Origin of the sequence: Staphylococcus capitis subsp. capitis (genome assembly GCF_040739495.1) — a bacterium.
Classification (GTDB): domain Bacteria; phylum Bacillota; class Bacilli; order Staphylococcales; family Staphylococcaceae; genus Staphylococcus; species Staphylococcus capitis.
Window position 1 is genome coordinate 346,029 of record NZ_CP145263.1, and the last position, 57,671, is coordinate 403,699.

Sequence of the window (57,671 nt, forward strand, 5' to 3'; positions counted from 1 at the left end):
AGCACATATGAACCTGCAAGCTCAGGTTATGTATTACATTTAGGGGTAGACAAATCCTATTCTCAACTTGCTCATCATAATTTCTTTTTCTCAAAGGACTCTAAGAAGAACTATGATGAAATATTCCATCAAAAGGTATTACCTCAAGATCCGACAATCTATTTAGTGAATGTTAATAAAACGGATGAACAACAAGCGTCACAAGGATATGAAAATATTAAAGTCTTACCACATATACCCTATATTCAAGATAAACCATTTAAAAAAGAAGAATATGCAGCGTTTAAAGAACGTGTGCTAACGAAATTAGAACGAATGGGACTGACTGATTTGAGAGCGCATATTATATTTGAAGATATTTGGACGCCTGAGGATATCCGACATAATTATCGTTCAAATAGAGGAGCTATATATGGTATAGTCGCAGATAAGAAGAAAAATAAAGGGTTTAAATTTCCTAAGCAAAGTGAGTACTTTGACAATCTCTTCTTTGTGGGAGGCTCTGTAAATCCAGGTGGAGGTATGCCAATGGTAACGTTAAGTGGCATGCAAGTTGCAGACAAAATTAATGCTATTGAAGCGGGAAGGAGTTAGAAAGAATTGAAACTTATACAACTCCTTTTATCATTAGCATCTGTTATTTCATTAATTTGTGGAAAATTTATATATAATAGAAGACATACATTATCTCGCTCGAAACATAGTACTATTCATAGCAATGAATTAACAGTTATTATACCAGCTAGAGATGAAGCTCAAAGGTTACCAAACTTGTTAAGATCTTTGACTAAGCAACGTGGCATCTATGAAATTATAGTTATGGACGATGCGTCTCAAGATGGGACGAGTGAGGTTGCCAAAGCTTATGGAGCAACTGTTTATGAAACTAAAGAAGATAGCCAATGGTATGATAAATCTCATGCGTGCTATCAAGGAGCCCAACATGTTCAAACGCCATTAATGATGTTTGTTGATGCAGATGTCATCTTTAATAGTCATGCTATTGAGGCGATATTAAATTCATTTGCTCAGCAAGGGAATCAAGGACTATTAAGTATTCAACCTTACCATGAGACTTTTAAATTTTATGAGAGTCTTTCGGCTATCTTTAATTTAATGACGATTGTCGGAATGAATCGATTTTCAAGTTTAGCGAGTAAATCTAATGATTATACGGCTTTTGGGCCTGTCACAATAATGAATAAAGAGGATTACTTTAAAACAGGTGGTCATAAAAATGCACGCAACACTATTATAGAAGGCTTTGCATTAGGAGAGGCATTTAGTCAATCTAACTTGCCAATTACGGTATACGAAGGTAGTGAATATGTTAAGTTTCGCATGTATGAAGAAGGACTTCGCTCACTTATACAAGGATGGACAAAGCATTTTTCAGTAGGAGCCAATCAAACTGAACCTCAAGTAATGTTGGCGATTATTATGTGGTTAATGGGCTCACTCACATCAACAATGGCTTTACTACTTGGATGGATTGCTAAACCGATATCGCTAATATTTTCCGGAATTGTTTATATTTTATATACATGGGAATTTGTAAGTTTACATAGAAGAGTGGGTGCTTTTTCAATAATATTGCTCATTCTTCATCCAATTTTGTTTGTGTTCTTTATTATTATCTTCATAAACTCATGGCGACACGCTCATTTTTCAAAAAAGGTAAAATGGAAGGGTCGTACATTTGATATAAGTTGAATTTTATACTAGGCCATTAAATTATAGGAGGAATTCCATGACATCGAATGAAAAAAACTTTAAATACTGCCATCAAATTATGAAAGAACATTCTAAAAGTTTTTCTTATGCTTTTGATTATTTACCTGAAAATGAACGCAAAGCAGTATGGGCGATTTATGCAGTATGTCGAATTATAGATGACAGTATTGACGTACATGAAAATCCTCAAATACTTAAAAATATACACGACGATATTATAACTATCGAGAAAAATCATGACGTTGAAAACTACGAATTTAAAAGCAATCAAATGATTATGGAAGCTTTGTATACAGTTTCCCAAAATTTCACAATTGAATATCAATCTTTTTATAATCTCATTCAAACTGTATATGAAGATCAGGATTTTGAGATGTTTGAAACTGATGATGAATTATTAAACTATTGCTATGGCGTAGCAGGTACAGTGGGAGAAGTATTAACTCCTGTACTAGCAGAGCAACCTAACGAAGAAACGTATCGAATCGCGCGTAAACTAGGAGAAGCACTCCAAATAACCAATATTTTAAGAGACGTAGGTGAAGATTTTGAGAATGACAGAATTTACTTTAGTAAGTCGAGTTTGTCTCGATTTGATGTCTCTATTGAAAATGATTTTAACAATGGAGTGTCACAGCAATATATTGATTTATGGGAGCATCATGCGAAACTAGCTCAAGAAGACTATGATATTGCACTATCAAATCTTGGTGTTTTCAATAAAGAAGCGCAACCAATTATTGAATTAGCTTCAATTATTTACCGTGGCATATTAGATGAAGTGAGAAAAGCTTCCTATACATTACATCGTCGTGTCTACGTTTCTAAATTAGATAAGGTAAAAATGTATAAAACAATAAAAAAGAAATATCATTTATAGGTGGAATGTAGTATGAATATTGCTGTAATAGGAGCAGGCGTCACTGGATTAGCAGCGGCAGCAAGACTTGCTTCGCAAGGTAATAATGTAACAATTTTTGAAAAAAATGGGTATCCAGGTGGTCGAATGAGTCAATTCACAAAAGATGGCTTTACCTTTGACAAAGGTCCTTCTATCGTGATGATCCCGAGGTATACAAGGCAGTATTTGAAGAAAGCGGTAAGAAATTTGAAGACTACGTAGATATGGAACAATTGCGCTATATTTATGATGTTTACTTTGAGAAAAATGACAAAGTAAGAGTACCTACTGATTTAGCCGAACTTCAAGAAACGCTTGAAAGTATTGAACCAGGTACGACACATGGGTTTATGTCATTTTTAACTGATGTTTACAAGCGATATGAAATTGCGCGCTATCATTTTTTAGAGAAAACATATAGAAAGGTTACGGATTTCTATAATGTAGATTCGCTTATTAAAGGTTTGAAATTAAAAACATTAAACAATGCTGATAATTTAATAGAAAATTATATTGATAATGAACGAATACAAAAATTATTAGCATTTCAAATGTTATATATAGGAATTGATCCAAAACGCGGCCCCTCTTTATACTCAATTATTCCTATGGTAGAAATGATGTTTGGTGTTCACTTTATTAAGGGGGGCATGTATGGATTAACACGTGGACTTGTTAAATTAAATAAAGATTTAGATGTGAATATTCAATTAAATTCTAATATAGAAGAAATCATCATCGACCCTAAATATAAGCGTGCTGATGGCGTAAGGGTTAATGGTCTTGTGCAACGATTCGATAAAGTATTATGTACAGCAGATTTTCCTTATGCAGCGGAAAAATTGATGCCTTCACATTCACCCGTAAAAAAATATAAACCTAGTAAAATTGAAAAATTAGATTATTCTTGTTCTGCATTTTTAATGTATGTTGGTATTGATAAAGATGTGACTAGCGAGATGTTGCTACATAATGTCATTTTTTCCCAACAATTCCGACAAAACATAGGTGAAATATTTAACGGTTCATTATCTGAAGATCCATCTATTTACGTTTATGTGCCTGCAGTTGGAGATCGGAGTATGGCACCTGAAGGTCAAACCGGTATCTATGTTTTAATGCCTACGCCAGAATTAAAAACAGGTCATATTGATTGGAAAGATGAAAATGTGATTAAGAAAGTTAAAGATATTATCTATCGTCAATTAGAGACAATTGACGTATTAGAGGATGTAAAATCAAATGTTATATCTGAAACTGTTTATACACCAATCGATTTTGAAAATGATTATAATGCGAAGTTTGGTACAGCATTTGGTTTAATGCCGACATTAGCCCAAAGTAACTAATACAGACCTCCAAATGTTTTGAGAGATTACAAAGATTTATATTTTGCTGGAGCGAGTACACATCCTGGTGCCGGAGTACCTATTGTATTAACTAGCGCTAAAATTACTGTAAATGAAATGTTGAAAGATATAGACAATAATATTTAGTGAAAATTAGGAGTCATTCAATTTGAAAAAGAGTCCATAAATGTTTGAAAATAAATCATTCGTTTATGGATTTTTTATATATTTAGTGGGAATTTTTTTGCTGATTCATAATAATTACCGTTATTCTAGAATTAGGGAAAGGGAGATAATTAACTTCACTTATCTGAAGATTGTTAATATTGACATAATTAATCTTGTTGATAAAATTGATAATAATAAGAGGATTGAGATTTAATAAAGGGGGCTTATAATGGTAATTTCAAATAGACTTGCTACAATCCCTGATAGTTATTTCGGAAAGACAATGGGGCGTAAAGTTGAACATGGACCTCTTCCGCTTATTAATATGGCGGTAGGAATTCCCGATGGAGAAACACCTAAAGGTATTATTGACCATTTTTCTGAAGCGTTACGTATTCCTGAGAATCAAAAGTATGGTGCTTTTCACGGGAAAGAGTCTTTTAAAGAAGCCATTGTAAATTTTTATGAACGACAATATGGTGTCACACTTCATAAAGACGAAGAAGTTTGCATTTTATATGGCACTTAAAATGGTTTAGTTGCATTACCAACGTGTGTAGTCAATCCTGGCGAAACGGTGCTTTTACCAGATCCAGGATATACTGATTATTTAGCTGGCGTCATGTTAGCAGATGCTAACCCTGTACCCCTAGAACTAGAGCCACTAAATTATCTACCTGATTGAAATAAAATTGATCCACAAGTTTTAAAAGACACTAAATTAATTTATTTAACGTACCCTAATAATCCTACTGGTTCTACAGCTACACAATCCGTATTTGATGAAGCAGTACAACGATTTAAAGATACAGATACTAAAATTGTACATGACTTTGCATATAGTGCCTTTGGGTTTGATGATAAAAACCCAAGTATTCTTGCATCGGAACATGGTAAAGATGTCGCTATCGAAATCTTTTCCTTATCCAAAGGATATAATATGTCAGGATTTAGAGTCGGATTTGCTGTAGGAAATAAAGACATGATTCAAGCTTTGAAAAAGTATCAAACGCATACTAATGCTGGAATGTTTGGAGCATTACAAGATGCCGCCACGTATGCTTTAAATAATTATGATGATTTTTTGATACAACAAAATGAAACATTTAGACGAAGACGTGACACATTTGAAGCAAAACTTAAAGAAGCAAAATTACCATTTGTTCATACTAAAGGTGGCATCTATTCCTGGTTGCGTACGCCACCAGGGTATAATAGTGAACAATTTGAAACGTTTTTATTGCAAGAGAAATCCATTTTAGTAGCACCAGGGATACCTTTTGGGAAAAACGGCAATCATTATGTGCGTATTTCTCTTGCATTAGACGATAAGCAACTAGAAGAAGCTACAGAGAGATTAACAGACCTTGCCAACATGTACAATGGCTAAATGTTAATCAGAGGGGATGATTGAGAATGACTAAAATTAAAATTATGAGTGTTAGAGATGAGGATTTACCTTATATTGAAGAATGGTCTAAGCGTAATAATATAGAAGTTGATTTATCAAGAGAGCAACTAACAGAAGATAATGTCGAGACAGTTTCAGGTAGTGACGGTCTCTCATTATCTCAAACTTTACCTATCTCTGAAGAAATTTATAAGAAGTTAGAATCATTTGGGATAAAACAAATCGCTAAAAGAAGTGCTGGATTTGATGATTATGATTTAGACTTAGCGACTAAATATAATCTAATTATTTCCAATGTGCCGTCATATTCACCACGTAGTATTGCTGAATTTGCGGTTACTCAAGCTGTTAATGTCGTACGTCATTCAAATCGTATTCAAAATAAGATGCAAGAGTACGATTTTAGATGGGAACCATCGATTTTATCGCAGTCTGTGAGTGATTTGAAAGTTGCTGTAATTGGTACTGGACGTATAGGTAGTATTGTAGCTCAAATATTTGCCGAAGGATATCGTAGTGAAGTAGTAGCGTATGATCCATTTCCGAATGAAAATGTGGCTAAGTATGTAACTTACAAAGATACTTTGCAAGAAGCGATTGAAGAAGCGGATATTGTGACTGTGCATATTCCAGCTACAAAATATAATCATCATTTGTTTAATGAGGCTTTATTTAGTTACTTCAAAAAGGGCGCGGTATTCGTAAATTGTGCAAGAGGTTCTTTAGTTGATACTTAAGCACTGATATCGGCGTTAGACCAAGGGCGATTGAAGGGAGTTGCCTTAGATACTTATGAACATGAAGTAGGTGTATTTACAACAGACCGGCGCGGAGAAGATTTGAACGATGAATTATTAAACTCATTAATACAAAGGGAAGATATTATTATAACACCGCATATTGCTTTCTATACTGAAGCAGCAGTGGAGAATCTTATTGTTGATGCCTTAGATGCTGCTATGGATGTCATAAATACCGGAGATACTCGTCTGAGAGTGAATTAGTTAAAATGAGCTTTTATAAGAATAACACTAACTATGATTCAACAACATATAAAGGATGGAACAACAATGCAAATCACTATACTTGGTTTTAACATATTTGCCAAAGGGGGAACTTCTAGAAGTAATATCAATTTAATTAAAGCTTTTTTGAAAAATGAACATACAGTTAACTATTTTAATTATAAAAAATTCGATCAAGCACAGAAAGATTTACTAATCCAAGAGGAAGACTTAGCGAACAATTCAGTTGATATTTTTTATTTAAACAACTTAAAGCAATTAGCAAAAACTCAATTATTAATTATTACTAGAGAAGCATTTTTTAAGTATTCGAGATTAATTAAAAAATATAACCCCAAAATAAAAATTGTTGGAGAAATACATGGACCACTAAAGTACATTACTGAAGATATAGATCTTTCGTTAGATACAATTGACTGTGTGAGAGTAAGTACTAAAAGTATAAAATCGGATTTTATTAAAAGGTTTAATTATAAAAATGTTTTTAACCAATACGTGAATACTGAACACATTCCCATTGATAAAATTACCAAAAATACACATAAACATTTTTTAATTAAATCACGATTTGAGGATGAAGTTAAAGATATTTCGTACGCGATAAAATTATTTAATTACATAATAAAAAATAAAAATACGATAAATATCAGACTCAATATTATTGGTTATGGCCCTTCAGAAACATTATATAAAAACTTGGTTAACTACTATAATCTGAGTAAATACGTCTACATTAATGGGTACCAACCTCAGAATTATATATATATTTCTACATCCCCTTATGAAACGCTTGGTTATTCTATTATTGAATCGATTTTTAAAGGTAACAGAGCTTTGATATATGGTGGAGATGATGGACTTCTAAAAGAAATTTATCAATCATATCATTGTACTGAATTTTTAACTAAAGACATTGAAAAAGATAGTGAGATTTTATTAGCATTTGCACAAAAAAATTATAATGATAAAGAAAGAATAGAAGACTGTGAAATGCTACGAGAAAAATTTAATTACAAAAATTATGCCGAAACTTACTTAAAAAATATAGATATTGCTATTAATTCTAAGGAAGTTAGGTTTAATAGTAATTACAAACTCGCAGTAGCAAGAAAAAGTAAGTTGAAAAAGGATAAAAATGAAGTTACTTTAAAAGAAAGAGCTAGACAATGTTATCAATGTATAAGAAAAGTATTTCATGTTATACATAGACCATTTTATCTTAGAAAATTAAATAAAATTAAACCTAGTAAAAAATATGTATTTATAGAATGTTTTCATGGTAAATCATTTAGTGGTGATCCGAAATATATTGCACATGCAATTCGTCGTCTGTATCCTGAAAAAGAGATTTTCGTAAGTTCTGTCAATGCATTAGTCGACATGGAAATAAGAGAAAATGGGTTTATCCCAACAAGACTCTCAAGTGACGATTATGTTAATAAATTTCGTAGAAGTAAATATATATTTATAAATGGTAATGCGATTGATAAAGTGTATAAACATCGAAATCAGGTTTTTGTAGAAACTTGGCACGGTCTACCTATGAAGAAAATGGTTAATGATCTTAACAACAAGAAAGAACGTATGATTCAGTTGAAAAATTTTCTTCCTAGAATGAAAAAGTGGGACTATTTATTAGTTTCTTCAGATTTAAATAAGAAAGTATTTGAGTCTGCTTTCCAAACCTCTAAAAATCCTTAGTTAAACATCCTTAATTATGGTGCGCCTAGAAATACGTATTTATTAAAAAATAATACACTTGAAGAACAAAATAGAATTAAACTTAAATACCTATTTAAGTTATCTGATAAAAAGAAATATATCTTATACTGTCCAACATGGAGAAGAAACGAAAGGGAAACAATTACTAATATAGATATCGAGAAATTAATAGATTATTTGCCTACAGAGTATGATATTATTATTAAACTTCACCCAAATGAAGGGGCTCTACGTAAATGCTACAGTCATATCAATGAACGCTTGCATTGTTTCTTTAATGAATTAGTTGATATCCAAGAGTTATATTTAATCAGTGAATGTATTATAACCGATTATTCGTCAACCATTTTTGATTATGCGCATTTAAATAAACCAATTATATTATTGCAAGAAGATGAAGAGCTATACCAAAAAGAAACTGGCTACTACTTTAATATATTCGATTATGGTAGTTTTACTATAGGCAGTAAGAACGAAGAGCTGTTAGCTCAACAAATCGTGGAACATGAAAGTGTTGACTATTCCAGATTGATTAACTTATTAATGACTAACGATTCAACGGATAGTTGCGAAAAGATATTAAAAGAGATTTTTGAAATATAATAAAAAATATAAATGCCTCAGTAAGATTTTACCTATCTTTCTGAGGCATTTATATTAGTAACTATTTTGTATCATAGCCTTGATCTTCAATAGCATCTTTCATTTGTGTGATGTTCACTTTTGAATCATCAAATTCTACACGAACGTTATTTTCTTCTAAATTAACTTCGGCAGATTGTACACCGTTTAAGTTTGCTAATGCTGATTCAACTGAATCTTTGCAATGTTGGCAGCTCATACCTTCTACTTGAATTATTTCTTGAGTCATAAGACTTCACTCCTTAAACGATATCTTCATCTATATTATAATCTTAAAACGCTATTCCGATTAATGAAAGTAATGGTAATCGGGAATTTATAATTTTATCTTTTTAAGGCGCAGTGCGTTTGTCACTACGCTAACTGAACTCAATGCCATGGCTGCTCCGGCTATCCAAGGCGCAAGTAAACCTAAAGCGGCTATAGGAATACCTGCGACATTGTATCCAAATGCCCAAAATAAGTTTTGACGTATATTGCGAATTGTTGCTTTACTAGCTTTTATAGCTTTAGGGAGTAGTAGTAAATCACCACCAAGAATTGTAATATCTGCAGCCTCAATAGCTACTTCAGTACCTGTACCTATTGCAATTCCAATGTCAGCTTTAACTAAAGCAGGTGCATCATTGACTCCGTCGCCAACCATAGCAACATTTCGTCTTTCTTTTTGTAATAGAGCTATTTGTTCAGCTTTTTCTTCAGGTAACACATCAGAGATAACACGGTCTATACCTACTTCTTTAGCAATTGCTTGTGCCGTTTGTTTGTTGTCTCCAGTGAGCATGACTACTTCAATATTCATATTTTGTAAATGATTAATGGCTTGTTTTGCAGTATCTTTAACAGTATCAGCAACAGCAATGATACCTTTCAGTTCATGTTCAATTGCAATTACCATTGCAGTTTGACCATGTTGTTCATATTGAATTAATTTGTTATTGAGTTCTTGAGTTATATTGATGTCATAGTTATGCATTAACTTTCTGTTTCCAACTAAAATACGATGACCATTTATTGTCGCTTCAATACCCAGGCCAGGTACAGCTTTGAAAGTTTCGTTGCCTAAAAGTGTTAAGTTTTGATCTTTAGCATAATTGACGATGGCTTCAGCTAAAGGATGTTCAGATGCATTTTCAGCACTAGCTAACAGCTGAAGTGTATCTTGATCGCCAACATAATCTGTAACTTTTGGTTTACCATTAGTGATGGTACCTGTTTTATCTAATACAATAGTGTCTATATGGTGAGCTCGTTCTACAAATTCGCCGCCTTTGAATAAAATACCATTTTCAGCTGCACGACCAGTCCCTACCATAATAGATGTAGGCGTTGCTAAACCAAGTGCACAAGGACATGCAATGACTAGTACTGATATCGCAGCAAGCAACGCAGGTTCAAATTGACCAAAATGAATGAAAATAATCCAAATAATGAATGTAATCAATGAAATACCGACAACTACAGGTACGAAATAACCTGAAATGATGTCTGCTAATCTTTGAATTGGTGCTTTAGAACTTTGTGCGTCCTCAACAACTTTAATAATATTTGCTAATGCAGTGTCACTGCCCACTTTAGTAGCTTTTATGATCAAAGAACCATTTTTATTTAGTGTAGAGCCAATTACTGCATCTCCGATTGTCTTTTCAACTGGAATAGATTCACCAGTTAACATGGATTCATCGATGGAGGTGCTTCCTTTGATAATCTCACCGTCTACAGGAACCTTTTCACCAGGTTTAATTACTAAAGTATCTCCCACTATAACTTCATTAAGAGGAACCATCATCTCTTGATTATCTCTTAATACTCGAGCTTCTTTAGCTTGTAAACTTAATAATTCGCCCAATGCATTGGTAGTTTGAGATTTAGCACGTGCCTCTAAATACTTCCCAAATAGAATGAGCGTAATCAAAATAGCACTTGTTTCAAAATATAAGTGAGGTTCATTCACTTTATTTAGTAACCATCGGATCATTTCATAAATACTGTAAAAGTATGCCGCGCTTGTGCCGAGAGACACCAAAACATCCATGTTGGCAGAACCATTGCGTAGGTTCTTATAGGCACCTACATAAAATTGCCAACCTATAATAAATTGTACAGGTGTAGCTAGAATGAGTTGTATCCATGGATTCATTATAGTTTCTAGTAAATGAACAGGAAACACATGAATGAGCATTACAAGTAAAAGTGGTGCAGATAAGATTGCTGAAATTATTAATTTAGTTCGTTTTAATTTTAATTCTTGTTCTTTTCGTGATGACTTTTCTAAATTATTATTTGTGATTGGTTTGGCATCGTAACCTAATTTATGAATTCTTTGAATAAGTTGATCTGTATTCGTTGTACTAGGGTAAAATTCAATTAATGCTTGTTCAGTTGTCAAATTAACTGTTGCATTTTGAACGCCGTCCATTTTGTTAAGAACTTTCTCTATACGATTCGAGCAGGCTGCACATGTCATCCCAGTAATATCTAATTCTTGTTTTTCAGTTGCAACATCATAACCTAATTTCTTGATTTGTTCTACAAATGCTTCTGGTTGATATTCATCGGCATTATATTCAATTGTTGCCTTTTCAGTTGTTAGATTCACTTGAGCTGTAACATCGTCTAATCGATTTAATTTTTTCTCTATTCGGTTAGAGCACGCAGCACATGTCATTCCGGTAATATCCAATGTGTTAGTTTTATTAGACAAAGGTATACCTTCTTTCTGCGTTTTTCTTAATTTCAATATACCCCATATAGGTATTAAAGTCAATTTTATAGTTTCTAACTTTTAGTAATAAAAAAACGCGCACATCATCAAATGTCGATGAGGTACGCGTCTATAATCTATATTTAAGAAATTGTTTTACAATCATGAATAATAGAGGGATAAAAAATAGTTGAATATTTGTTATATCGTTAGTAAATGTTTATTAGATTGTTATTTCAATTTCGATTTATAAATAATCAATTCATTTCTTAGAAAAAGTCTGATGGGTTCAAGTTTTCTAGATCTAAATTTTTAAAATTATTGAAATCTAAATTTGAGATGTCTTGAACTAGCTCACCACTTTTAGCTTGTTTATAATAATAGCTGGCTTCGTTAAGGATATCATGGTCTTGAAAAGTTTTAACTATTCCTAAGATGATAAGTACTGAGATAACTCCTTTTAGTAATGTTTTCATAATGGATGGCTCCTTTGTTTCTTTCTTAATATATAGTATATGTGATTTTTTTCTAAGGATCATGAGCCTATAGTATTGAGATACTATCGTACTTTAGAACTATTCTGATAAAGTACTTTAGAACTATTCTGATAAATAAAATCTCTATGTGGTAGTGTAAGTGTTTGCTTGTTGTGCGATATGGGAATGTGTTTTGTAAGTATAGAGGAGGTTGATTATTAGTGAGTTTATTAGACTTTCATAAAGAAATAAAAGGCTACACTCAAGATAGACAGCCTGGTATAGAAGCGGACATGAATCCTAAGCCAGTAGCTGAATTAGATGAATATAAAGCAGCAGGTAAATTAAAAGGCAAAGTTGCTTTAATTACTGGTGGTGACTCTGGTATTGGTCGTTCCGTAGCAATACTATATGCTAAAGAGGGAGCAAATGTTGCTATAGGTTATTATGATGAACATCAAGATGTTGAAGACACTGTTAAACGTTTAAAAGAATTAGGCGTAGATGCAAAAGCATATGCACATGATTTAAAAGACGAGCAACAATCTAAAAAACTCATTGATGATGTTGTTAAAGATTTTGGTAGTTTAAATATTTTAGTAAATAATGGTGGTGTTCAATTCCCACGAGATAACTTTGAGGATATTACGCCTGATCAAGTCAAAGAGACGTTTATGACAAACATTTTTGGAATGATGTTCTTATCGCAAGCAGCTGTTCCACATCTTTCAAAAGGTGACGCAATTATTAACACTACTAGTGTAACGGCTTATAGAGGTTCAGGTCATCTTATTGATTACTCTGCGACAAAAGGTGCGATAGTGTCATTTACTCGCTCTCTTGCGACAACATTAATGGAAAAAAGTATTCGAGTTAACGCTGTAGCACCAGGACCTATATATACTCCATTAATCCCATCTACATTTGATGAGGAAAAGGTTGAAAATCAAGGTGGAGATACGCCAATGGGTCGCCGAGGCCAACCAGCAGAGCTAGCTCCTTCATATGTGTTCTTAGCAACTCAAGCAGATAGTTCATATATTACAGAGCAAGTCATTCATGTTAATGGTGGAGATTATATTACGACATAGATATAAATATGTTTAGAGGCTGAGATATGAATGATTATCTCAGCTTTATTTAGTATATTGTTATTTGAATTGAGGGATAGTCATGACTGAAAAGGAAAAAATGTTAGCACATCAGTGGTACGATGTTAATTTTGATGATGAGTTGAAGGAGGATAGGTTACAGGCAAAAGAGTTATGCTTTGAATATAACCACACACGCCCTAGTAATGTTAAAAAACGCAACGCAATAATGGAGAAATTATTCGGCTATAAACTTGAGAATGTGGGGATTTCAATCCCGTTTGATACAGATTATGGATGGAATATTAAGTTCGGAAAAAATGTATTTATTAATACCAATTGTTATTTAATGGACGGCGGTGGCATCACGTTTGGAGATAATGTATTTATAGGTCCTAACTGTGGATTTTACACTGCTACACATCCACTTAATTTTGAGGAACGTAATAAAGGTCTAGAACTAGCAGAACCCATTGTAGTAGGAAGTAACACTTGGTTTGGGGGACATGTTTCTGTGTTGCCTGGGGTGACGATAGGTGAAGGAACCGTTATTGGTGCAGGAAGTGTAGTAACCAAAGATATACCCCCTCATTGCTTAGCAGTAGGTAATCCTTGTAAAGTGATTAGAAAGATTGAGCAGTAATATTAAAAAAAACAACGAATAGCCCATAAATATACTATGATTTCATTTATGGGCTATATTGCTTATTCTATTATAAACTCTAATTTTTAAATGTACGTTCTCATGATTTTAGCTTAGTCTTTTAATTTTAAAAATGAGATAAAGCTCTTCATATGTTTATACCTTTCTGAATTTATTTATTTTTTAGAATATAGGTATCAACCATTAATTCTATACAATAATTTTCTTATTTTCAACAACTTTTTTACTAAACAAAATAATTGAAATTCATAAAATTGTAAATTTAATCATAAAAAGACACATTAACTCCAAATTATTTTTAAGACTTTTCAGATAATATAAATGTAAGCGATTGCAAAAAAGGGTGTGAACATAGTAAAATAAGGTAAATGATATGAACTATCATTTGAAATGTATGTCAATGTTTTGTGATTTTAATAATCTTAATTATACATAGGGGGTTAATGATAATGGTAGTACCTTTCAAAAATGAACCTGGGATTGATTTTTCAGTACAAGAAAATGTAGACCGCTTCAACGAAGTATTAAAGAAGGTAAAAGGGGAACTTGGTCAAAATATTCCGCTATTCATCAATGGTGAAAAAATAGATAAGAGTGACAAGTTTGAATCTCTAAACCCTGCAGATACATCTCAATTAATTGCTAAAGTTTCTAAAGCTACAAAAGACGATGTAGAAAATGCGTTTCAAGCAGCGAACGAAGCTTATAAATCATGGAAGAAATGGTCTCATAAAGATCGTGCTGAATTGATGTTACGCGTTGCAGCAATTATTCGTCGTCGTAAAGAAGAAATTTCTGCTGTTATGGTATATGAAGCTGGAAAACCATGGGATGAAGCAGTAGGCGATGCTGCAGAAGGTATCGATTTTATCGAATATTATGCATGTTCAATGATGGATTTAGCAGAAGGTAAACCTGTGTTAGATCGAGAGGGTGAACATAATAGATATTTCTATAAACCCATAGGTACTGGCGTTACAATTCCACCATGGAACTTCCCATTTGCAATTATGGCGGGTACAACACTAGCTCCAGTGGTGGCTGGTAATACAGTTCTATTAAAACCTGCAGAAGACACTGTACTTACAGCATATAAATTAATTGAAATTTTAGAGGAAGCTGGTTTACCTAAAGGTGTTGTTAACTTTGTACCTGGTGATCCTAAAGAAATAGGAGATTATTTAGTTGATCATAAAGATACACACTTTGTAACATTTACAGGTTCTCGTGCAACAGGTACACGTATCTATGAACGTAGTGCTGTAGTTCAAGAAGGACAAAACTTCTTGAAACGTGTTATCGCTGAAATGGGCGGTAAAGATGCTATTGTCGTAGATGAAAACGTTGATACGGATTTAGCAGCAGAGGCAATTGTAACGTCTGCGTTTGGTTTCTCAGGACAAAAATGCTCAGCATGTTCACGAGCAATTATCCATAAAGACGTGCATGATGAAATTTTAGAGAAAGCAGTCAAATTAACTAAAGATTTAACTTTAGGTAACACGGAAAACAATACATTTATGGGACCAGTAATTAATCAGAAACAATTCGATAAAATTAAAAATTATATCGAAATTGGTAAAGAGGAAGGTAAATTAGAACAAGGTGGAGGCACGGATGACTCAAAAGGTTACTTCATCGAACCAACCATCTTCTCAGGGCTTAAGTCAGCCGACCGTATTATGCAAGAAGAAATTTTTGGACCGGTTGTCGGATTTATTAAAGTCAATAGCTTTGATGAAGCAATTGATGTTGCAAACGATACTGATTATGGTTTGACAGGTGCAGTCATCACAAATAACCGTGAACACTGGATTAAAGCTGTAAATGAATATGATGTAGGTAACCTTTACCTCAACCGTGGTTGTACTGCTGCCGTTGTTGGATATCATCCATTTGGTGGTTTCAAAATGTCAGGTACAGACGCTAAAACAGGTAGTCCAGACTACTTGCTTAATTTCCTAGAACAAAAAGTTGTTTCAGAAATGTTCTAATAAAATAAATAAAGCCGTTAATAGGAAGGTAAAATGAGTGTTGACTCAAAGGCTTCTTATTGACGGCTTTTTCTAATCAATTTTAGAGTATAAGAATCTATTCTGTAATGCTAATGTTGATTGCTTTATGGAAAACTTTATCAATTTCTGAAGCGGGACATTGAATGTTTTCTTGTTTAATCCACTCCATAAATCCATCTAATGTAGAACCATAGATATAAAATACTAAATCTTCTGGGATTGTTTTATCAACAGAGATACGATGAATATTTTCTTTAATATCTGCCTTCATAATATCTACACAAACTTCTTTAAATATTTTACCGAATGATACATCATCTTTTTGTACTTTTTCGATTTTTTCCAATTCTTCTTTATTTGTAAATGTAGCTTCAATTGTTTGGAAAGGATTATTTAACCGATCTTTTAAGTCGGTTGAAAAGTAATCTTTAGTGAGTAAATTGAATAGATAAACTAACAAATCATATTTGTCATAGAAATGTTTATAAAAAGTCGTCCGGTGAACCATTCCAGATTCGCAAATTTCATTAACAGAAAGAGATTCGAAACTTCTTTTCTCTAACAATTGATAAAGACTCGATGATAACGCCTTTTTAGTTTTCACTACTCTTAAGTCTTGTTCATTCATAAATATAACCTCGCTCATCTACACTGTATAGTTAAACTATATCGTCGCATTAACCATTACGCAATAACTTAGATTTATGTATAGATAATTATTTCTAAAAATAGACACATTTATCTTTTTGTAGATATTGTAAATCATAGGTAATAGGCATATGATTTTCTTATTGATAATGATTATTAATTAAGGTTAGAAAGCGTGAGTATGATGTTGAATTTAATGACTGGGATGAAAAATAAACAATATAAAGTTAAAAGTATCAATCTGAATAATAAAAGCATGTTATATCGTTTGGGAGCACTTGGTTTAAAGAAGGGCAGTCTAGTGAGTATTAAGCGTAAATGCTTATTTAATGGACCAAGTGTAATTGAAATCAATGGTCAATATCTTAGCATTAGACAATCAGATGCTCGTCAAATTGCATTAGAGGAGTAGATGATATGAATGAAAGTTATTGCATTTTAGGTAATCCTAATGTAGGTAAAACATCTCTATTCAATGCATTGACAGGATCTTATGAGTACGTTGGGAATTGGAGCGGTGTGACGGTCGAGAAAAAAGTAGGTAAATTAAAAGAAAATCTAGGACAATTAATAGATTTACCTGGTGTATACGATCTCTCACCTATTACTAAAGATGAAACAGTTGTTACAGAATTTTTGATGGAAACATCATTTACTGGAATGATTAATATCATTGATACTAGTCAAATTAAAAGAAACCTGCAATTAACTGTTCAATTGCTAGAACTCAATGTTCCTATAATTATTGGTTTAAACATGATGGATGTAGCTATTCAACATGGTTTAAAGATTAATTATGACACTCTAATGAGAAAGTTAAAAGTACCTATTTTTCCTATAGTAGCAAGAAAAGCTAAAGGTACAAACACTTTATTGCATGAACTTCAATTCCTGAAATCTGATCAAAGACAACACCTCAAAATTGATTATGGCAATGAGATTGAAGAAGCTATCGAACGACTTAGCTCAATTATCAAGAAAGAAAAGTCGTATCCAAATGAACGTATACGTTTTATAGCAATTCAATATTTGCTTGATAATGTCAAAATTAACGAAGAATTAGGGGCTGAGTTGATTAATCTTCTAGCGCCCATAAAAACAAACTTAGATAAACACTTTAATACGTGCGTACGCGAACGTATAGAAGTTATAAGAGAAGCATTTATAGATAATATCTTAAGAAATGTTGTCGAATATCCGGAAGAAGAAAAACAATTTTTCACAGCTAAATTAGATAAAATTCTTATGAATAAATATTTAGGAATTCCAATATTCTTAGGTATTATATGGCTAATATTTCAAACCACTTTCACATGGGTGGGGACGCCTTTATCTGATAAAATGGACGATTTCATCGGTGGTCAATTAACCGATTGGATAAAACTACTGATGCAACAATTGCATCTATTACCGTTTCTTCAAGACTTAATTACTGATGGTATTATTGCTGGAGTAGGTTCAGTATTAGTATTTATTCCTCAAATCGTAGTTTTATTCTTCTTTATTTCATTGCTCGAAGATTCAGGTTATATGGCTAGGATTGCCGTATTGATGGATAAGACTATGGAATCCATTGGTTTAAGTGGAAAGTCGTTTATCCCTATGATTATTGGCTTTGGATGTAATGTTCCAAGTATTATGGCTGCGCGTAGTATTGAAAATGAAAAAGAAAGACTCATTACTATTTTAATCGCGTCATTTATGTCGTGTTCAGCACGGTTACCCGTCTATGCTTTGTTCGTAGGTGTATTCTTTAAAGAATACCAATCACTTATCGTACTTAGTTTATATTTAATTGGCATTCTGATTGCTCTTTTAGTGAGCACTTTTATGAATAAATTTATTTTGAAAAATGAAGACTCGGTTTTCATCGTGGAATTACCAACATATCGTGTACCTTCAATTAGAACGTTATGGCGTAGTACATGGGAAAAGGCAAAAGGTTTTGTGAAAAAAGCAGGTACATTTATTTTCGGTGGTTCAGTAGTGATATGGGCTTTAACTTATATGGGCCCTAATGGATTTGATGTGAAAATTAACCAAAGTTTTATGCATATACTGGGAGAAGTTTTTGCTCCTATCATTGCTCCTTTAGGTTTTGGAACTTGGCAGGCAGGAGCAACATTGATACCAGGCTTTTTAGCAAAAGAGGTTATTATTAGTTCAATGGCTATACTTTATTCATCCAATGAGAATGGTTTAGTCAATGTGATTCAACACCAATTCACTCCAATTTCAGCATATGCGTTTATGATATTTATACTATTATATGTACCTTGTATCTCTACGGTTGCCACTATTAGAAAAGAAACATGTTCTTGGAAATGGACACTTATTGCTGTGATCTATCCAGTATTAACAGCGTACATTTTAACATTAATGTTTTATCAAGTTAGCCATTTATTTACGTAAGGAAGTGATTCTATGTATGTATTATTAAACATTTTAATTATCGCATTTATTGTAAGCTATACAGTGTATACATTATTTAAGTTCTTTAAACGATCTAAAGCAGGTCAATGTGGAAGTTGTAAATCGCAATGTCATTGCAATACCTCTTCTTCTAAAAAGTCTTCGCCATCTTAGAACTAAATAAAATCCTCCTCAAACAAGAACTTCTCTACCCATATTAATAAATAAGGGTTGGGAAGTTTTCTATATTAAGTAAATATTAAGTTATTATTAATTTACTTTTCTAATGATTAAACTTTTTAAAAAGTGATATATTATATGTAACTATTTTTTTAGAATGTAAATTTTTATTAATACGGAGGATTTAATAAATGAAAGGTAGCAAGAAACTAGATAGCTTACTAGAGGATAATAAGAAGAAAATAAAAAAGTTATTTAAATATGATAAAAAAGAAGCTTTGGCTTTCACAAAAGAAGATCGTGAGAAAGTCAAAGATAAGTATGGGGTTTATGTTATTTTTGATCAAAAGAAACCAGTTTACGTAGGACAAACTGGTGGGTACTCAACGACTTATAAACCTATAAATAAAGACTTATACACTAAATTAGGACAATATAACTCTCATTCAGATAGTGGTACAACAAAGTTTAGAAAAGGGTTTGCCCAAAGTAAAAACTTAGATCAATCTGATTTAAAAAGTATCACTGCTCAAGAACATAGTTTAACTTTCCAATATATTAAAGTTAAAGATGAACCTGCCTTTATAAATATTTTAGAACTTGTCGCTTTAGAGTATGCGAAAGATAAAGGTTATGAACTATATAATTTTGAATAATTATTTTTTATGATATGTGAAAAGCTGAGGCATTTATTTATTGCCTCAGCTTTTAAAGTATTCAACTTATGTTTATTAAAATTATTACGATTCACTAGTATATTAAAACAAACTTAAGAATGCTATCACCACACAACCTTCATTCAGATTGATTTTTTAATTCATCTTTATATAGGCGTCTATAATAATTAGATAATTTGAGATCATGTATAAATGAGATAATTGGTCGTGCTGTCATTTGAAGACTACCGATAACAAAGAGGACTGTGCCAGCTATCATTGTTTTATCGCTAAAGAAGAGAAAGCTTCCAACCAGAAATATTAAACCTAACACGATATCATTAATTTGATACAGTGCTTTGTAAAAAGTAGTAATTTCATTGGCATGGTTTTGACTTTTAGGACTTAAATTATTTTTATTAAAATGAAGATCTACATCGTTTTTATGCTGAATCATATTATTACCTCCACTATGTTTATTGAGTTAAAAATTCCCATTCAATAATAGAGTTAAACTTAGCAATCGTATTATATGATAAAGGAGTTATTGAAATGCAATATCAAACGAAATTTCAATCCCCACTAGGTGAACTGCAATTAATTAGTGATGGTTCTGCACTTACGCATCTTTTATATCCGAACCAACATATAGAAAATGTTAAAACAAAAGGGGACTTACCACTATTTCAAAAAGTGACTCAGTGGTTAGAACAATATTTTGAAGGTAATCATCCAGTTATAGATTTTACATTAGCACCACATGGAAGCGACTTTCAGCGTGAGGTCTGGGATGAGTTAATAAAAATAGCATATGGAGACTTAGAAACATATGGAAACATTGCAAAAAGTGTTGGCCAAAAGTTAGGTAAGCCAAAAATGTCTGCTCAAGCTGTAGGAGGGGCAGTAGGTCGTAATCCGATTTCTATCATCATACCTTGTCATCGTGTGGTAGGTAAGGATGGAAGTTTAACAGGTTACGGTGGCACGATAGATAATAAAATTAAATTGTTAGAAATTGAAAATGTTGATATGTCTCAGCTTTATAGACCGAAATATAGTACAAAGCCATAAAGAAAGCTTGGGAGTCTTAGGTAAGACTTCCAAGCTTTAATATTTGTCCATGATTTATTCTGCAATATGATATTCACGAATATCGTCATTAATGTCTTTCAAGTAGAAGAGATTATTGTCTTTATCTGATTGTTCAATGTCGTGATTGAATTCTAAATCATCAAAACGTTTAAAGAATGATTCGTATTCTTCGACAGAAACTTCTGTACGATTGTTTAACAATGCTTTGTGTCCTTCAATGTTTAGATGTTTTTCGAAACCGTCTACAAGTGTTGCACTGAAGAATTCGCCAACAGAACCTGAGCCATAACTAAATAAACCAATTGTTTGACCACCTTTAAGGTCACGTGTTTCTAGTAATGATATTAAACTTAAGTATAATGAACCAGTATAGATGTTACCAACATAACGGTTATAATATACTGCATCTTCATATCCTGATTTTAAGCGTTCTTGTGTAGTTTCATCAGCATTATCAATGATAGAATCTAAAGCTTTTTTACCCATTTTGGTGAAAGGTACATGGAAGCAAAGCGATTCGAAATCAGATAGTGTTTTACCTTGACGGCGTGCATATTCATTCCAGCTTTCTTGGAATGATTTAATGTAAGCGTCTTTAGATAGTGCACCTGCAACGAGTGGGTATTTGTGACCTGTAGGACGCCAGAAGTCGTAAACATCTTCGGTATAAGCAACTGCATCATCGTTTAATGTTAATATGCTAGGCTCATGAGAAATCATCATTGCTACAGCACCAGCCCCTTGAGTAGGTTCTCCGCCTGAGTTAATACCATAACGTGCAGTATCACTTGCGATAACTAGAACTTTCTCGTTGGGACGTTGTGCAAGATAGTCTTTAGCAAGTTGGATTGCAGGAGTTGCAGCATAACATGCTTCTTTCATTTCAAAGCAACGTGCGAAGGGTTGAATACCTAATAAATTATGAATTTGAACTGCTGCAGCTTTGGCATTATCAATAGTAGATTCAGTTGCTACAATTACCATTCCAATATTCTTTTTATCTTCGTCTGTTATAATATCTTTAGCAGCATTAGCACCCATCGATACGATATCTTGGTTGACAGGACTTACTGCCATTTCAGTTTGTCCGATTCCTATTAAGAATTTATTTGGATCAACTTGGCGTGCTTCTGCAAGCTTTGCCATGTCTACATAATATTTTGGTACATAAAAGTTTATTTTATCGATACCTATGTTCATAAGGCGAATCATCCTTTCAGTTTTAAAGTAGCATTAGTATCATATCAAACCAATACAATGTTATACAATGAAATATAACAGAATATTTCATCAAAGTATAATAGAAATGTAAGCGTTTTACACGATGAATTGTTATCATTAAATTAATCGTCTATATGGTATGATTGGAAATTTAATTTTCCGGAAAATAAATATTTAAAAGTTTAAAATAACTTGAAAGATACATATAAAAGGAGTTTACTCATGAAAAGTTTAGAAAAAGGATTTAGACATTTATCTCGAGAGGATAAATTAAAGCAATTAGTCGAGTATGGATGGCTCAATACTGATAATTATGATTCATTACTTAGTCATCCTCTTATTAATGAAGAAGTGGCAAATAGTTTGATTGAGAATGTAATTGGTCAAGGAACTCTACCAGTTGGACTATTACCTAAAATTATTGTTGATGATAAAGAATATGTGGTGCCAATGATGGTTGAAGAGCCTTCAGTAGTGGCTGCCGCAAGTTATGGAGCGAGACTTGTTAACCAAAGTGGTGGCTTTAAAACAATCTCAAGTCAAAGATTAATGATCGGTCAAATTGTGTTTGACGATATTGAAGATACAGAACAATTATCTAAAGATATCCAAGCACTTGAACCACAAATACATCAAATTGCTGATGAGGCTTATCCATCCATTAAAGAACGTGGGGGCGGTTACCAACGTATTGAAATAGATACGTTCCCTGAGCAACATTTACTATCATTGAAAGTATATGTTGATACTAAAGATGCGATGGGCGCCAATATGTTAAATACAATTCTTGAAGCAATCACTGCTCATCTTAAAAACGAATTCCCTGAAAAAGATGTTTTAATGAGTATTTTATCTAATCACGCGACGGCTTCAGTAGTTAAAGTGCAAGGCGAAATAGATGTTAACGACTTAAATAGAGGTGAGAGAAGTGGCGAAGAGGTAGCACACCGTATGGAACGTGCCTCAGTATTAGCTCAAGTTGATATTCATCGTGCAGCTACTCACAACAAAGGTGTAATGAATGGTATTCACGCAGTAGTTCTTGCTACAGGTAACGATACAAGAGGTGCTGAAGCGAGTGCACACGCATATGCTAGTCGTGATGGTCAATATAGAGGAATTGCGACATGGAAATATGATAAAGAACGTGGAAAATTAATCGGTACAATTGAAGTACCTATGACCTTGGCGATTGTGGGTGGTGGCACGAAGGTATTACCTATTGCAAAAGCTTCGCTCGATTTACTCAATGTAGCGTCAGCCCAAGAGTTAGGTCATGTTGTAGCTGCAGTCGGTTTAGCTCAAAACTTTTCAGCTTGTCGTGCGCTTGTATCAGAAGGTATACAGCAAGGACATATGAGCTTACAATATAAATCATTAGCAATTGTTGTTGGAGCACAAGGTGAAGAAATTGCTAAAGTTGCGGAAGCATTGAAACATGAAACACGCGCTAATACAGCTAAAGCTAAAGAAATTTTAGAAAAATTACGTCAATCATAATTAAAAAGCCATCAAACGGGTAATGAATTCCATAAGTAAATGTTGATATGGTTTCATACTTGTTTGATGGCTTATTTTATATTAATAAATATAATTATAATGACGTGCTGATGATTTACTAATAATACGTGTTCCGTAACCTAAAGGAACATTATAATTATACTCTGAGATTTTAATGCTTCCACTATTGTATACTTTCTCTACAATTGCCACGTGCCCATAATAACCTGCAGTAGATTGCATAACAGCGTATTTTTTTGGTTTGTGTCCCGTTGAGTAACCTGAGCGGCGTGCGTTGTAGTACCAGTTCCTAGCATTTCCCCATCTATTAGAAACAGGCTTTCCTAATTGAACTCGACGTTTATAGGCCCACCAAGTGCATTGATGTTTGCTGTAATAATTATATGAAGCAGCGTGTGATACGTGCGTATGTTCTATAGTTTGATATGTTAAAGTTCCAGTGAACATGATTCCAGTAGCGATAATAATACGTGATAATAATTTTTTAAGTTTCATTGCTTCTCCCCAAAAAATGTATTTTTTTAACCGTATATATAATAATCTTTAAAAATACGTAATACAATATAAGAAACGAATTGTACAAGCAAATGTAATGTTCTTGAAATATTGTATTTCTTTTTGTAATAAAGTTAATATTGTATGCAATTTACAATGAAAAAGACGCCCCGTAGGACGTCTTGCGAGATGATTAACTCCATGCATTCATGTATAAAGAATATGTTAAACGTAATGTATTAACGGTCATTATACATTTTGGGTGAATTGGTTGAAAACAGCAAGTGCGCGTTTGATCACTGTCACAGGTATGTTTTCAGGACATGGATTATTTCGAAAATATGTCAATATTTCGCTATGGCTCTTCACTTCTTTAGGAAAATTGATATCTTGATTAATCCAATCAACCAATTCACCTAACGGTGTGTCATCACCATGGAAACTTTGCATAAATTCGTAAAAGCTCAATTCCTCGCCTCAAAAAATGTAATATGAGCCACAGATATTGTAACATATTTTAATTATTTAAAAATACTTGTTAATTAAGAATTTTGACTATGCAATTCTTTTAGGAAAATTATTAATCGCTAAAAAGGTCAATCATATTGTATAATTAATATATTATTTATAAAAAAGGGGGATATGCGTGGACATTAAACACATGAAATATTTCGTCGAAGTAGTAAAACAAGGTGGAATGACAAAGGCATCTAAATCTTTATACATCGCTCAGCCTACAATAAGTAAAGCAATTAAAGATATCGAAGCAGAAATGGCTGTCCCCTTATTCGACAGAAGTAAAAGAAATTTAGTACTTACAGATGCTGGGAAAATTTTCTTCAATAAATGTAAAGAAATTATTTCTTTATATGATAACTTGCCTACAGAAATTAATAGTCTGTATGGGTTAGAAACAGGGCATATTAACATTAGTATGTCTGCAGTTATGAGTATGCGTAAGTTTATAGGGGTTTTGGGTGATTTTCATCAATTATATCCAAATATTACTTATAATCTTATCGAAAGTGGAGGGAAAACCACAGAGAACCTCATCTTAAATGATGAAGTGGATATCGGTGTAACGACTTTACCGGTCGATCATCATTTATTTGAATCTATTTCACTCAATAAAGAAGATTTAAGAGTAGTATTATATAGGGAACATCCATTAGCTTATAAAACTAAAATTAAGATGGAAGAACTCGCTGAAGAGAATTTTATACTATTTAATGAAGATTTTTATTTGAATGATAAAATTATCGAAAATGCTAAAAACGCTGGGTTCGTTCCTAATATGGCTTCTCAAATTTCACAATGGAACGTTATCGAGAATCTCATCATCAATAAGTTAGGAATTACAATATTACCCGCAACTATCTCAGAGTTATTAAATGATGATGTGAAAATGATTCAACTCGAAAATGCTAATACAGAATGGGAACTTGGGGTAGTGTGGAAAAAAGATAAGCGTTTAAGTCATGCGACAAATAAATGGATAGAGTTCTTAAAAGAAAAATTGACTGAACAAAAGTAGAGTAATATGTTCGCCTCAATTGTAATTGATTATTAAGACTACAATAGCCAGTTCATATCTTTTATTTATGATTTGGCTATGAGTCATCATAAATTTGTGTTTTTACGTTACAAACCAATGCTAATAACAGTTGGTGATTAAGAACTTAAGAATTGAGGATGATATGTAAACGATTTCATAGATTAGAGGAATAGAAAACATTCTTAAAATGTATTTTTACTATAGAAGAGTCAGTATTATAATAGTAAATAACACTGAAAAAAGTTAGTAACAATTTAGACACAATTTGATAGAAAGGGATGTTGACTATGTATAGGGCTAAATTTTTGGTTAAGTTAGTACTTCAACTTGCACTGATATTACTGATTACCTATATAGGAACAGAAGTGCAGAAATTATTACACATTCCACTAGCAGGTAGTATAGTTGGTTTAATATTGTTCTTCTTACTTTTACAGTTTAAGATTATTCCAGAAAGTTGGATTGATGTAGGGGCTAATTTCTTACTCAAGACAATGGTATTTTTCTTTATCCCATCAGTGGTAGGTATTATGGATGTAGCTTCTGATATTACGTTAAATTATGTATTATTCTTTATCGTAATTATTATAGGTACATGTGTAGTTGCTTTATCTTCAGGCTTTATAGCTGAAAAAATGGTAGGAAAAGACAAAATAACTAAAGGGACAGATCAGTCATGAATGATTATTTACAAGCCGTTCTCATGATATTATTAACAGTCATTTTGTATTATGGTTCTAAGCGACTCCAAGATAAATATAAAAATCCATTATTAAACCCTGCGCTGATAGCATCAATTGGGATAATAATTATACTATTAGTTTTCGGAGTAAGTTACAAAGGGTATATGAAAGGTGGTACATGGATTAACCATGTATTAAATGCAACAGTCGTCTGTCTTGCTTATCCACTATATGAAAACAGACACAAAATAAAGAAATATCTGTCTATCATTTTTGCAAGCGTACTGACTGGTGTACTTCTTAATTTTGTGTTAGTATTTACAACGTTGAAAATCTTTGGTTATTCTAAAGACACGATTGTCACCCTGTTACCAAGATCAATCACTGCAGCAGTTGGTATTGAAGTTTCCCAAGAATTGGGAGGCACAGATACAATGACTGTACTCTTTATTATAACTACAGGTTTAATCGGCAGTATTTTAGGTTCAATGTTATTGCGTATGGGAGGTTTCAAATCCTCTATTGCTAGAGGATTAACTTATGGAAATGCTTCACACGCCTTCGGTACTGCAAAAGCATTGGAATTAGATATAGAATCAGGAGCATTTAGTTCTATTGGTATGATTCTTACGGCTGTCATAAGTTCAGTCTTAATACCAATACTGATTTTAGTGTTTTACTAAAGGGAAAGATGTACTCGTATACTAGAAAGGGAGGCTATTTGTAAAAATGGCAAAAATTAAAGCAAATGAAGCATTAGTTAAAGCATTACAAGCTTGGGATATTGACCACTTATATGGTATTCCAGGTGACTCAATTGACGCAGTAGTAGATAGTTTACGTACAGTAAGAGATCAATTTAAATTCTACCACGTTCGTCACGAAGAAGTAGCAAGTTTAGCTGCTGGTAGTTACACAAAAATGACAGGTAAAATTGGTGTTGCATTAAGTATCGGTGGACCTGGTTTAGTTCACTTATTAAACGGTATGTATGATGCTAAAATGGACAAGGTTCCTCAATTAATTTTATCAGGTCAAACTAATAGTACTTTATTAGGTACTAAAGCATTCCAAGAAACTAATCTTTCTAAATTATGTGAAGACGTTGCTGTATACAACCACCAAATCCAAAAAGGTGACAACGTATTTGAAATCGTTAATGAAGCAATCCGTACAGCTTATGAGAAAAAAGGTGTAGCAGTAGTTATTTGTCCTAACGACTTATTAACTCAAAAAATTAAAGATACTACAAACCGTGCAGTAGATACTACTAAACCTAAACCAGTATCTCCTAAATTCAAGAGCATCAAAAAAGCTGCTAAATTAATCGATAAAGCTAAAAAACCAGTAATGATTATTGGTATGGGTACTCAACACGCTAAAGAAGAATTACGTGAATTTATTGAAGCTGCTAAAATCCCAGTAATTCACACATTACCAGCTAAAACAATCTTACCTGATGATCATCCATACAGCATTGGTAACTTAGGTAAAATTGGTACTAAAACATCTTACCAAACAATCCAAGATGCTGATTTATTAATCATGGCTGGTACAAACTATCCTTACGTAGACTATCTACCTAAGAAAAACATTAAAGCTATCCAAATTGATACAAACGAAGCTAACTTAGGTCATCGTTTCAACATCAATGTTGGTATTTTGGGTGACAGTAAAGTTGCTTTCCATCAACTAACTGAAAATATTAAACACGTTGCTAAACGTCAATTCTTAGATAAAACTTTAGAACGTAAAGCTGTTTGGGATAAATGGATGGAACAAGATAAAAATAATAATAAATCACCATTACGTCCAGAACGCTTAATGAAAGCAATCAATGCTAACTTAAAAGATGATGCTATTATCTCAGCAGACGTTGGTACTGCTACAGTTTGGTCAACTCGTTACCTAAACTTATCAGTTAATAACAAATTCATCATCTCAAGTTGGTTAGGTACTATGGGTTGCGGTCTTCCAGGTGCTATGGCAGCTAAAATTGCTTACCCTAACCGTCAAACTGTTGCTATCGCTGGTGACGGTGCATTCCAAATGGTAATGCAAGACTTCGCAACTGCAGTTCAATATGATTTACCAATGACTGTATTCGTATTAAACAATAAACAATTATCATTCATTAAATATGAACAACAAGCTGCTGGTGAATTAGAATATGCGATTGATTTCTCTGATATGGATCACGCTAAATTCGCTGAAGCTGCTGGTGGTAAAGGTTATGTTGTTAGAGATGCTAGTCGTTTAGACGATATCGTTGAAGAAGCTATGGCTCAAGACGTTCCAACTATCGTAGACGTACACGTTGATCCTAACGCTGCACCATTACCAGGTAAAATCGTTAACGAAGAAGCATTAGGTTATAGTAGATGGGCTTACAGATCAATCACTGAAGATAAAAACTTAGACTTTGATCAAATCCCACCAATCTCTGTAGCAGCTAAACGTTTCTTATAATAGATGATTTACAGAACTCGACTTATTAAGTCGGGTTCTTTTTATATAAAAAATAAAAAAATTGTCTTGTAAACGCTTTATTAACTGTGTATACTTAGTGTAAATAAATATTAAATATTGCGTGTTACTGGTTATGCAGGCATGAGCAAATGAGGTTTACCATCTTTTTGAGATACTAAAGAAATTGATGGTCTTGTTTGTTCATGTCTTTTTTTATGCCATTACATGTATCAACTATAGATGGAGAGGAATGTTTAATATGTTTAAAAAGCTATTTGGGCAGTTACAACGTATTGGTAAAGCATTAATGCTACCAGTAGCAATATTACCTGCTGCCGGAATCTTGCTTGCATTTGGTAATGCAATGCATAATGAACAACTTGTTCACCTTGCACCGTGGTTAAACCATCCTGTGTTTGTAGCAATTTCTTCAGTTATGGAAGCTTCAGGACAAGTGGTTTTTGACAATTTACCATTATTATTTGCAATCGGAACAGCACTTGGTTTAGCAGGAGGAGACGGTGTAGCAGCACTTGCAGCACTAGTAGGTTACCTTATTATGAATGCGACAATGGGTAAAGTACTACATATCACTATTGATGATATATTCTCATACGCAAATGGTGCTAAGGAATTAAGCCAAGCAGCTAAAGATCCTGCTCATGCATTAATTCTTGGAATTCCAACACTTCAAACAGGTGTATTCGGTGGTATTATCATGGGGGCCTTAGCTGCATGGTGTTATAACAAATTTTATAACATTACATTACCAGCATTCTTAGGTTTCTTTGCAGGGAAGCGTTTTGTACCTATCGTGACATCAGTTGTCGCAATTGCGACAGGTATCATATTAAGTTTTGTTTGGCCGCCTATTCAAGATGGTTTAAATGGTCTTTCAAACTTCTTATTGAATAAGAATTTAACTTTAACTACGTTTATTTTTGGGATTATTGAGCGATCACTTATTCCATTCGGTCTGCATCACATTTTCTATGCACCATTTTGGTTTGAATTTGGCCATTATACAAATCACGCTGGAGATTTAGTACGTGGGGACCAAAGAATTTGGATGGCACAATTGAAAGATGGCGTGCCATTTACAGCTGGCGCATTCACTACAGGTAAATATCCATTCATGATGTTTGGTTTACCAGCGGCAGCATTCGCCATTTATAAAAATGCTCGCCCAGAACGTAAGAAAGTTGTTGGAGGTTTAATGTTATCAGCAGCTTTAACTTCTTTCTTAACCGGTATTACTGAACCATTAGAGTTCTCATTTTTATTTGTGGCACCCATTTTATATGTGATTCATGTATTTTTAGCAGGTACTTCTTTCTTGGTCATGCACTTGTTAGGTGTAAAAATAGGTATGACTTTCTCCGGAGGGTTTATTGATTATATTTTATACGGTTTACTTAACTGGCATCGCACAAACGCGCTTTGGGTTATTCCAGTAGGTATTGTGTATGCGATTGTGTATTACTTCTTATTTGACTTTGCAATTAGAAAATTCAAATTAAAAGCACCTGGTCGTGAAGATAAAGAACAAGAGATACGCAATTCAAGTGTTGCTAAATTACCATTTGATGTATTAGATGCTATGGGCGGTAAAGAAAATATTAAACATCTAGATGCTTGTATTACACGTCTTAGAGTTGAAGTCGCAGATAAATCGAAAGTAGACGTTCAAGGATTGAAAGCGTTAGGTGCCTCTGGAGTTCTAGAAGTAGGAAATAACATGCAAGCTATATTTGGCCCAAAATCAGATCAAATTAAGCATGACATGGCAAAGATTATGAGTGGAGAAATTACTAAACCTAGTGAGACAACAGTAACTGAAGAGATTTCTGATGAACCAGTTCATGTAGAAGACGTCATTGAAACTGAAATTTATTCACCTGGACATGGTCAAATGATTCCATTAACGGATGTTCCGGATAAAGTTTTCTCTGAAAAAATGATGGGCGATGGCGTAGGTTTCATTCCTGAAAAAGGCGAAATTGTAGCACCATTTGATGGTACAGTGAAAACCATCTTCCCAACGAAACATGCGATTGGTTTAGAATCAGATACAGGTGTAGAAGTCTTAATTCACATTGGTATCGATACAGTTAAATTGAATGGACAGGGCTTTGAAAGCTTTGTTCAAGCTGATGAAACTGTAACACAAGGTCAACCTTTAATGAAAATTGATTTAGCTTACCTAAAAGATAACGCACCAAGTATTGTTACGCCGGTAATTATCACAAATTTAGGTGATAAAACATTAACAATTGAAGATGTTATATCTGTAGATCCAGGAAAAGTTATAATGAAAATTAAATAACACATAATTGGTAGTGCATATTTTTGAGATTTCAAAGATGTGCACTTTTTTTGTATAACATTGACAACGGTAACAATAAATAGCAATGTAGTAATGTAAGTTACATAAATGTTATCACTAAAGCTGGAGGTCAAAAGTATGTGTGATTCTAAAATAAACAATAATTCTAGAGTTAGACATCAAGGGAACAAGATAATCAATGTTCTCATTTACGTAATAATGATAGTCGTAATACAAGTTCCTGTGGGTTTATCACTTGTTGCACTTCCATTATCTTTAAGACTGAATGATTGGTATACAATAGCGATGAGTATGTTTATTCTAGGAATTACACTTTTAATCATTTGGGGAATAAGATCCTATTATTTATATCGTACTTATGAATATCAAGATTTTAAGATGAGTATTAAAGATATCTTTATCAATATTGGTTTTTTCTTTCTCGTAATTCTCTGTAGTATTAGTGCGAATGCTTTAATGTTTATTTTTACAGGTAATTCAAACACACAAAATCAGGAAACAATAGATGACAGTTTAAGTTCACTTATGGATAAAAGCCATTTACCTCATCCCACTATTGTATTAGTAACCGTATTGTGTCTTTGTATCATAGGACCATATTTAGAAGAATTGGTATTCAGAGGAATCTTTAAGGAAACTTTATTTATGAAATGCCGCTTTTGGCTACCCTTAATTTTCTCATCATTGATATTCAGTTCTCAACATCTATCATCAAATATATTTTCTTATGCAATTTATTTTTTAATGGGAATTATTCTCTATATTGCTTATGATAGAAGGCGAAACTTGAAGGACAGTATGATGGTACATATATTTAACAATTCTTTAACAACGCTACCTTTTTTAATTATTTATTTATATTTCTATTTTAAATAATAATGAAAGTTTTGATTTAGCAAAAAGCATTTAATTCAAACTTGGTCATCTGTCACATAATGATTAAGTAAGAATTAAATGCTTATTTTTTTAGTGTTTAAAAAAGGGTATATTATACTGGAGTAATATCATTCTCTATAAGTAACTTAATTGCTTTATGGTCAGTTGCATTTCTAAATAATTCGTAGGCATTTTCAATATCACTTAATTTACTATAATGTGTAACTAATTGTTCAGGTTGAATAATTTTACTTTTTAAAGCTTCTAACAATTCTTCAGTTGTATTACCAGAAACTAATCCTGTGGTTACATTGATATTTTTAATCCAAAGTTTGTCTATATCAAATTGAACAGGTAGACCATGAAGGCCGACGTTCGCAATCGTACCATCGACACCAATGAGTTTTTGACATAAGTCAAATGTTTGTGGGATACCTACTGCCTCAATGGCTACATCTACACCGCGAGGATTTAATTCTTTCACTTTTTGTATAGCCTCTTCGACATTTTTAGAATTAATTAAATGCGTTGCACCAAGGGAGCGGGCTGTTTGTAATCGGTTATCGTCTAAATCAATCATGATTATTTTAGAAGGAGAGAAGAATTGTGCAGTTAACAGTGTAGCTAAACCAACTGGACCAGCACCTACTATTGCAACAGTGCTTTCTGGTTTGATCTTTCCTTTTAATACACCAATTTCATAACCTGTTGGTAAAATGTCTGATAGCATTACAAGTGCTTCATCAGGTAAAGAAGCGGGTGCATGATATAAAGAGTTATCAGCGAAAGGAACTTTAACGTACTCAGCTTGAGTACCATTGATTAAGTGCCCAAGAATCCATCCACCATCATTTTCACAATGAGCGTATATACCTTTTTTACAGTAGTAACACTTAACACATGAAGAAACAGCAGATACGATAACTTTATCACCGACTTTAAAGTTATTAACGTTGCTACCAACAGATTCTACAATGCCAATATCTTCATGACCTAAAGTTGTATTTTCAGTAACTTCAGGAGTATCTCCTTTAATAATATGTAAATCAGTTCCACAAATTGTTGTTTTAACCATTCTTATAATAGCATCAGTACTTTCAGTAATTTCTGGTTTTTCTTTATCAATGAGTTCAGCCACTCCGGGTTTAACATAGTTGTATGCTTTCATTAGCAAAACCTCCTTATATTGTGAATATTTTCACAATAATTATACCGTGCTTTTTGTAAGCGTTTTAAGTCATCTTTATGACAAATAGTAAATTTACTCGTAATTATCTTAATCAGTTTATCTAAATGAAAATCTGTAAATATCGTTGTAAAATAAAATTGAATATAGTAAAGGAGAATGAGTTATGAATTATGAAGGTAAATTAGTAGCTGAGAAAGAGATAGAAGTGAATAATTACGATATTGATGCTATGGGGATTGTTAGTAATATTGTTTATGTCAGATGGTTTGAAGACTTACGAACAGTATTTATTAATCAATATATGAATTACTCAGAGATGATTAAGAATCACATTTCGCCGATCCTTATGAAAACTGAAATTGAATATAAAGTGCCTATAACAATTCACGATTGCCCAGTGGGTAGATGTTGGCTTGTTCAAGCTAGTAAATTGAAATGGGTTTTTAAATTTGAAATCGCGTCAGGTGATAAAGTGCATTGCGTAGGGTCTCAAATGGGTGGATTTTATGATTTAGATAGAGAAAAAATCACAAAAATGCCACAAGTATTTCAAGATATTCTTAAAAATTAAATAAAAACTTTGCTAAAAGAAAAGTTTTAATTAATAATAATAGAAAATAAAAGGAAGGTGATGACCATGACTCAAACATTACAAAGTATTTATGCATTTAACCAGTTTATTCAATCTAATGAACTAGCAGTTATCCATGTTATGAGAGATCATTGTAGCGTTTGTCATGCTGTCCTTCCACAACTTCAAGACTTATTACAAGAATATCCTTTTGCAAAATTAGGTGTCGTCAATCAATCTCAAGTAGAGGAGATTGCTGGAGAATTATCAATTTTTACAGTACCGGTAGATTTAATTTTTTTAAATGGTAAGGAAATGCATAGACAAGGACGTTTTATCGATATGCAATCGTTTGAACATCAACTTAAGTTAATGCATGATTCTCTTAAATAAAGAAATGGAACAACTTTTGTTTCATTTCTTTTTTTATTTAAACTTCATTGATTGGGTAGACCAAAACTTAGTGTTATTATTAGAGACGTGTGACTTTTTCAAGAATAAGAAAAATCAAACATAAAAAAATGAAAACACTTGGAGGAGGCTCAAATGGAGAAAAAACGTCGTCAAGAACACTTTAAAAACGTTATTTTTTGTTTACTAGGGACGTTAATTATTGCGTTAGGAGTCAATTGCTTTGTTATTCCTGGTAATTTAGGTGAAGGTGGAGCAATTGGTCTATCGCTTATTTTGAACTATACATTAGGTATTTCACCGGCGCTAAGTTCATTTATTATTAACGCTATTTTAATTGTTGTAGGATGGAAATTTTTAAGCCGAACGACTGCTATATACACTGCAATAACTATTACAGCAAGTTCTATTTTCCTAGATTTAACAGAGCATTTTGGATTAGGTATTCATGAAAACTTTATCAATTCTGTTTTCGCTGGTTTACTCATCGGTATTGGCACAGGACTTGTTATTGCTGCTCAAAGTACATTAGGCGGAACATCAGTTATTGCTAGAATTATAAGTAAATATTCAGAAGTAAAAACCTCTCAAGCATTATTAATTTTAGATGCTTTAGTCGTGCTATCCTTCCTTCTTGTCTTACCGGTTTCAAATGTACTTTATACAATTGTTATGCTATTCATAGTGGAGAAAGCAATGGCTTTTGTAGTAGAAGGTTTTAATCCTAAGAAGGCTGTGACAGTGATTTCTGAATACAATAGACAAATAAGCTCTGACATATACCAAGCAACTGGCAGAGGGTCAACATTATTAAGTGGTAAAGGCGCTTATCAGCAAAACAATACAGATGTATTATACGCTGTTGTTTCACAAAGTCAGATTGGTACTGTGAAGAAGATTGTTAATTCTTATGATGAAAGTGCCTTCCTCGTTATACACGATGTGCGTGATGTCTTAGGTAATGGTTTTATTAATACTAAATAATTAATCTTCTTATTTAATTAGGGACTGTTGAAGTCATTTACTCAAAGTTTTTCTATTTTTGATTTAAAATGGTATTAAATAGAAAATGAGGAGGTCGACTTTCAGATGTTGAGAAAATTAGCAACCATTATAGGATCCACTATTGTCGGCACAATTTTATATGCAAGAGTCAAAGAAAAGAGAAGTTATAAGAGCTTTTTACAAGAAAAAATGATTCGCATGTCTGGAATGAAAAAAACGTTTGAAAATGTACAAGATGCAGAAAAAGCTCTAGAGGAAACGAAATACGAAACAGCGGGTAAATATAGTGGAACAGATTATGAATTTAGTCATGGAGTTCAAATTAAAGACTACGATGGTTCCTTAGTTTATATCGTCAATGATGAAGGACAACGCGATCAACGTACTATTTTGTATATACACGGTGGAGCATGGTTTCAGGACCCATTAGATTATCATTTTGAATACATGGATTTATTGGCTGATTCGCTAAATGCGAAGGTTGTTATGCCAATTTATCCAAAAATTCCACATAGGGATTATCGTATTACATTTGAATTACTGACAAAGCTGTATCATCATTTGCTAAATAAAATAGATGATTCAAAACAAATGATAATAATGGGGGATTCTGCTGGTGGACAAATTGCATTAGCGTTTGTTCAACAGCTTAAAAAAGATAGTGAACCACAACCAAGCCATATTGTATTAATTTCACCTGTTTTAGATGCAACATTTAGTAATCCAGAAGCTCGAAAATATGAAAAAGAAGATCCAATGTTGGGTATTGAAGGTAGTAAATATTTAGTCAATTTATGGGCTGGCGATGCACCTTTAGACCATTACAAATTATCACCAATGTATGGAGATTTAGAGGATTTGGGGCATATTACTATAACAACGGGTACGAAAGAAACATTGTATCCAGATGCTGTTAAATTCTCAACTATGTTGAATGAAAAGGGTATTAATCACGAATTTATACCAGGTTATAGCTTATTCCATATTTATCCTATTTTTCCTATTCCAGAACGAGAACGCTTCTTAGAACAATTAAAGCGTATTATCCTAAAATAATTTCGATAAGTTAAAAGCTCACATGAGAAAAATCACTCATTATGGTATTTCCTCATGTGAGTTTTTTAAATTTTAGTTGTCGATATTGGGTTGCTTTTTCAAAGAAAGAACTAAAATAAGAACGACTATGATAATAATTCCTAATATTTGAAAAGCCTTAAATGATACATCTAGAAATAAACCACTTGCTACAACTGCAACTACAGGTTCTATCGTACCAAATAACGTTGTTTCTTTAGCTAATAGATATTTCAAGTTATCAATAAATAGATAATATGCTAGAGCAGTGCCTCCAATAATTCCAAATATTAAATAAAGAAACGTGGACACATGCCATTGAGTCATACTGACGTTCCAAATAGGATGACGTAAAGTCATAATTATACCGTAAATAATCATTGCCCAACCAACGACTAAAATGGAGGCATATTTGTTCAATAATTTTTCCGCATAGATAGTGTAAAATGCTAGAGCTAATCCGGCCAAGATTCCCCAAAATAAGCTTGAAGGGGCAACAATTAATTTAGAAAGTGAACCATTTGTTAAGAGCAGAAATGTACCGATAAGTGTCAAGAGTACAACAACTATATCAAATGCCCTTAGCTTTTCTTTACCTCTGAATGCAAACCATAGAATGATATATACTGGCGCAATATATTGTAATAAAGTAGCGACTGCTGCATTACCTTCATTAATTGATGCCATGTAAGCATATTGAACGATTAACATGCCAAAGAGACTATAAATTATCAAAGTAATCACGTGAGATACACGAGTAAAAATGACAAATATGGATTGTCTAGAATTCATTATTTTAAACATGACTAATAAAAATAAACCGCTAATTATTAATCTTGTAGTTACATACCAGTCTACATTGATTCCTGCATGCTTAAATAGAAAATCTGAAACAGTTCCCCCTAATCCCCATAAGCTTGCCCCTATAATAGCGAATAAGATACCTTTTAATCTCGATTGTTTATAACCTTTCAATTCGCCATCTCCATAATGATGATTAATCTCATGATATATAGTATATAATTAGAAATATATCTTTTTACTTTAAAAAAGTATCAATATATTGAGGTTGATATCCATGACAATAAATATCCGATTGAAAGAAAATTTAGAAGAAATTATTCATTACCCAGATTCCTTATGGCAACATATCATGTTACATACTCAACTTGACCAAACGATTCTAGGTTATATCCCTTTGCATTGGCACAATGATTTACAGCTGATGGTGGTCACTTGTGGGACTATTCAAATTGAAATTGCTAATCAAACCGTTGTATTAAAAAAGGATCAAGCTTAGTTTATTAATACAAATGTAGTTCATAAAATAGAAGGGCTTGAAGCGGATACTTCCTTTTACTGTTGGAATATTGGTTTACCTGATGCGACAGACTATGTAAATTATAAATATGTAAATCAAATTATTAATACGCTTGATAAGCATCCTTATATGAAAATAAATGGTGTCAATGTAGAAGAAAAGATAAAAAATGTAGGAGAATTATTTGAAGCAAAAGATAAGCATTATCAACTTAATATATTAAGTGAGTATTATATTTGTTTGAAATATCTCGTCATGCTGATAGATCAAACTCATCATTCCAAACAATATTATTACTTTGATCAAAGAATAAAAGATTGCATAAACTTTATTCAGAGGAATTACACATATAAAATAAAAATGCATGACTTATGTAAGATATCCTGCATTAGTAGTTCAGAAACGATTAAGCTCTTTAAAAGGTATGTAGGTATGACGCCTTTCCAATATTTATTACACTATCGATTGGAAAAGGGCGCAAAGCAACTTAAATTAACTCATAATAATGTAACGGAAGTAGCTTTGGATTGCGGTTTTTCTACAACGAGTTATTTCATACAGATGTTTAAAGATAAATACAAAGTTACACCTAAACAATTTCAATTATCACATTAATAAAAATGCGAATTCTGTTATCAATATACCTGATAACTCGAATTCGCATTTTTTGGTGTTTGATGATAATTATTTTGAGTGTTATTCGAATCTACATTTTTGTAGTTAGAAGTTGTGAAAGAGTGAGAATGATATGAATCTGAATGACTTGATGTTGAACTTACGTCCTCATCACTATTTCTAGATGTGTTGTTGATACGAGAATGATCACTATCTAAAACTGAATTACTCATATCTTTACCTTGTAAACTACCGATAAGTATAAAAGCAAGATAACAACTACAAACAACTAGTATGATTGAAAGATAGACGCCAACAGCGATTTTTACTGGTTTATCCATCCATATCCTCCTAAGGTCGTAGTAACTTTCATATTAAAGATAACATGTGTTTTTTAAGCTAATGTAAATTCAAAGTAAAATTCTCATTACTTTACTAAAGATATGAAATGAATTAAAAAATTCTACAATATAAAAATAAAATTTATCATTTTTTCTAAAAAATGCATAGTGTATATGCAATAACTTTACATTTATTTACACTATCTTAATGTTGAGTTAAAAGATTTAAAACTGAGTTAACACACACATGATAGTCTACTACTAGCTAGAGAATAAAAAAATTTGTAATGAATTATGATGAATTATATAGATTATATTGACTTTTGATTAATTTTTTATTTAGACTTTACTATGATGGAAACGTTTTAAATTTTTGTAAAAATTGTGAGTTAATTAATTTAAATTAGTGTTTATCATTTTCCATTAACAATTTAATATTACATAGAAAAGCGAGGTAAGACGGATTGATTCTCATTATAGTGTGTGTCCTGTTGATTCTATGGCTAGGAATTAAAGAAAAAAGACGTCATGCGAATCGACTAAAGAAAATTCCTTTACGAATTAATATCAATGGGATTCGCGGGAAATCTACAATCACTCGAATGGCTTACAGCGTGCTTCGAGAAGACCATTACAGAGTAATCGGTAAAACGACTGGAACAGATGCAAGAATGATGTACTGGTTCACACAGAAAGAATACGATGTAATTAGAAAACCTCAAGGTGCAAATATTGGTGAACAGCGTGATATTATTCGTAAGGTTGTAAAGCAAAAAGCAAACGCACTTGTTAATGAGTGTATGGCTGTTAACCCTGACTACCAAATTACATTCCAAAAAGATTTAGTAAAGGCAAACATTGGCGTTATTGTAAACGTGATGGAAGATCACATGGATGTATTGGGTCCAACTCTTAAAGATGTAGCTCAAGCCTTTACAGCAACTATTCCATATAATGGTAAATTAGTTGTAATGAAAGATGAATATACTGATTTCTTCGCGAAAGAAGCTAAAAAGCGAAATTCGGAAATCATCGTTGTAGATAAAGACGAAATACCTGAATCATACTTAAGAAAATTTGACTACTTAGTATTCCCGGATAATGTTGCCATTGTCTTAGGTATAGCAGAGGCTGTTGGTGTAGATTATGAAACAGCACTTCAAGGTATGTTAAATGCCCCAGCCGATCCAGGTGCGGTGCGTATTAAATATTTCTATGCAAATAACACGCAAAATGTCTTTGTTAATGCTTTTGCTGCAAATGAACCAAAATCTACAAAGGCAATTTTGAATAAAGTTGAATCATATAATTATTTATACAAAAAGAAAATTATCATTTTAAATTGTCGTTCAGATAGAATTGATAGAACACAATTATTCGTTGAAAATTTCTTAGAAGATGTTGATTATGATGTTTTAATTTGTACTGGTAAGAGTACGCAAATGGTTTCAAACCTAATGCAAAAAATGCCAGATAAGAAATATTTAAATTACGAAGGGCAAGAATTCTCTGAAATTGAAAAAGGAATTATGCATGAGTCAGAAAATGCACTTGTCTTTTGTGTAGGAAACATCCACGGCCCGGGTGGAAGAATAGCGGAATTCATAGAAGGGATAGAATAAAAAAATGATAGGTTCAGAGTTATATTTCTCCTTATTCGTAGGTGTTATTCTCAGTTTAATATTTGCTGAGAAATTCGGGATCAACCCGGCAGGACTTGTTGTTCCTGGTTACTTAGCTTTAATTTTTGATCAACCCATAATGTTATTATCAGTATTGATTATTAGTTGTTTAACTTACTTTATTGTTAATAACGGTATTAGTAATTGGGTGATTTTATATGGTAGAAGAAAATTCGCTGCTATGATTTTAACTGGTATGGTACTCAAGTTTATATTTGACTTAATTTATCCTCTCACGCCATTTGATATGGTTGAAGTTTCAGGTATTGGTGTTGTCATTCCAGGAATCATTGCAAATACGGTTCAAAAGCAAGGTGTCGTAATTACATTATCAACTACAATGTTATTAACTTGTATTACTTATGTCATCTTGTTCTTATATAGCTTTATCAACTAATCACGAACAAGGAGCGCGTATTAATGAAAAAGAAAAAACGATTATCGCCCAGTGAGTGGTTACTTAAACAGTCTAAAAGACATAAAAGAAGAAACACGCTTTACACGGCGATTGTCCTTTTATTAGCTTTAATTCTATTAGTATTTGCGATCAGAGCAATACATGTCGATCCTGTCAAAAGTGATGCTAAAAGTGGAAATAGCCTTCGATTTACATACTTAGGCAACATTACTTTAAATAAACACATTCGCCAAAATAATTTGAATGATGTATTTGCAGGAATTCAAGACACGTTAAAGAATAGTGATTTTTCTTCGGCTTCTTTATTGGTTAATGAATTTTCAAAAAATCAAAAAGATGATCTTAATAAAAACATAGAAAATATCATGTTCTTACGTAAACAAAATATTAAAAGTGTGAATCTCATCAACAAGTCTATTGATAATATTCAAGCGACAGAGTTAATGAGAAAAGTTGAATCTCAAGCAGGTTATAACTTTTTAACAGGAAATGGTTCAAATCCTATAAATAGTAAAACTGTTCAACAAGAAATTAAAGGTAAGAAAGTCGCAAATGTATCATTTACAGATGTTGAATCAAATTATACTAAACCTTTAAAAAATACGACTTCAATCAGTTTAGATCCGAAGATTTTTTATCCACTCATTAAGAAGTTAAAAGAAAACAATGATTACGTAGTAGTTAATGTTGACTGGGGTATTCCTAATGAAAGAAATGTAACTGATAGACAAAAAGAATATGCGCACGCATTATCAGATGCTGGTGCTGACATTATTGTTGGTCATAATTCAGTTGTACAGAAAATAGAAAAATATAAAAATACACCTATTTTCTATAGTTTAGGTAATACAACTTCAGATGACTTCTTATCGAAAAATCAAAAAGGCATGGTCGTACAACAAGATTGGAACGGAAAACATAATAAATTCCATATCACACCAATTCAGTCAAAAGACGGTAAAATCTCTAAAGATGATATGAATAAATTGGATCATGTAAGATTCCATAACAATATCAAAGATAAAACAGTTAATTTAAAATCAGATAATAGTGGAGGTTATACTTTTGAATATTAAAAAACATTGGTTGCCAATCGTCGTTGTCATCTTAGTTATTGTCATTGTCTTATTAGTGACATTTGCCAAAGCAAATGAAGGTTTGGATCATTATGAACAAAATGAATTGAAAAATGGAGAACAGCAATATCTTTCAAAAGGGGCAAGCTAAATATGAATATATATAATAAAGTGACCTTGAGTGTCATTTTAGTTATAACAATTGTGATTTCGTTCCTCTTTTATTTCTTAACAACTGAGAAGAAAGTGGACAAAGACACGTTATATGAAAATAAGATAGCGAACCATAAACAATCTGGTAACCAAAAAAATTATGGTGTTGCCTCTAATAATGCAATTGCAACTAAAGTAGGTAATAAAATAATTGAAGATGGCGGTAATGCAACAGATGCAGCTGAAGGTGTTGCTTATGCTCTAGCTGTAACTGAACCTCATTCGTCTGGTTTAGGCGGTGGGGGCGCAACGCTAACGTACAATGGTAAAGATGGAGAAGTCCCTAAAATGTATGAATATAAGACAATGTCTTCATACAATTATAAACAAGGCGACAAAATCGGTGTACCTGGCTTCGTTAGAGGTATGCATGATATGCATGAAAAAGAAGGTAAAATGGATGAGAAGAAAATCTTTAACTATGTCATCCCTTTAGCAGAAGATGGCTTCGAAGTAGATTCAGAACTTGAACGTAGTTTGAAAATTTACGGCTCTAAGATTGACCGTAATTCACCTTTCTTCAAAGGAAGTAAAACAGTACGTGAAGGTGACGTTGTTAAGCAAAGTAAACTTGCTGACACGTTAAAGAAAATCCGTGATAAAGGCCCAGATTACTTCTACAAAGACGTAGGTAAAAGTATTTCTAAACAGTTAAAAAATAAATTGACTGAAAAGGACTTCACAACCTTCAAAACTGAATCAAAAGAACCAGTAAGCACAACTTATAAAAATAACAAAATTTATTCAGCTTCTAACCCATTAGGTGGTACGCTAACTTTACAAGGTTTAAAAGTTGATGAACAAGAAAACCAAAATAATGCTGACCGTACTAGCTTTATTACTGCGATGATTAAATCACGTGATTTAATGTACCAAAACCGTGATATCGTTAATGGTTCAGAAGCAAGTAACGACCAACAATTATCGGATGATTACTTACTTGGTCAATTAAATAAAGTTAATGTTGGAAGTAACACAGAAAATGGTAGTGACTTTAACCAAATAAGAACTGATAATACAAGTACAACGCACTTTGTAGTTATTGATAAAGATGGTAAATTAGCAAGCACGACTAATACACTTTCAAGTTACTTTGGATCTGGTGATTTCATGAAAGAAGGATTCTATATGAACAACTCATTAGGAGACTTCTCTAAAGAATCAACGAGTCCTAACTATGGGGAACCTCATAAAGCACCGAGATCATTCATTTCACCATCAGTAGTGGTAGGTCCTAACTTCTATATGGGTATTGGTACTCCTGGAGGTAACAAAATTCCTACTATCTTAGATGAGGTTATCGTAGATTATTTAAATGGTAACGGTACGTTGCAAGAATCTGTTGATAAACCACGTTTTTATAATGATGGTGGTACAGTTTATTATGAAAATGCTACAAGCGATGAAGATATTAACATCTTCAAAAGTTTAGGTTTTGGCGTTCAAGAAAAACGTAATGACCCTAACTTCGGTAGTGTTCAAGGTGCCGTGTATGATAAAAATAAAAAATCAGTAGACGTCGGTGCAGATGTTGGTAACCGTTAAAAATTAAATACAAATAATAGTACACCTTCAAAGTTGAAATCATATCACTTTGAAGGTGTTTTTATGTATTTAGTGGAATCATGTGATTAAAATATTTAATTTTAAAATGACTGATTTATGATTGCAATATTAATTTTCCCTCACGGTAAAAAATTTATGCATATCCGACAGTTTTATGACATTGGGTGTAAGCGTATACAGGTCAATTCATAAATAGTATGATGATTGAGTAAAAGTTTTACATATAATTTAAGACTTCGAGGTGGCTTATGGATATTATAGCTTTATTAATAGGATTAGGACCGTTATTAGGTTGGGGATTGTTCCCAACGATTGCATCTAAATTTGGTGGACGACCTGTGAACCAAATCTTTGGTGCAACAGTCGGGACATTAATCTTTGCAATTATATTAGCCGTGGTAAAAGGTATTGGAATACCCGGAGGTATGGCACTCATATTTTCAATTATTTCAGGTGCCGGATGGGCATTTGGTCAAATTATTACATTTAAAGCGTTTGGGTTAGTAGGATCATCTAGAGCTATGCCTATTACAACAGCTTTTCAATTATTAGGTGCTTCGTTATGGGGCGTATTCGCTTTAGGTAACTGGCCTGGTATAGCAAACAAAATGATTGGATTCGTAGCACTCATAGTAATTTTAGTTGGCGCACGAATGACAGTTTGGTCAGAGAAAAGTGAACAAGAGTATAGTCAAAATCTTAGAAAAGCAGTGGTTTTATTACTTATTGGTGAAATTGGATATTGGGTTTATTCAGCTGCACCACAAGCTACAGATATAGGTGGATTAAAAGCATTTTTACCACAAGCTATTGGTATGGTAATTGTAGCAGTCATCTATGCTCTAATGAATATGAACAAAGGGAATGCCTTTAAAGAAGCAGTCAGTTGGAAACAAATTATTTCTGGTTTCTTCTTCGCCTTTGCCGCGTTAACATATTTAATTTCAGCCCAACCCAATATGAATGGACTAGCTACTGGTTTCGTTCTTTCCCAAACTTCAGTCGTTTTAGCAACTTTAACAGGTATTTTCTTTTTAAATCAGAAGAAAACGCCAAAAGAATTAATGATTACTATTGTCGGATTGGTTTTAATTCTTATAGCTGCTTCCGTAACTGTATTTATTAAATAACTTAGTGAGGGATTGATATTTATGAAAAAGACAGCAGTATTAAATAGTCATGTTTCACAAGCTATCTCAACTTTAGGACATTATGATTTAATTACCATCAACGACGCAGGAATGCCTATACCTAATGATGAAAGACGTATTGATTTAGCAGTAACAAAAGGCTTACCAAGTTTTATAGATGTACTTGAAAATGTTTTAACAGAAGTGGAGATTCAAAAAATTTACTTAGCAGAAGAGATAAAAACAAATAATTCAACTCAGCTTAAAGTAATTAAACACTTAATCGAGGAACATGTAGAGATTGAATTTATTCCTCATAGTAAAATGAAAGAGATGCTTCAATCACCACATAATAAAGGGAACATTAGAACAGGAGAGACAACACCTTTCTCTAATATCGTATTAGAATCTAATGTCACTTTTTGATAGAAAGCTGATTGAAGAATTATATATCTAAAAAGGGGGCTATTTCAATGAGTAGAAACAAGGTAGTTATAGTAGGTTCAACCAATGTTGATAAATTTATTAACGTGACGCGTTTTCCTAAACCAGGAGAGACATTACACATTGATCAAGCGCAACGAGAATTTGGTGGAGGAAAGGGGGCTAATCAAGCGATTGCAGCTGGTCGTCTAGAAGCTGAAACAACTTTTGTTACTAAAGTAGGTAAAGAAGGTAATGCCGATTTTATCATCGAAGATTTCAAAGAGGCGTCTATTAATACGGAATATATTTTAACCGCTGATAATGAAGAAACAGGGCAAGCTTTCATAACAGTATCAGAAGACGGTCAGAATACAATTTTAGTATATGGTGGAGCAAATATGACTTTAAGTGCAAAAGATGTCATGGCAGCAGAACAACCAATTACTGAAGCGGACTTTGTTGTGGCACAATTAGAAGTACCAATTGAAGCTATAGAACAAGCCTTTAAAATTGCTAAAGCAAATGGTGTAACAACTATACTCAATCCTGCCCCTGCGATTGATTTACCTAAATCTTTATTAGCATTTACAGATATTATTATTCCTAATGAAACTGAAGCTGAACTGCTATCAGGTATCTCTATCACTAATCAAGATAGCATGAAAGAAACCGTAGAATATTTCTTCAAATTAGGAATTTCAACAGTACTTATTACGCTTGGGGAACAAGGTACATATTATGCAACTGAGAATGAATTCAATATTGTTCCATCCTATAAAGTAAAAGCTATTGATACCACTGCTGCAGGTGATACATTTATTGGAGCTTTTGTGAGTCAATTAAACAAAGATTTGAGTAATTTGGAACAAGCTATCCAATTCGCTAACCAAGCATCATCTATAACTGTTCAACGACAAGGAGCTCAAGCTGCTATTCCTACTAGAGATGAAGTAATCAATGTCTATAAATAATTAGTGAAAGGTATTTCATTACGTATTCATAATTAAAAAAATGCTCTAAGAAGTTGTGTTAAAACAATCATCTTAGAGCTATTATTTTTTCTAAAATACTATTAACTCTAAACTTTAAGTTTTCATATAGTATGTAAGCATATATGATATAAATATACAGAGATAACTTAATACATATTTGACATAAACGAAGGGTGATCAAAAGATGGAAGCAGTTGTTTTAGGTATTGATTTAGGAACGAGCGCAATTAAAATTATCGCAGTCAATCGCCAAGGCGAAGTATTGGAGACTGTAAGTGAACAATTGAAATTATTTCAAGAGCAACCTGGATATAGTGAACAAGACCCTAATGAATGGTTCCAAGCTACTAAGCGTGGCGTTAAGCGCATCATCTCTTCAAATGCTTTAAAGAATAAAGCTGTGAAAGGTCTTTCGTTCTCAGGACAGATGCACGGTCTAGTCGTCTTAAATAAAGAAGGACAGCCCTTACGCAATGCAATACTCTGGAATGATACTAGAAATTCGGAACAGTGTCGTCAAATTAAAGAAGTGTATGGTGAAAGACTCAACTATAATCCAATATTAGAAGGATTTACATTACCTAAAATGTTATGGGTTCAACTACATGAGCCTGAAATTTGGGAACAAGTGAATGTTTTTATGTTACCTAAAGATTATTTACGATATTGTCTAACGAATCGAATTAATATGGAATACAGTGATGCGGCTAGCACATTATTATTAAATCCTAAAACAAATTTGTGGACAAAAGATGTGGGCTCAATTTTCAATATCCCTGATATTTATCCATCATTAGTCAATTCACATGAATGTGTTGGGTACGTTAGCGAATTACTGGCAGATGAACTAGGTTTAAAGCATCAGGTTGCTGTATTTGCAGGAGGTGGGGATAATGCCTGTGGAGCTATAGGAGCTGGTGTGATTAATGATAAAGAGGCATTATGTAGTATAGGAACATCTGGCGTTGTATTAAATGTTGAACATAATCATGTTACAGAGTATGATCAGAATTTACATTTCTTCAATCACAGTATCCCTAATACGTATTATGCGATGGGAGTTACATTAGCTGCAGGTTATAGTTTGAATTGGTTGAAGACCACATTCTTTGAAAATGACTCCTTCGCCAAAATTTTAGATTATGCTGAAAGTGCCAAACTAGGAGCAAGTGGCTTATTATTTGCTCCTTACTTAGCTGGTGAACGCACGCCACATGGGGATGCCTACATTAGAGGTAGTTTTATTGGTATTAGTGGACAACACAAAAAAGCAGATTTTGCACGTGCAGTTATAGAAGGTATTACTTATTCTTTATATGATTCAATCAAAATAATGCGAGAAGCAGGACACGAAATCAATTCAATTACCTCAATTGGTGGAGGGGCTAAAAGTAAGTTCTGGCTTCAACTTCAAGCAGATGTTTTTAATATGAAAGTGAAAAAATTAAAACATGAAGAAGGTCCAAGTATGGGAGCAGCTATGCTTGCAGCATACGGACTAGGTTGGTTTGAAAGTGTAGCTGATTGTGTTGAGACATTTATTAAAGTTGAAGAAGTTTTTAAACCTAATGCCGAAAATCATAAACGATACGAACAATTCCATAATGTTTATCAACGAGTTTATAAGCAAACGAAAGAACTAACAAAGGAACTACTAGCGATTACAAAGTAAAGTACGAACTCTCGGACAATTCATGTGCGAGAGTTTTTTATATTGATAACTCAAAATGCAAAACCTAGACTTTATATAGAAATTTATTGAAAAAAGTGAATTATTGAAAAGATGGGAAACAATATTTGATTTTTAGTTTGAGCGACAAAAAAGAAAAATTATTTTCAAGGAAATGAATATTGACATTAAACTAAATAGAACGTTTAATAAAATTATATTTTAACAATTAATATATGAGCACAATTAAAAAATAAGACACCGAGAGGATGATAATATGTTAATTTTGAAACAAGAATTGTGTGAGTTTCTAAACCGTATGTCGCTACGAACGTTTGCGTATATGAATGAACTCGACTATCCTAATTTATTACTTGAACTTGAACACCAAGATATTACACTACCCACTACATACCAACTTCAAAGGTCAATTCAATTCCCTCAATATCAACCACCTTCGCATCAAGTAAGTAATCAATTTATCAATCTAAGAGATGAAGCTGAAAGTGATATTAATGATGAAAAGTTACGTTTTTTTACAATTCTATCCTGTCAACCAGCACAGTGAAATGTTGAGTGCATACTCTAGAATGACCCAATTAAAAATCAAAACAACTGTTAAACCACTTAAATTATCATTCCCATTAGATCCAGATACATTAACTGATAAACTCAACCTTCCACCTGCTCATGAAAATCGCGACATTCCTTTACTCCTATATATGCTTCAAAAACTACTTTCAGAACTCAAAAAATGCAATTTAAAATTCTCTATTCAAGATAATATTATAGAAATCATCTATCCCAGTCATATTGTTAAAGTCTTCATTAATTTATATAAAAACAATCAAAGCATCTATCCTCTACAAATATTTGTTAGTGCTTACTGTAGATACGCGCCATTTATTGAGCAAATGGAATCAATATCTATGTCTACATCTAAAGAAGTGTTAACAAATGTAGACAAACTTTTCTTACTTATACTTGAATTACCAGAAAGACTTACAAGACAAGAATTTTCATTGAGTCAAAAGAATTATGACTTAGCTGAAAAATTATTTTTCATTAAAGGGTAACTTTTACTTATTGAAAAGATATAGAGGTAGAAGTCCGCCTAATTAATTAAACTGATATAGGTAAGAGTAGAAAATGATAAAATTCACCCGTGAATCTGAAAATAGGTTTAAGGGTAAAAATACAATTTTAACCTAAACATTCATATTTAAGGGCTGGTTGCACTAGAAATTTGCAATAAGCCCTTAAAAATTGTGAGCAATTTGTTACATTTTGAGATAATAAGCGTTAGAATATATAAGTCGCCTAAATGATATGTACTAGTTATCTTGTACATCATATGAAGACGATTTTGAGGTAAGGGTAAAGTAATGTTGATGATATCGCTTACATTCGTTAGGGTTAGGTGTAAAATATTTCGAATAAAATCAAATAACAAAATAATTTCTCTTTTGTACTTTTTGCAACAATAAAAATATAACTTAGTGAATTATTTCACAATATCTACTAATTTATTTGTTGTAAATTATTGAAATCGCTTTCTTAAGGGTGTACGATAGCTATGGCCTAAAAAAACAGAAAGAAGGTTATGGGGAAATGAATATAATCTTAGGAGTAGGGACACTAGTAATTGTACTTATCATCATGACGCTGTTCTTAAACTTTGCGCCATATGGTAAACAAGGTTTACAAGCTTTATCAGGGGCAGCTTGTGCCACATACTTACCACAAGCATTCTTAAGTTATGCTATCGGTGGCGTGTTCCACATTAAATTTTTTCAAGAAATTGGTGACTTAGCAGGGAGTTTAAGCGGAATTGCAGTTGGTATTTTAACATGTTTAAACTTGGGTGTATCTCCAGTTTTTGCTGTTATCGTTGGTTTAGTTTTACATGATTCAAAATTATTGCCAGCATTTATAGCAGCATATATTATTGCTTTTGGGATTAAATTGATAGAGAAAAAAGTTCCAGAAGGACTAGATTTAATTGTTGTAATTTTATTGGCTCCAGCAATTACATTTGGTTTAGCAAATTTAATTTCACCCGGGGTTATCGCTGTACTTAAACAAATTGGTTCAGCTATCTCATCTGTAGGTAATGATAATCCTTATGCTTTAGCAGTTATATTAGGACTAGTTATACCTGTAACAGGCATGACGCCTTTAAGTTCAATGGTCTTAACAAGCTTATTAGGGCTTACAGGTATTCCAATGGCAATCGGTGCATTAACATGTACTGGTGCTTCATTCGTTAACGCAGTACTATTCAGTAGACTGCATATTGGTAAGAAAACCAATGCGTTCGCAGTATTTATCGAACCATTGACACAAATAGATTTAATTGCAAAATATCCACTACAACTTTATGGTACGAATGCCATCATCGGTGTTGTAAATGCTTGTATCGTTACATTCAGTGGACTAGTAATCAATGTAAAAGGTATGGCTACACCGATCGCAGGTGCGATTGTATTATTTGGATTTAATAATGCAGTGACTTCTATCATAACTATCATCACAGTGGGTATAGTAAGTGTAGTACTAGCATTCGTTATGAGTTCAATTATCAAGAAATTTAACTTAATGAATATTAGTTTCAAATTACCAGGGAAAAAGAATCGAGTTAAGGAGAGTGTTTAATAATGGCTAAAAGCTATGATTACCAAAGTGCTTTTGACATTATTGGACCAGTTATGATGGGACCATCAAGTTCTCATACTGCTGGTGCAGTTAAAATAGGTAACTCAGCACGTGCTGTTTTAGGAGACATGCCTAAAACTTTAGAGATTCATTATTATGAATCTTTTGCTAAGACGCACCAAGGACATGGTACAGACGTAGCTGTAGTTGGTGGTGCTATGGGCTATAGCACCTTCGATAGCCGAATTAAATCAGCATTAGATATAGCTAAGGATGAAAATATCGATGTTGATATCATCGAAGAAGATGGAGAAAGTATCGGTCAACATCCTAACTGTGCTTATATTAAGGCGAACTCTGAAAGTGGACGTCATATTGAAGTCATTGGTATTTCAATTGGTGGCGGTACAATTAAACTTAAAGGCATTAACGTCAATGGCTTAGAAGTTGAAATTAACAATGGACTTCCAATGTTAGAAATAGACGGCGAAATGGATAAAGCTCAGGTGAATCACTTAATCAACGACATGACAGATATGGAAATTGATTTTGGTGATGAAACTGTCAAGACGAGCGACAATAATGGTCTAGTTGTATTACCTTTAAATAAAGCAATCTCAGAATCAACATTAAACAAAATTAGAGAAAAATACAGTGACTTAAACGTTTCCTATATCAATTAGAGGGGGATTATAAATGTTTAATTCAATTAGAGAGACAATAGATTATTCTGTTGAACATGACATTTCCTTCGCTGATATCTTGATCAACGAAGAAATGGAAAGAGAAGGTATATCACGCGACGAAGTACGTGAACGTATGAAACAAAATCTTGAAGTGATGCGTGATGCAGTAGAAAAAGGTACTACTGGAGATGGTGTAGAAAGTGTTACAGGTTATACAGGCCATGATGCGGCAAAACTTCGTGATTACAACGAAAACAATCATGCTTTATCAGGGAAAGAAATGATTGAAGCCGTTAAAGGCGCAGTTGCAACAAACGAAGTGAATGCAGCAATGGGTATCATCTGTGCTACACCTACAGCTGGTTCCTCGGGAACTATTCCCGGCGTTCTTTTCAAATTAGAGAAAACTCATGATTTAACTGAAGATCAAATGATAGATTTCCTATTTACTTCAGCATTATTTGGACGTGTAGTTGCAAACAACGCAAGTGTTGCTGGTGCTACAGGCGGTTGCCAAGCAGAAGTTGGTTCTGCGTCAGCAATGGCTGCGGCAGCTTCTGTAGCTATCTTTAACGGTACGCCAGAGCAATCTGGTCATGCGATGGCACTTGCGATAAGTAACTTATTAGGTTTAGTTTGTGACCCTGTAGCAGGACTCGTTGAAATTCCTTGTGTAATGAGAAATGCTATTGGTTCAGGTAACGCATTAATTTCAGCAGACCTTGCATTAGCTGGCGTTGAAAGTCGTATTCCAGTTGATGAAGTTATCGGTGCGATGGACAGAGTTGGTCGTAATTTACCTGCATCTCTTCGTGAAACAGGTTTAGGTGGTCTAGCTGGTACACCAACTGGTGAAGAAATTAAACGTAAAATTTTCGGTGAAGCTGAAAATATGGTAAATAATAAATAACTTATAAATATAATGATTAAGCACTTTAGTTTTGTGTATAGCAAGACTAAAGTGCTTTTTTCTAAGGTTATAAAGATTAACTGTTTTAGTAAGTACATAGTTGAATGATTAAAACGGAAACCAATAGACTATGGTCTATTGCATTAAGAACACCGTCGAATTAGAATTCGCATATTAGATGAACACAATAGTCAAGAAACTATTATGTAAGAAGCACTAAAGAATTATTACCATCATAAGTGCTTCTTTAATATTGCAAAATGTGGGTCCCCAATCTAAAATAGCTTAAAAGGGGTTGATGCAATGCTAAGATTATTCCTTATCTTTCTAGCATTCATCATTAACACAACGATAACTTATTTATGGACTACAGAGGGGACATGGGTCAACTTATTATTTAAATCATTATCATTAAGTATGATTCTCGTTTTTATGTTCTACTATATTCGTTTTGTTATTGAAAATAAAAACAAAGAATGAAATTTAACCAAAGACATTCCTTAGTTAAATTTCATTCTTTTTTATTGATGTAAATCAAGCTGATAAAATGCTAAATCGAGCCATCTTTCAAATTTATATCCTACATTTTTAATTGTTCCAGCGTGAGTGAAATTAAATTTTTTATGTAGCTCAATACTTCCTACATTAGAAGCATCTATCCCCGCTACAATTGTTCGATAATTTTTGGCCTTTGCGACTTGAATGAGTGTTTCTAATAACTTTGAAGCTATACCTTGACCACGATAGTCGGGATCAACATAAATCGAATGTTCAATAGAATAAAGATAGGCTGGCCAATCTCTAAAAGAGCCATATGTTGCATAACCTACAACATGATGGTCTTTAACATATACCCATATAGGTTCTTCGGCTATTGATTTTGTTTCAAACCACTGTAGTCGTTCTTCTAATTCCTTGGGATCATATGTATATACTGCAGTAGTATTAATTATGGCGTCATTATAAATTTCAAGAATATCTGGCAGGTCTTCTTTTCTAGCATGTCTAATCATTGGGTACCCCTCTTTTTACATTCCATTAAATACCTTTATTTCTAATAAATCAATTATTTGTTAAGTCATTTCACATGCCATATTTATAAAAGATTTTATAAGCTTCTTTTATATTAGTGTTGTCGTGTCAAAATAATGATATACTTATCTCAAACTACGATAAATCTTTAAAAACATTTAAAGGAGTTACAGTAATGAAAAAATGGACGAGTCGATTAACGACGTTCATTGGTGTCTTATTAATATTATTAGCAATATATTTATTTGCAAAGCCACATATTGATAATTATCTTCATGAAAAAGATAACGACAATAAGATTGAGAAATATGACAACGATGAAAAAAAGGATACCTCGACGAAACAAAAGACACCTACAATTCCAAAGGATAAATCCAAAATGGCTGGTTATATTGAAGTACCAGATGCTGAAATTAAGGAGCCGGTTTATCCAGGACCTGCGACACTAGAGCAACTTAATAGAGGTGTGAGTTTCGCTGAGGGAGATGAATCATTAGATCAACAAAATATTTCTATCGCTGGTCACACATTTACTGACCGTCCGCACTATCAATTTACTAATCTAAAAGCAGCTAAAAAAGGAAGTAAAGTATATTTTAAAGTAGGTAATCAAACACGTAAGTATAAAATGACAAAAATTCATGACGTTAATCCATCAGATGTTGAAGTTTTAGATGAACAAAAAGGTAAAAAAAATCAATTAACGTTGATTACTTGTGATGATTATAATGAGAAAACAGGTGTCTGGGAGAAACGAAAAATATTCATCGCAACACAAGTGAATTAAGAACAATCAGGTAGGAGTATATACAAGATACTTCTACCTTTTACTATAGTAATAAATCATAAAGTTTAATAGACATTTAACAAACATTCACATGAGTTAAGTATTTTTAAGTGATGAAATCAATTTCTAAATGTGAATATAGTTTCATAGACTTATCTTTAACTTCATTCCATTCACACACACACAGATATAATGAGATTAAAGTTGGTCAATTAAAGGGGATATTAAAATGATACGCGCAATTGCAGTAGATATGGATGGCACTTTTTTAGATTCAAATAAGCTATTTGATGAGGCACGGTTTGAAACAATTTTTAAGAAATTAAAGAAGCATAACATACAATTTATAGCTGCAAGTGGAAATCAATATGCGAAATTGAAGTCTATCTTTGGCGTTAGAGATATGTTCTTTATTTCTGAAAATGGGGCAGTCATATATAATGGGAATAAGCTGTACAACTATCGAAGTTTCAATAGACAAGATTTTCAAGACGTTGTTGATTATTTAAGCATTGACCACAAGATGGATGAACTCATTATATGTGGTGTGAAAAGTGCGTATATTTTAAAAAGTACCCAAGCAACTTTTAAAGAGGACGCGCATTTTTATTATCATCAATTAGAAGAAATTGATTCACTACAACATTTACTTAAAGACGATTATGTTAAAATTGCTTTCAATATCAATCGAAAAACTCATCCTCACTTGGATGATGAGTTAGAGAGAGCTTTTAAAGATACAATTAAGCTAGTCTCAAGTGGGCACGATAGTATAGATGTAATTATGCCTAATATGACAAAGGGTCAAGCATTAAGACGATTACTTACTGAATGGGGGATGTCGTCTACTGAATTAATGGCATTTGGTGATGCTAATAATGATAAAGATATGCTAGAACTCGCACAATATAGTTATGTTATGGAAAATAGTAATGACGCATCATTATTTGAATTAGCGAGTGGTGTGGCGCCATCTAATGATAAACAAGGTGTATTAACTACTATTGAAGAAGTAGTTCTAAGTAACATCTGAGCATAAATAAAGGTGAGAAGAAGTGGATATACCAACTTTTCTCACCCTTTTAAATAGATTAGTTTAGACGTGTTTCACAAGTTCCAGTTTGAATAACTGATAACGCTGCATTTAAGCCACCTTCAACTAAGTTTTGTACTGCTTCATCTGAGAAGAAAGCAATATGAGGTGTTACTAAAATCTTTTCGTGTCTAATAAGCTCTAAAAGCGTTTGATCTTCGATTGTTTTGTTAGTCCAATCAAATGTAAAGTAGTCGGCTTCATTTTCATAAGTATCGATTGCAGCACCATATAATGTGCCATCGTTAACTGCATCAATAAGATCAGGCGTGTTAATAACAGCCCCACGAGTAGCGTTAACTAAAATAGCACCTTTCTTAACTTTCGCAAACATTTCTTTATCAAATAAGTGGAAGCTTTCTTTGTTTGCAGGTACGTGTAATGAAATGATGTCTGCATCTTTAATAGCTTCTTCAACAGAATCCTTATACTCTAAGAAGTCTAAAGAATGATTAGGATAAGCATCGTAACCAACAACCTTTGCGCCAAATCCTGCGTAAATTTTAGCAGTGGCAGCTCCAATACGTCCTGTACCAATGATAGCGACTGTCATATTCTTAACTGGACGTGACATAATCGGTGCCGCCCAAGTAAAGTTGTGATCTTGTACGCGTCTTTCGATTGCAGGGAATCTACGTACAAGTTGTAATGCGATAGAAACAGAATATTCTGCGATAGTCTCAGGTGAATAACTAGGAATGTTAGAAATAACAATACCATGTTTTTTAGCAAGATCTAAATCGTACATATCGAATCCCGCAGTACGTTGAGCGATTTGTTTGATGCCGTATGCTTCGAGTTTAGGGTAAACTTCATCTTCTAATTTACCGAATTGCATGGTAGTTACACCATCATAATCCTTAAGTTGGTCGACAGTATCTTTACTTAAAAGTTCAGTAGAAGTAGTTACTTCAATGTTATTCTTTTTACCCCAGTTTAATGCCATTTCTTTCTCATATTCGCGTGTACCGAAAAACATAATTCTTGTCATTAAAAAACAACCCCATTTCTAAAATGTAAAAAATCGTACTAAATAATAAGTTATAAGAATAAAAATAAATAAGTAAGACTAAAACTTACAAGCTCATTATATTGTGAAAGTTTTCACAAATCAAGTGCGAAATGACTTTTGGAAAAGAAAAATGTGAAAAATCTCTCATTTTAAAATAAAAAATCCTCTTTTTTATGAAATTCATTTACTTTTATCGTGTACAAAAGTCATTTATACTTTTGATGTAATGAAAAATGATATTGTTAACAATGTATTTTAGGAAGGATGAAACACTGGTATGAGTAATATGAATCAAACAATCATTGATGCATTTAAATTTAAACACGCTACAAAACAATTTGATCCGTCTAAAAAAGTGAGTGATGAAGATTTTGAAACAATTTTAGAGGCAGGGAGATTATCTCCAAGTTCTCTAGGTTTGGAACCGTGGCATTTTGTTGTAGTCCAAAGTGAAACATTAAGAGATAAACTTAAACCATACAGTTGGGGTGCTCAGAAGCAGTTAGATACAGCGAGTCACTTTGTATTGATATTTGCACGTAAAAATGTAACTTCTCAATCTGAATACGTCCAAAACTTAATTCGTGGTGTTAAACAGTACGAAGAAAGCACAATTCCAGCAGTTAATGAAAAGTTTGATAATTTCCAAACCAATTTCCACATTAATGATAATGAACGTACATTGTATGATTGGGCTAGCAAACAAACTTATATTGCATTAGGTAATATGATGACGACTGCAGCACTCTTAGGCGTTGATTCTTGCCCAATGGAAGGATTTGACTTAGATAAAGTGACTGAGATATTAGCTGAGGAAGGTATCCTAGATACTGAACATTTCGGTATTTCAGTAATGGTTGGTTTCGGTTATAGAGCTGAAGAACCTGCTCATGGTAAAGTTCGTCAAAACAAAGATGACGTCATTAGCTGGGTATAATAATTTAAAATATTCAAGAACAGATTCTATAATTTTAGATTGTAGAGTCTGTTTTTTTTTGAAAATTTTTAAATTTTTCAGAAGTGAATAAGTCTTTATATATGCGGGTAATTCAAGATTAGGAATTCTTTTTGAGTATGCTCATAAACACATTGTTTTGAATCATATAGAAAAGAAGGTAAAATAAAAACTACAAAAAGTAAACGTTTACATTTTAAAATATATTTAATTTAAGCAAGGTAGTTTCAACAATTCAAATATCACTATAAAGGATGGGTTAAAATGGCAAATATTAACGTAAGAGATTATATCGACGAAAGTTATGGCTTATTTATCAATAACGAATTCCAATCAAGTGGTAGTGGAGAAACATTAACAGTAACTAACCCAGCTAATGGCGAAGACTTAGCTAAAGTTGCAAGAGCTGGCAAAGAAGATGTCGATAAAGCAGTCCAAGCTGCACACGATGCTTTTGATAGCTGGAGTAAAATTTCAAAAGCTGAACGCGCTGATTACTTATTAGAAATTAGTCGTCGCATTCATGAAAAGGCTGAACATTTAGCTACAGTTGAATCATTACAAAATGGTAAACCATATCGTGAAACTTCTACAATTGATGTACCTCAGGCAGCAAATCAGTTTAAATATTTCGCAAGTGTTTTAACTACTGATGAAGGTACAGTCAATGAAATTGACGAAAACACTATGAGTTTAGTTGTCAATGAACCTGTAGGTGTTGTAGGTGCAGTGGTTGCATGGAACTTCCCAATTCTATTAGCTTCATGGAAATTAGGACCAGCATT

The 57,671-nt window shown here is 32.9% G+C and carries 56 protein-coding genes and 4 pseudogenes (2 of these 60 cut by a window edge); 47 read left to right on the plus strand and 13 right to left on the minus strand.

What is annotated here, in order from left to right; genetic code table 11:
- The 7 genes and pseudogenes from V6C74_RS01675 to V6C74_RS01705 all read left to right on the plus strand — a co-directional run.
- On the plus strand, positions 1–594 hold the final stretch of the coding sequence (locus V6C74_RS01675; protein WP_029625750.1) for an NAD(P)/FAD-dependent oxidoreductase. It extends 897 nt beyond the left edge of the window; the window shows 594 of its 1,491 coding nt (coding positions 898–1,491); the start codon falls outside the window, past its left edge; the stop codon is at positions 592–594.
- Positions 595–600: 6 nt separating this feature from the next.
- On the plus strand, positions 601–1,713 hold the full coding sequence (locus tag V6C74_RS01680) for a glycosyltransferase family 2 protein (RefSeq protein WP_103175481.1): 1,113 nt from the start codon (positions 601–603) through the stop codon (positions 1,711–1,713).
- A 37-nt stretch (positions 1,714–1,750) separates the two neighbouring features.
- Positions 1,751–2,614, plus strand: coding sequence for a phytoene/squalene synthase family protein (locus V6C74_RS01685; RefSeq protein WP_002454047.1), 864 nt, complete (start codon positions 1,751–1,753; stop codon positions 2,612–2,614).
- Positions 2,615–2,626: 12 nt separating this feature from the next.
- Positions 2,627–4,131 (plus strand): annotated as a pseudogene (locus V6C74_RS01690) (phytoene desaturase family protein).
- Positions 4,132–4,381: 250 nt separating this feature from the next.
- Positions 4,382–5,542: pseudogene (locus V6C74_RS01695) on the plus strand (aminotransferase class I/II-fold pyridoxal phosphate-dependent enzyme).
- 26 nt (positions 5,543–5,568) lie between these two features.
- A pseudogene (locus V6C74_RS01700) lies at positions 5,569–6,567 on the plus strand (D-lactate dehydrogenase).
- Between the two features lie 66 nt (positions 6,568–6,633).
- Positions 6,634–8,913: pseudogene (locus tag V6C74_RS01705) on the plus strand (CDP-glycerol glycerophosphotransferase family protein).
- Between the two features lie 61 nt (positions 8,914–8,974).
- On the opposite strand, the gene copZ reads toward V6C74_RS01705, so the two are convergent.
- The 3 genes from copZ to V6C74_RS01720 form a co-directional block, all read right to left on the minus strand.
- Positions 8,975–9,181, minus strand: a complete 207-nt coding sequence (gene copZ / locus V6C74_RS01710) for a copper chaperone CopZ (RefSeq protein WP_002454040.1) — start codon at positions 9,179–9,181, stop codon at positions 8,975–8,977.
- An 87-nt stretch (positions 9,182–9,268) separates the two neighbouring features.
- On the minus strand, positions 9,269–11,620 hold the full coding sequence (locus tag V6C74_RS01715; protein WP_229716977.1) for a heavy metal translocating P-type ATPase: 2,352 nt from the start codon (positions 11,618–11,620) through the stop codon (positions 9,269–9,271).
- Between the two features lie 305 nt (positions 11,621–11,925).
- Positions 11,926–12,132 carry a hypothetical protein gene (locus tag V6C74_RS01720; RefSeq protein WP_103175482.1) on the minus strand — a complete coding sequence of 69 codons (207 nt, stop codon included), beginning with the start codon at positions 12,130–12,132 and terminating at the stop codon, positions 11,926–11,928.
- Between the two features lie 221 nt (positions 12,133–12,353).
- Here V6C74_RS01720 and V6C74_RS01725 point away from each other — a divergent pair, with 221 nt between their 5' ends.
- From V6C74_RS01725 to pruA, 3 genes are all read left to right on the plus strand, one after another.
- Positions 12,354–13,223 carry an SDR family oxidoreductase gene (locus V6C74_RS01725; RefSeq protein ID WP_002454037.1) on the plus strand — a complete coding sequence of 290 codons (870 nt, stop codon included), beginning with the start codon at positions 12,354–12,356 and terminating at the stop codon, positions 13,221–13,223.
- 82 nt (positions 13,224–13,305) lie between these two features.
- Positions 13,306–13,866, plus strand: coding sequence for a sugar O-acetyltransferase (locus V6C74_RS01730; protein ID WP_002454036.1), 561 nt, complete (start codon positions 13,306–13,308; stop codon positions 13,864–13,866).
- A gap of 470 nt (positions 13,867–14,336) precedes the next feature.
- Positions 14,337–15,881 (plus strand): L-glutamate gamma-semialdehyde dehydrogenase, encoded by a 1,545-nt coding sequence (gene pruA, locus V6C74_RS01735; RefSeq protein WP_016898573.1) that lies wholly within the window; start codon positions 14,337–14,339, stop codon positions 15,879–15,881.
- A 97-nt stretch (positions 15,882–15,978) separates the two neighbouring features.
- Here pruA and V6C74_RS01740 read toward each other — a convergent pair whose 3' ends face one another.
- Positions 15,979–16,530 carry a TetR/AcrR family transcriptional regulator gene (locus V6C74_RS01740; protein WP_002454033.1) on the minus strand — a complete coding sequence of 184 codons (552 nt, stop codon included), beginning with the start codon at positions 16,528–16,530 and terminating at the stop codon, positions 15,979–15,981.
- 204 nt (positions 16,531–16,734) lie between these two features.
- On the opposite strand from V6C74_RS01740, the gene V6C74_RS01745 reads away from it, so the two are divergent.
- The 4 genes from V6C74_RS01745 (at position 16,735) to V6C74_RS01760 (ending at position 19,798) form a co-directional block, all read left to right on the plus strand.
- Entirely contained in the window at positions 16,735–16,962 is a 228-nt protein-coding gene (locus V6C74_RS01745) for a FeoA family protein (RefSeq protein ID WP_002432860.1), read from the plus strand.
- A 5-nt stretch (positions 16,963–16,967) separates the two neighbouring features.
- Positions 16,968–18,962: a ferrous iron transport protein B gene (gene feoB, locus V6C74_RS01750; protein ID WP_016898575.1), complete on the plus strand. Its 1,995-nt coding sequence runs from the start codon at positions 16,968–16,970 to the stop codon at positions 18,960–18,962.
- Positions 18,963–18,974: 12 nt separating this feature from the next.
- Complete coding sequence (locus V6C74_RS01755; protein ID WP_080554669.1) at positions 18,975–19,136, plus strand: FeoB-associated Cys-rich membrane protein; 162 nt, start codon at positions 18,975–18,977, stop codon at positions 19,134–19,136.
- 197 nt (positions 19,137–19,333) lie between these two features.
- The gene (locus tag V6C74_RS01760; RefSeq protein ID WP_002454031.1) at positions 19,334–19,798 is read left to right on the plus strand and encodes a hypothetical protein; all 465 of its coding nucleotides are present in this window, start codon (positions 19,334–19,336) and stop codon (positions 19,796–19,798) included.
- Positions 19,799–19,937: 139 nt separating this feature from the next.
- Here the strand turns inward: V6C74_RS01760 and V6C74_RS01765 are convergent, their stop codons facing one another.
- Positions 19,938–20,255 (minus strand): YrhK family protein, encoded by a 318-nt coding sequence (locus V6C74_RS01765; RefSeq protein WP_002432691.1) that lies wholly within the window; start codon positions 20,253–20,255, stop codon positions 19,938–19,940.
- A gap of 95 nt (positions 20,256–20,350) precedes the next feature.
- Between V6C74_RS01765 and V6C74_RS01770 the strand changes: the two genes are divergently transcribed.
- Entirely contained in the window at positions 20,351–20,869 is a 519-nt protein-coding gene (locus V6C74_RS01770) for a methylated-DNA--[protein]-cysteine S-methyltransferase (protein ID WP_002454029.1), read from the plus strand.
- Positions 20,870–20,923: 54 nt separating this feature from the next.
- Here the strand turns inward: V6C74_RS01770 and V6C74_RS01775 are convergent, their stop codons facing one another.
- Complete coding sequence (locus V6C74_RS01775) at positions 20,924–22,090, minus strand: hydroxymethylglutaryl-CoA synthase (RefSeq protein WP_002454028.1); 1,167 nt, start codon at positions 22,088–22,090, stop codon at positions 20,924–20,926.
- Positions 22,091–22,303: 213 nt separating this feature from the next.
- Between V6C74_RS01775 and V6C74_RS01780 the strand changes: the two genes are divergently transcribed.
- Positions 22,304–23,611 carry a hydroxymethylglutaryl-CoA reductase, degradative gene (locus V6C74_RS01780; protein WP_256277530.1) on the plus strand — a complete coding sequence of 436 codons (1,308 nt, stop codon included), beginning with the start codon at positions 22,304–22,306 and terminating at the stop codon, positions 23,609–23,611.
- Positions 23,612–23,692: 81 nt separating this feature from the next.
- On the opposite strand, the gene V6C74_RS01785 is transcribed toward V6C74_RS01780, so the two are convergent.
- Entirely contained in the window at positions 23,693–24,127 is a 435-nt protein-coding gene (locus tag V6C74_RS01785; protein WP_002432351.1) for a CHAP domain-containing protein, read from the minus strand.
- Between the two features lie 249 nt (positions 24,128–24,376).
- A complete protein-coding gene (locus V6C74_RS01790; protein ID WP_002432484.1) occupies positions 24,377–24,595 on the minus strand; it encodes a sterile alpha motif-like domain-containing protein in 219 nt (72 codons plus the stop codon).
- Positions 24,596–24,773: 178 nt separating this feature from the next.
- Here V6C74_RS01790 and V6C74_RS01795 point away from each other — a divergent pair, with 178 nt between their 5' ends.
- From V6C74_RS01795 to V6C74_RS01820, 6 genes are all read left to right on the plus strand, one after another.
- Positions 24,774–25,661, plus strand: a complete 888-nt coding sequence (locus V6C74_RS01795; RefSeq protein ID WP_002454026.1) for a LysR family transcriptional regulator — start codon at positions 24,774–24,776, stop codon at positions 25,659–25,661.
- 308 nt (positions 25,662–25,969) lie between these two features.
- The gene (locus tag V6C74_RS01800; protein WP_016898577.1) at positions 25,970–26,362 is read left to right on the plus strand and encodes a CidA/LrgA family protein; all 393 of its coding nucleotides are present in this window, start codon (positions 25,970–25,972) and stop codon (positions 26,360–26,362) included.
- Positions 26,359–27,048 carry an LrgB family protein gene (locus tag V6C74_RS01805; protein WP_002432680.1) on the plus strand — a complete coding sequence of 230 codons (690 nt, stop codon included), beginning with the start codon at positions 26,359–26,361 and terminating at the stop codon, positions 27,046–27,048. The genes V6C74_RS01800 and V6C74_RS01805 overlap by 4 nt, the downstream gene beginning before the upstream one ends.
- Before the next feature lie 46 nt (positions 27,049–27,094).
- A complete protein-coding gene (locus V6C74_RS01810) occupies positions 27,095–28,834 on the plus strand; it encodes a pyruvate oxidase (protein WP_002454025.1) in 1,740 nt (579 codons plus the stop codon).
- A gap of 259 nt (positions 28,835–29,093) precedes the next feature.
- Positions 29,094–31,160: a glucose-specific PTS transporter subunit IIBC gene (gene ptsG, locus V6C74_RS01815; protein WP_016898578.1), complete on the plus strand. Its 2,067-nt coding sequence runs from the start codon at positions 29,094–29,096 to the stop codon at positions 31,158–31,160.
- Between the two features lie 138 nt (positions 31,161–31,298).
- Positions 31,299–32,057, plus strand: coding sequence for a type II CAAX endopeptidase family protein (locus V6C74_RS01820; RefSeq protein ID WP_002454023.1), 759 nt, complete (start codon positions 31,299–31,301; stop codon positions 32,055–32,057).
- Between the two features lie 112 nt (positions 32,058–32,169).
- Here the strand turns inward: V6C74_RS01820 and V6C74_RS01825 are convergent, their stop codons facing one another.
- A complete protein-coding gene (locus V6C74_RS01825) occupies positions 32,170–33,225 on the minus strand; it encodes a zinc-dependent alcohol dehydrogenase family protein (RefSeq protein WP_002454022.1) in 1,056 nt (351 codons plus the stop codon).
- Positions 33,226–33,409: 184 nt separating this feature from the next.
- On the opposite strand from V6C74_RS01825, the gene V6C74_RS01830 reads away from it, so the two are divergent.
- The 4 genes from V6C74_RS01830 to V6C74_RS01845 all read left to right on the plus strand — a co-directional run bounded on the left by V6C74_RS01830 (position 33,410) and on the right by V6C74_RS01845 (position 36,289).
- Positions 33,410–33,817, plus strand: coding sequence for a thioesterase family protein (locus V6C74_RS01830; protein WP_002454021.1), 408 nt, complete (start codon positions 33,410–33,412; stop codon positions 33,815–33,817).
- A 66-nt stretch (positions 33,818–33,883) separates the two neighbouring features.
- On the plus strand, positions 33,884–34,210 hold the full coding sequence (locus tag V6C74_RS01835; protein ID WP_002454020.1) for a thioredoxin family protein: 327 nt from the start codon (positions 33,884–33,886) through the stop codon (positions 34,208–34,210).
- A gap of 153 nt (positions 34,211–34,363) precedes the next feature.
- Positions 34,364–35,212 (plus strand): YitT family protein, encoded by an 849-nt coding sequence (locus tag V6C74_RS01840; protein WP_002432918.1) that lies wholly within the window; start codon positions 34,364–34,366, stop codon positions 35,210–35,212.
- Between the two features lie 105 nt (positions 35,213–35,317).
- Entirely contained in the window at positions 35,318–36,289 is a 972-nt protein-coding gene (locus tag V6C74_RS01845) for an alpha/beta hydrolase (RefSeq protein WP_002454019.1), read from the plus strand.
- Positions 36,290–36,361: 72 nt separating this feature from the next.
- Here V6C74_RS01845 and V6C74_RS01850 read toward each other — a convergent pair whose 3' ends face one another.
- Positions 36,362–37,282, minus strand: coding sequence for an EamA family transporter (locus V6C74_RS01850; protein ID WP_002454018.1), 921 nt, complete (start codon positions 37,280–37,282; stop codon positions 36,362–36,364).
- A 103-nt stretch (positions 37,283–37,385) separates the two neighbouring features.
- Between V6C74_RS01850 and V6C74_RS01855 the strand changes: the two genes are divergently transcribed.
- Positions 37,386–37,607, plus strand: coding sequence for a hypothetical protein (locus V6C74_RS01855; RefSeq protein WP_002454017.1), 222 nt, complete (start codon positions 37,386–37,388; stop codon positions 37,605–37,607).
- Positions 37,608–37,757: 150 nt separating this feature from the next.
- Entirely contained in the window at positions 37,758–38,243 is a 486-nt protein-coding gene (locus V6C74_RS01860; protein ID WP_016898579.1) for a helix-turn-helix transcriptional regulator, read from the plus strand.
- Positions 38,244–38,263: 20 nt separating this feature from the next.
- Here V6C74_RS01860 and V6C74_RS01865 read toward each other — a convergent pair whose 3' ends face one another.
- Entirely contained in the window at positions 38,264–38,584 is a 321-nt protein-coding gene (locus V6C74_RS01865; protein ID WP_002454015.1) for a hypothetical protein, read from the minus strand.
- 464 nt (positions 38,585–39,048) lie between these two features.
- Here V6C74_RS01865 and pgsB point away from each other — a divergent pair, with 464 nt between their 5' ends.
- The 15 genes from pgsB (at position 39,049) to V6C74_RS01940 (ending at position 52,487) form a co-directional block, all read left to right on the plus strand.
- Positions 39,049–40,206 carry a poly-gamma-glutamate synthase PgsB gene (gene pgsB, locus V6C74_RS01870; protein ID WP_002454014.1) on the plus strand — a complete coding sequence of 386 codons (1,158 nt, stop codon included), beginning with the start codon at positions 39,049–39,051 and terminating at the stop codon, positions 40,204–40,206.
- 4 nt (positions 40,207–40,210) lie between these two features.
- Positions 40,211–40,663 (plus strand): poly-gamma-glutamate biosynthesis protein PgsC, encoded by a 453-nt coding sequence (gene pgsC, locus V6C74_RS01875; protein WP_002454013.1) that lies wholly within the window; start codon positions 40,211–40,213, stop codon positions 40,661–40,663.
- A gap of 23 nt (positions 40,664–40,686) precedes the next feature.
- The gene (locus V6C74_RS01880; protein WP_002432536.1) at positions 40,687–41,760 is read left to right on the plus strand and encodes a CapA family protein; all 1,074 of its coding nucleotides are present in this window, start codon (positions 40,687–40,689) and stop codon (positions 41,758–41,760) included.
- A complete protein-coding gene (locus V6C74_RS01885) occupies positions 41,750–41,911 on the plus strand; it encodes a hypothetical protein (protein WP_002454012.1) in 162 nt (53 codons plus the stop codon). The genes V6C74_RS01880 and V6C74_RS01885 overlap by 11 nt, the downstream gene beginning before the upstream one ends.
- Before the next feature lie 2 nt (positions 41,912–41,913).
- On the plus strand, positions 41,914–43,518 hold the full coding sequence (locus tag V6C74_RS01890) for a gamma-glutamyltransferase (RefSeq protein ID WP_002454011.1): 1,605 nt from the start codon (positions 41,914–41,916) through the stop codon (positions 43,516–43,518).
- Positions 43,519–43,787: 269 nt separating this feature from the next.
- On the plus strand, positions 43,788–44,669 hold the full coding sequence (gene rbsU / locus V6C74_RS01895; protein ID WP_002454010.1) for a ribose transporter RbsU: 882 nt from the start codon (positions 43,788–43,790) through the stop codon (positions 44,667–44,669).
- Between the two features lie 21 nt (positions 44,670–44,690).
- Positions 44,691–45,095 (plus strand): D-ribose pyranase, encoded by a 405-nt coding sequence (rbsD, locus tag V6C74_RS01900; protein ID WP_002454009.1) that lies wholly within the window; start codon positions 44,691–44,693, stop codon positions 45,093–45,095.
- Between the two features lie 47 nt (positions 45,096–45,142).
- A complete protein-coding gene (rbsK, locus tag V6C74_RS01905; RefSeq protein WP_002454008.1) occupies positions 45,143–46,066 on the plus strand; it encodes a ribokinase in 924 nt (307 codons plus the stop codon).
- 205 nt (positions 46,067–46,271) lie between these two features.
- The gene (gene xylB, locus V6C74_RS01910) at positions 46,272–47,759 is read left to right on the plus strand and encodes a xylulokinase (RefSeq protein WP_002454007.1); all 1,488 of its coding nucleotides are present in this window, start codon (positions 46,272–46,274) and stop codon (positions 47,757–47,759) included.
- Positions 47,760–48,033: 274 nt separating this feature from the next.
- A complete protein-coding gene (locus V6C74_RS01915; protein ID WP_016898581.1) occupies positions 48,034–48,324 on the plus strand; it encodes a hypothetical protein in 291 nt (96 codons plus the stop codon).
- Between the two features lie 22 nt (positions 48,325–48,346).
- Positions 48,347–48,832 carry a hypothetical protein gene (locus tag V6C74_RS01920; RefSeq protein ID WP_016898582.1) on the plus strand — a complete coding sequence of 162 codons (486 nt, stop codon included), beginning with the start codon at positions 48,347–48,349 and terminating at the stop codon, positions 48,830–48,832.
- A 535-nt stretch (positions 48,833–49,367) separates the two neighbouring features.
- Entirely contained in the window at positions 49,368–50,411 is a 1,044-nt protein-coding gene (locus V6C74_RS01925; RefSeq protein ID WP_002432706.1) for a PTS sugar transporter subunit IIC, read from the plus strand.
- 2 nt (positions 50,412–50,413) lie between these two features.
- Complete coding sequence (sdaAB, locus tag V6C74_RS01930; RefSeq protein ID WP_002432599.1) at positions 50,414–51,094, plus strand: L-serine ammonia-lyase, iron-sulfur-dependent subunit beta; 681 nt, start codon at positions 50,414–50,416, stop codon at positions 51,092–51,094.
- A gap of 13 nt (positions 51,095–51,107) precedes the next feature.
- Positions 51,108–52,007, plus strand: coding sequence for an L-serine ammonia-lyase, iron-sulfur-dependent, subunit alpha (gene sdaAA, locus V6C74_RS01935; RefSeq protein ID WP_016898583.1), 900 nt, complete (start codon positions 51,108–51,110; stop codon positions 52,005–52,007).
- A 303-nt stretch (positions 52,008–52,310) separates the two neighbouring features.
- Entirely contained in the window at positions 52,311–52,487 is a 177-nt protein-coding gene (locus V6C74_RS01940) for a hypothetical protein (protein WP_016898584.1), read from the plus strand.
- Between the two features lie 41 nt (positions 52,488–52,528).
- Here the strand turns inward: V6C74_RS01940 and V6C74_RS01945 are convergent, their stop codons facing one another.
- Positions 52,529–53,020 carry a GNAT family N-acetyltransferase gene (locus V6C74_RS01945; RefSeq protein WP_002454004.1) on the minus strand — a complete coding sequence of 164 codons (492 nt, stop codon included), beginning with the start codon at positions 53,018–53,020 and terminating at the stop codon, positions 52,529–52,531.
- A gap of 194 nt (positions 53,021–53,214) precedes the next feature.
- Between V6C74_RS01945 and srtA the strand changes: the two genes are divergently transcribed.
- Positions 53,215–53,826, plus strand: coding sequence for a class A sortase SrtA (gene srtA / locus V6C74_RS01950; RefSeq protein WP_002432701.1), 612 nt, complete (start codon positions 53,215–53,217; stop codon positions 53,824–53,826).
- A 229-nt stretch (positions 53,827–54,055) separates the two neighbouring features.
- Complete coding sequence (locus tag V6C74_RS01955; RefSeq protein ID WP_002454003.1) at positions 54,056–54,859, plus strand: Cof-type HAD-IIB family hydrolase; 804 nt, start codon at positions 54,056–54,058, stop codon at positions 54,857–54,859.
- A gap of 58 nt (positions 54,860–54,917) precedes the next feature.
- On the opposite strand, the gene V6C74_RS01960 is transcribed toward V6C74_RS01955, so the two are convergent.
- The gene (locus V6C74_RS01960; RefSeq protein ID WP_002454002.1) at positions 54,918–55,910 is read right to left on the minus strand and encodes a D-lactate dehydrogenase; all 993 of its coding nucleotides are present in this window, start codon (positions 55,908–55,910) and stop codon (positions 54,918–54,920) included.
- A 298-nt stretch (positions 55,911–56,208) separates the two neighbouring features.
- Here V6C74_RS01960 and V6C74_RS01965 point away from each other — a divergent pair, with 298 nt between their 5' ends.
- Together V6C74_RS01965 and V6C74_RS01970 are read left to right on the plus strand one after the other, a co-directional pair.
- Positions 56,209–56,868: an NAD(P)H-dependent oxidoreductase gene (locus tag V6C74_RS01965; RefSeq protein ID WP_049389477.1), complete on the plus strand. Its 660-nt coding sequence runs from the start codon at positions 56,209–56,211 to the stop codon at positions 56,866–56,868.
- A 282-nt stretch (positions 56,869–57,150) separates the two neighbouring features.
- Positions 57,151–57,671 carry the start of an aldehyde dehydrogenase family protein gene (locus V6C74_RS01970; RefSeq protein WP_002432802.1) on the plus strand. The gene runs 973 nt beyond the window's last position, so the window shows 521 of its 1,494 coding nt (coding positions 1–521); its start codon is at positions 57,151–57,153; the stop codon falls past the right edge of the window.

What these genes read in the sequence shown, in the direction of transcription:
- ptsG (WP_016898578.1), top strand. Translation starts at nt 29,094, where the DNA reads ATGTTTAAAAAGCTATTTGGGCAGTTACAACGTATTGGTAAAGCATTA.
- V6C74_RS01730 (WP_002454036.1), top strand. Translation starts at nt 13,306, where the DNA reads ATGACTGAAAAGGAAAAAATGTTAGCACATCAGTGGTACGATGTTAAT.
- V6C74_RS01835 (WP_002454020.1), top strand. Translation starts at nt 33,884, where the DNA reads ATGACTCAAACATTACAAAGTATTTATGCATTTAACCAGTTTATTCAA.
- V6C74_RS01955 (WP_002454003.1), top strand. Translation starts at nt 54,056, where the DNA reads ATGATACGCGCAATTGCAGTAGATATGGATGGCACTTTTTTAGATTCA.
- V6C74_RS01755 (WP_080554669.1), top strand. Translation starts at nt 18,975, where the DNA reads ATGTATGTATTATTAAACATTTTAATTATCGCATTTATTGTAAGCTAT.
- V6C74_RS01880 (WP_002432536.1), top strand. Translation starts at nt 40,687, where the DNA reads ATGAAAAAGAAAAAACGATTATCGCCCAGTGAGTGGTTACTTAAACAG.
- V6C74_RS01760 (WP_002454031.1), top strand. Translation starts at nt 19,334, where the DNA reads ATGAAAGGTAGCAAGAAACTAGATAGCTTACTAGAGGATAATAAGAAG.
- V6C74_RS01685 (WP_002454047.1), top strand. Translation starts at nt 1,751, where the DNA reads ATGACATCGAATGAAAAAAACTTTAAATACTGCCATCAAATTATGAAA.
- V6C74_RS01860 (WP_016898579.1), top strand. Translation starts at nt 37,758, where the DNA reads ATGAAAATAAATGGTGTCAATGTAGAAGAAAAGATAAAAAATGTAGGA.
- V6C74_RS01800 (WP_016898577.1), top strand. Translation starts at nt 25,970, where the DNA reads ATGTATAGGGCTAAATTTTTGGTTAAGTTAGTACTTCAACTTGCACTG.
- pgsC (WP_002454013.1), top strand. Translation starts at nt 40,211, where the DNA reads ATGATAGGTTCAGAGTTATATTTCTCCTTATTCGTAGGTGTTATTCTC.
- V6C74_RS01920 (WP_016898582.1), top strand. Translation starts at nt 48,347, where the DNA reads ATGACCCAATTAAAAATCAAAACAACTGTTAAACCACTTAAATTATCA.
- V6C74_RS01775 (WP_002454028.1), bottom strand. Translation starts at nt 22,090, where the DNA reads ATGAACATAGGTATCGATAAAATAAACTTTTATGTACCAAAATATTAT.
- sdaAB (WP_002432599.1), top strand. Translation starts at nt 50,414, where the DNA reads ATGGCTAAAAGCTATGATTACCAAAGTGCTTTTGACATTATTGGACCA.
- V6C74_RS01890 (WP_002454011.1), top strand. Translation starts at nt 41,914, where the DNA reads ATGAATATATATAATAAAGTGACCTTGAGTGTCATTTTAGTTATAACA.
- V6C74_RS01845 (WP_002454019.1), top strand. Translation starts at nt 35,318, where the DNA reads ATGTTGAGAAAATTAGCAACCATTATAGGATCCACTATTGTCGGCACA.
- V6C74_RS01805 (WP_002432680.1), top strand. Translation starts at nt 26,359, where the DNA reads ATGAATGATTATTTACAAGCCGTTCTCATGATATTATTAACAGTCATT.
- V6C74_RS01820 (WP_002454023.1), top strand. Translation starts at nt 31,299, where the DNA reads ATGTGTGATTCTAAAATAAACAATAATTCTAGAGTTAGACATCAAGGG.
- sdaAA (WP_016898583.1), top strand. Translation starts at nt 51,108, where the DNA reads ATGTTTAATTCAATTAGAGAGACAATAGATTATTCTGTTGAACATGAC.
- xylB (WP_002454007.1), top strand. Translation starts at nt 46,272, where the DNA reads ATGGAAGCAGTTGTTTTAGGTATTGATTTAGGAACGAGCGCAATTAAA.
- V6C74_RS01915 (WP_016898581.1), top strand. Translation starts at nt 48,034, where the DNA reads ATGTTAATTTTGAAACAAGAATTGTGTGAGTTTCTAAACCGTATGTCG.
- V6C74_RS01855 (WP_002454017.1), top strand. Translation starts at nt 37,386, where the DNA reads ATGACAATAAATATCCGATTGAAAGAAAATTTAGAAGAAATTATTCAT.
- V6C74_RS01865 (WP_002454015.1), bottom strand. Translation starts at nt 38,584, where the DNA reads ATGGATAAACCAGTAAAAATCGCTGTTGGCGTCTATCTTTCAATCATA.
- V6C74_RS01825 (WP_002454022.1), bottom strand. Translation starts at nt 33,225, where the DNA reads ATGAAAGCATACAACTATGTTAAACCCGGAGTGGCTGAACTCATTGAT.
- V6C74_RS01715 (WP_229716977.1), bottom strand. Translation starts at nt 11,620, where the DNA reads ATGACATGTGCTGCGTGCTCTAACCGAATAGAGAAAAAATTAAATCGA.
- V6C74_RS01960 (WP_002454002.1), bottom strand. Translation starts at nt 55,910, where the DNA reads ATGACAAGAATTATGTTTTTCGGTACACGCGAATATGAGAAAGAAATG.
- rbsD (WP_002454009.1), top strand. Translation starts at nt 44,691, where the DNA reads ATGAAAAAGACAGCAGTATTAAATAGTCATGTTTCACAAGCTATCTCA.
- pruA (WP_016898573.1), top strand. Translation starts at nt 14,337, where the DNA reads ATGGTAGTACCTTTCAAAAATGAACCTGGGATTGATTTTTCAGTACAA.
- V6C74_RS01720 (WP_103175482.1), bottom strand. Translation starts at nt 12,132, where the DNA reads ATGAAAACATTACTAAAAGGAGTTATCTCAGTACTTATCATCTTAGGA.
- V6C74_RS01945 (WP_002454004.1), bottom strand. Translation starts at nt 53,020, where the DNA reads ATGATTAGACATGCTAGAAAAGAAGACCTGCCAGATATTCTTGAAATT.
- rbsU (WP_002454010.1), top strand. Translation starts at nt 43,788, where the DNA reads ATGGATATTATAGCTTTATTAATAGGATTAGGACCGTTATTAGGTTGG.
- copZ (WP_002454040.1), bottom strand. Translation starts at nt 9,181, where the DNA reads ATGACTCAAGAAATAATTCAAGTAGAAGGTATGAGCTGCCAACATTGC.
- V6C74_RS01810 (WP_002454025.1), top strand. Translation starts at nt 27,095, where the DNA reads ATGGCAAAAATTAAAGCAAATGAAGCATTAGTTAAAGCATTACAAGCT.
- V6C74_RS01745 (WP_002432860.1), top strand. Translation starts at nt 16,735, where the DNA reads ATGTTGAATTTAATGACTGGGATGAAAAATAAACAATATAAAGTTAAA.
- V6C74_RS01940 (WP_016898584.1), top strand. Translation starts at nt 52,311, where the DNA reads ATGCTAAGATTATTCCTTATCTTTCTAGCATTCATCATTAACACAACG.
- V6C74_RS01785 (WP_002432351.1), bottom strand. Translation starts at nt 24,127, where the DNA reads ATGAAACTTAAAAAATTATTATCACGTATTATTATCGCTACTGGAATC.
- srtA (WP_002432701.1), top strand. Translation starts at nt 53,215, where the DNA reads ATGAAAAAATGGACGAGTCGATTAACGACGTTCATTGGTGTCTTATTA.
- V6C74_RS01740 (WP_002454033.1), bottom strand. Translation starts at nt 16,530, where the DNA reads ATGAATGAACAAGACTTAAGAGTAGTGAAAACTAAAAAGGCGTTATCA.
- V6C74_RS01765 (WP_002432691.1), bottom strand. Translation starts at nt 20,255, where the DNA reads ATGATTCAGCATAAAAACGATGTAGATCTTCATTTTAATAAAAATAAT.
- V6C74_RS01840 (WP_002432918.1), top strand. Translation starts at nt 34,364, where the DNA reads ATGGAGAAAAAACGTCGTCAAGAACACTTTAAAAACGTTATTTTTTGT.
- V6C74_RS01925 (WP_002432706.1), top strand. Translation starts at nt 49,368, where the DNA reads ATGAATATAATCTTAGGAGTAGGGACACTAGTAATTGTACTTATCATC.
- feoB (WP_016898575.1), top strand. Translation starts at nt 16,968, where the DNA reads ATGAATGAAAGTTATTGCATTTTAGGTAATCCTAATGTAGGTAAAACA.
- V6C74_RS01830 (WP_002454021.1), top strand. Translation starts at nt 33,410, where the DNA reads ATGAATTATGAAGGTAAATTAGTAGCTGAGAAAGAGATAGAAGTGAAT.
- rbsK (WP_002454008.1), top strand. Translation starts at nt 45,143, where the DNA reads ATGAGTAGAAACAAGGTAGTTATAGTAGGTTCAACCAATGTTGATAAA.
- V6C74_RS01965 (WP_049389477.1), top strand. Translation starts at nt 56,209, where the DNA reads ATGAGTAATATGAATCAAACAATCATTGATGCATTTAAATTTAAACAC.
- V6C74_RS01770 (WP_002454029.1), top strand. Translation starts at nt 20,351, where the DNA reads ATGCAATATCAAACGAAATTTCAATCCCCACTAGGTGAACTGCAATTA.